This is a genomic window from Devosia naphthalenivorans (genome assembly GCF_003056355.1).
Classification (GTDB): domain Bacteria; phylum Pseudomonadota; class Alphaproteobacteria; order Rhizobiales; family Devosiaceae; genus Devosia; species Devosia naphthalenivorans.
The window spans coordinates 56,151-112,218 of the sequence record NZ_PYVW01000015.1 but is presented as its reverse complement, the minus strand read 5'-3'; the positions used below and the strand labels follow the sequence as shown (position 1 = coordinate 112,218).

Genomic DNA, 56,068 nt, shown 5'->3' with positions numbered 1-56,068 from the left:
GGTTGAACTTTTATATCGATGGTGCGTGGGTCGATCCCGCCGCCCCTTCGACGCTTGGCGTCGTCAATCCCGCGACCGAGGAAACCTTCGCGATGATCAGCCTCGGCTCGGCGGCAGACGTCGACCGTGCCGCCCGGGCGGCTCGTCGCGCCTTCGCCACCTATTCCGAGACAACCATCGAGCAGCGCCTTGGCTGGCTTCGTGGCATCATCGAGGGTTTTCGTGAGCGACTTCCCGAACTCGCGCGGACCATGACCCTCGAAATGGGTTCGCCGATCACCTTCGCCACCGAACGCCAGGCGACGGTTGCGCTGTTTCATTTCGAGGAGGCGGCGCGCGTCCTTGCCGATTTCCAGTTTGAGGAACGCATGGGGCCCGGCATCGTGCGCCATGAACCGATCGGCGTCTGTGGGCTGATCACGCCGTGGAACTGGCCGCTCAACCAGGTCGCCTCCAAGGTCGCTCCGGCCATCTCGACTGGCTGCACCGTAGTGCTGAAGCCAAGCGAGATGGCGCCGCTCAGCGCCATGATACTGGCCGAGATCATCCATGACTCCGGTTTGCCGCAAGGCGTCTTCAATCTCATCAACGGCGATGGTCCGACGGTCGGCGAGTCACTCGCCTCTCATCCGGAGATCGACCTAGTGTCCTTCACCGGCTCCACTGCTGCGGGCATTCGCGTCGCAACGCTTGCCGCCCCCACGGTCAAGCGCGTTGCGCAGGAACTGGGTGGGAAATCGGCCAACATAATCCTCGATGATGCCGACCTCAGGGCCTCGGTCATTGCCGGCGTGCATGCCTGCTACACCAATGCCGGCCAGAACTGCCAGTCGCCAACACGTATGCTGGTCCACGTTTCCCAGCGCGATGCTGCCTTCGATGCGGCGCGGACTGCGGTCGCCAGCATAAGGCTTGGCGATCCTCTCCTGCCGGAGACAACCTTGGGGCCGCTCGTCAACCAAGGCCAGTTCGACAAGGTGCAGACGCTGATACGCGCGGGCATCGAAGAAGGGGCGACACTGGTCGCCGGTGGCCCGGGCCGTCCGGTCGAGATGAACCGCGGCTACTATGTCCACCCCACGGTATTTGGCGATGTCACCCCGCAGATGACCATCGCGCGCGAAGAAATCTTCGGCCCCGTTCTGTCGATCCTCAATTACGACACCGAGGATGAGGCGATCCAAATCGCCAACGACACGCCCTTTGGTCTCGCCGGCTTCGTACAGTCCGGCGATCCCGAACGGGCGCTCAAAATTGCCAAACGCATCAGGGCCGGCCGCGTCTATCTCAATGGCGCACCATTCGACCGCAGCCTGCCCTTCGGCGGCTACAAGCAGTCCGGCAATGGCCGGGAGTTCGGCCTCTACGGCTTCAGGGAATATCTCGAGGTCAAGGCCGTCCTCGGCTACCCGCGCTAGGTGTCAGACGCCGCGCAAGCACGGCAGGAGGAGTATTGCCCGTGAAGATAACTCAGGATGCCGTTCAGGGAGGCCTGTTCGCCGCTATCGGTCTTGCCGCTTTGATGATGGCGCTGGAATTTCCGATAGGGTCGCCGAGCCGAATGGGCCCCGGCTTCTTCCCTGTGGTCATCTCGACGCTGCTGACGCTGACCGGGGTCGGTATTCTGGTGCGGGCACGCCTCGGCTCGTCGCCAGCCATCGAGGTGACGCGCTGGTCGCCCGCAATCATCGTTTCCATCGCGATCGTGGTCTTCGGCTTCCTGCTCGACAAGCTGGGCCTGCCATTGGCCGTGCTGCTGCTGTGTATCGGGGCCGCAACCGCCAGCGTCCGGTTCGAGCTGAACTGGAAGGCCGTCGTCGGGGCCGTGGCGTTCTCGGTCGTCTGCGGCATCCTCTTCGTCACACTGCTTGGCCTGCCCATACCCCTTTTGGGGTCCTGGCTGCAGGTTTTCGGCGCCCCTTAACCCATTCCCGGAGTTCGACATGGACATCTTTAGCGGGCTCCTGCTCGGCCTCCAGACGGCCAGCACGTTCTCCAATTTCACCTATTGTTTTTTGGGCGTCCTGTTGGGCACCGCAGTCGGCGTGCTGCCGGGGCTGGGGCCGATCGCCACCATCTCGATGCTGATGCCCTTCACGTTCGGGCTGCCTGTCGATACGGCATTGATCATGCTGGCTGGCATTTTCTACGGCTCGCAATATGGCGGCTCGACGACCGCCATTCTGATGAACCTACCCGGGGAGGCCGCATCGGTAGTGACCACCCTGGACGGCCATGAAATGGCCAAGCAGGGCAAGGCGGGCAGGGCGCTGGCCGCCGCCGCCATCGGCAGCTTCTTTGCCGGAACCATGGGCACCCTCTTCATCGTCATCGCGGCGCCAATCCTCGCCGGAATGGCACTGAGCTTCGGCCCCACCGAATATTTCTCGTTGATCGTGCTTGGCCTCGCTACCTCGATGGTGCTGACCTCGGGTTCGCTGCTGAGTGGCTTTGGCATGGTGCTGCTCGGCATGCTCTTGGGCATGATCGGAACCGACGTGAACTCCGGCATGGCGCGCTACACTTTCGGCTCGCCCAATCTGTTGGACGGCCTGAACTTCGTCGTCATCGCCACCGGCATCTTCGGGCTAGGCGATGTGCTTGCCAATCTGGAGACTGAGAGCTCACGGGCCGCCAGTATCGCTAAGGTGAGTTCGCTCTTTCCCACGCGCGACGACTGGAAGCGGATGACCGCTCCGATCCTGCGGGGCACCGGCATCGGCGTGCTGCTCGGCGTCCTGCCAGGTGCGGGCCTGCTGCTGTCGTCCTTCTCCGCCTACGCCCTCGAAAAGAAGATTTCCAAGCATCCGGAGGAGTTTGGAAAAGGCGCTATCGAGGGCGTGGCCGCTCCCGAGGCGGCCAACAATGCAGCGGCCCAGACCGCCTTCATACCCATGCTGACCCTCGGCCTGCCGGGCACCGCGACCATGGCGCTGATGATCGGCGCCCTGATCGTGCAGGGTGTGCAGCCGGGCCCCAATATCCTGAACGAGCAACCGGCCCTGTTCTGGGGGCTGATCGTTTCGATGTGGATCGGCAATTTGCTGCTGTTGATCCTCAACCTGCCGCTTGTCGGTGTGTGGGCCAAGCTGATCTCCGTTCCCTATCGCTATCTGTTCCCGCTGATCTGCGTGTTCACCGCCATCGGCGTCTACAGCATCCGAAACAGCGCTTTTGATGTGTACTTGATGGCCCTGTTCGGAGTGCTGGGCTACGTCTTCCGCAAGGCAGGAGCAGAGCCCGCGCCACTGATCCTGGCATTGATCCTGGGGCCGATGGCGGAAGAGTTTCTGCGGCGCTCCCTGCTGATCTCGCATGGCGACGCCACGGTTTTCTTCACCAGCCCCGTCAGCATGGGCACGCTGCTGATCGCCGCCGTCCTGCTTGTATCGATCCTTCTGCCAGCCTTCCGCCGCGCGCGGGAGGAAGGCTTGGTGGAAGCCGATTGACCAAGGGCACATGCCTGCTCCGCACCCAAGCTACAGCGAGGAACTGATATGACGGCCACCTTAGACGAGCGCCTGCAGAGCCATCTCGACCAGGAGAGCTTGTTCGCCCTTGTCCGTCGGGAGCGCTTTGCACGCGACCAGCGCCGTTTCGATGTCATGGCCGCGTGCTTCCATCGCGATGCCTATGTCCGCACGAGTTGGTATGACGGAACGGGCGGCGACGCCTATGTCGAAGCGTCCCGTAAGTGGATGACCAATACGGGCAACAGCAAGCACTGGGTGTTTCCCGCCTTCGCTCGGGTTCATGGCGACAGGGCAACTGTCGAAAGCCCTGCCATGATCTTCAATCGGGCCAAGCTCGAAGGGGTCGAGATCGACTTCCAGGTCTTCTGCCGGTTCTTTTCCCGGGCAGTGCGCGAGGATGGCGATTGGAAGCTCGCCAGCTTCCAGGTCTTTTTCGAGCGCGACGTGATGGCGCCGGTTCATGCGTCCGACCCGTTGCCGGTCGACCGCGCGCTGCTCGATGCCATGCGACCGTCATACAAGTTCCTGACCTATATCCAGCGTAGCCGCGGCGTCCAGGTGAACCAGGATCTGCTGGGCGACGACAGGCCCGACGAGCTTGCCGCCTTCCATGCTGCCGAAGACCGGTGGCTCGCCGGGGAAAGCTAGCGCTGCCGTTTCGGTGGATGGAACGAGCAGCGTCAGCAATTTCGAGCAATGCGCCGATGCGCTAAGTATTGGCACAGCAAAGCCCAAGAATTTGAAATGGGCGCGGCTGGAGGAGCAAACATGAAAAGACGTGAATTCATCGTCCTGGGTGGCACCGCAGGACTATTGGCCTCGACTGGACTTTCGTTTGCGCAGGATAATTGGCCGAGCAAGCCGGTTACCGTGATTTCGGCATATCCGCCGGGCGGAACCAGCGACATCCTCGCTCGCCTCGTGGCCGATGTGCTGGCCGCCGAATTCAAGCAGCAATTCACTCTTGAAAACATTGCCGGTGCGGCCGGTGCGCTGGCTGGCGGCAAGCTCGCCCGGTCCGCGCCGGATGGCTACACCATCCTGGTCAGCGGCAGCGCACCGCTGGCGGCCAACAAGGTCGTGCAGACCAATCTTGCCTACGATCCGGAAGAAGACTTCGAGCCCATTACCGTGCTCGCGGCCAGCCCGGCACTGTTGACCGCCGCCGCTGACGCACCGGCCAGCACCGTGCAGGAGCTGATCGCCTATGCAAAGGAAAACCCGGGCCAATTGAACATCGGTAATCCAGGGGCGGGGACCAAGGGGCATATCTGTGCGGCGATCATCGGCCAGATAGCCGGCATCGAAGTCAACCACGTACCCTACAAGGGTTCGCCGCCGCTGATGGCCGACCTGCTTGGCGGGCATATCGAATACTCGCTCGACGCGCCGGCAAACTACATTCCGCACATCAAGGCTGGGAAGCTAAAAGCCATCGCCGTGACCTCGACCACCCGCCTGCCCGAACTGCCTGATGTGCCCACCGTCGCCGAGCAAGGAATCGAAGGCTACGACCAGACGCTCTGGTTTGGCATTGTGGGCCCCAAGGGCATGCCTGCCGACATCATCACCAAGATCAACGATACGCTCAAAACGTGGGCTGCCCTTCCAGAATCGCAGGCACTGTTCACCTCGTTCGGCGTCGCGGCCGTGCTCAATACGCCCGAAGAGATGAGGGAAACAGTGGCCCGCGAAATCGAGGGAATCCGGCCGCTTGTCGAAGCCGGGCTCGTGCAGCCAACCTAATCGGCGGCAACCTGGCACTGGTAGTGGACGGTTGCGAATAACTTTAGTTAGCCCACGCATTTCGGCCCCTCCATTGTGAGGGGCCGTTTCTTGCGGCGCGCTCCCAGAGTGTTCTCCGGCGCAAGGCCTAGATTTTCCGGCAGATAGCGGGAAGCCGCAGATGAAGCCTTAAAATTGAACTTTAATTTGTCTCAAGAGCAAGGGGAACCATGAGGCCGAATCGGGCATAAAGCTGGTGGGGGCGGCAAAACTGCTGCGAGAATATCAGATGCTACCAGCCACGCCCGATTCCAGGATTCTCTTCGCTATCGACAAACTGGAACAGTCGCTGGTTACTCTGCGGAGTGACCGCCACGACGAAGCGCTGCTTCGCACAAAGATCGAAGAAGCCATCGAGACTGGGTATGAAGTGGCCTACTCCCGTCCCTCGCGCCGCCGTCCGGCCACTGCCGAGGTGCTGGCCTTTCCCGAGCGCCGCAGTGGAAACTCTCGACGCTGAGAGGCGCCAACACCTCAAGACGAATTGCGTACGCCGCTGCTGACGGACTAGGGTGCCACGTTGAAGGTCAGTCGACCTTCTCGACGTCGCCACCGGCCTCAACCCAGTCCTTGAACCCGCCCAGATTGTAGACGTTCTGGTACCCCATGTTCCTTAGGGTCTGGCCACTGAGTGCTGAACGTCCACCTGATGCGCAATGCAGAATAATGGGACGGTCCTTGGACAGGTTGGCGTCGTGATAAGGGGTTTCAGCATCGGCTCTGAACTCGAGCATTCCCCGTGGTATATGAACCGACCCAGGAATTTTCCCTGAAGTCTGCAGTTCCGGCTTGTCGCGCACATCCACGATGACGGCATTCTGCTCAGCCACCATCTTTCGTGCCTCGTCCGGTGATATTCTGGGCACTTCAGCATTCGCGGCTGCAAGCAGGTCTTTCACATTCGTCGGCATGACATCCTCCCGGTTGTGACGCCTGCAAGATACGCTCAATCCTTGTGATAGGCGAATTCAATCCATCGAACTTCCACTCGCTCGTCCTCTTGGTTCGAGAGGCTCATCATGAGGTCTGCTGAGCCCCACAGTGCGACGTTGCTGCCGCCACTTCCTCGAAAATACTTGACCATCCCCTTTCGAAGTGAAAGCATCCATCCGTAAGAACAACATACATTCCGTTATTATGGATGCGCGAGGGGATTTTAATGAAGTATTTTGCTTTGGCATTGGCGACCAGCCTGGTTGCCCTGAGTTCCGCGAACGGGTTGGCGTTTGCCCAAACCGCTGGCGGTATCGTGGACGTGGCGACCATCGGCGAGCCGCCCACGCTTGATCCGATGGCTTCGACTGCCGACCTGGTCGGCATCGTTACGCAGCACATGTTCGAGACGCTCTACACGTTCGATGCAAAGTGGGGCACGACCCCGCTGCTTGCGGCCGACATGCCGACGATTTCCGAAGACGGGTTGATCTACACGATCCCGCTTCGCACGGGCATCAAGTTCCATGACGACAGCGTCATGACCTCGGCCGACGTCGTCGCTTCGCTTGAGCGCTGGATGAAGATCGCCACGCGCGGCAAGCAGGCCGCTGAAGTCATCACCGACATTACCGCAACCGACGACGCCACGGTCACCATCACGCTGAGCAAGCCCTATGCGCCGCTGCTGCCGCTGTTGGCGTTCAACAACGCCGCCGCGATCATCATTCCGGCAGCCAACACGACGCAGGACCCGCTGGAAAGCTTTGTCGGCACCGGCCCGTACAAGCTGCAGGAGCGCGTGCCGGATCAGTACATCCAGCTCGTTCGCTTCGACGGCTATCAGTCGCTGGGCGGCGAGATCGACGGCTATGGCGGCGCCCGCAACCAGTATCTGGACGAAATCCGTTTCGTGCCGGTACCCGATCCCAACACTCGTATCGGCGCCGCCATGGCCGGCCAGTACGACTATGTTGACCAGCTGCCTGTCGAATCCTTCCAGCAGATCAGCGATGGCGCTACCGAGCCGGTCGTGCTTGCCCCGTTCGGCTGGCCTGTCTTCATGATGAACACCCAGGAAGGGGTCGCCTCCGATATCCGGGTCCGCAAGGCCATCCAGGCGGCGCTCGCCCCCGAGGATATGATGCTCGCTGCGTTCGGCTCCGAAGATTTCTTCACGGTCGACGGCGCCTGGTATCCCGAAAGCTATGTCTGGCATACGGACGTGGGAACGGAAGCCTACAAGCCCCTGGGCGACACCGAGACCGCCAAGGCTTTGCTGGCCGAAGCCGGCTACGATGGCAGCAAGCCGCTGCGCATCCTGACCAGCCGTCAGTATGAGTTCCACTACAAGATGGCTCTCGTCGCCCAAGCTTATCTGGAAGCGGCCGGGTTCAAGGTGCAGCTCGACGTGGTCGAATGGGCAACGCTCACCACCAACCGTGCCGATTCGGCGCTTTGGGACATCTACATCACCCACAGCCCGTTCCTCCCCGAGCCGTCGTTGATGGGTATCATGTCCGACACCTCGCCCGGCTGGTGGGTCAGCGATGCCAAGCACGCGGTGCTCGATGCGTTCAACGCCGAGACTGATCCTGCCAAGCGCGCTGAGCTGTTCGTGGACGTGCAGAAGGTCATCTATGACGAAGTGCCTGGCTACAAGGTCGGCAACTTCAATGCCCTTGCTGCACAGAATCCGGCCCTCGAAGGCGTCACGCCCGCTCCATGGCCCTACTTCTGGAACGCCTACCTGACCGAATAGGCCTCATGGTCCTCTTGCCTTGCCCGTCGCGTCTCAGGTCGCGGCGGGCCGTTTGTCCACAAGCTTCGACGGGGATTTCCAGAGCATCATGATCCGCTCCGCACTCAACCGTATCTTCGGCATGCTGGTCGTAATGGCACTGGTGGTAACCATCGTGTTCGTTATCGTGCGCGTCACGCCTGGTGATCCCGCTGCGGTCATGCTGGGACCCGACGCGACGGCCGCCGACATTGCCAGCCTGCGCCAGCGCCTTGGCCTCGACGCCTCCATTCCGGAGCAGTTTGTCAGCTATGTCGGCGGCGTGCTACGCGGCGATTTCGGGCAGTCGATTTTTCTCAACATGCCGGTCACTTCAGCGCTGATGCAGCGCGCGGAACCGACGTTTTTCCTCACCATCTTTTCACTCGCCATCGCCACGCTGATCGCATTGCCGGTCGGCGTATTGTCAGCCTACTGGCGCGGCTCGGTGTTCGATCAGGCTGCAACTGCACTTGCCATGTTTGCGGCCTCCATCCCCAGCTTCTGGTTGGGGCTCATCTTCATGCAGGTTTTCGCCGTGCAGCTTGGATGGTTCGACACCTCCGGCTATGGCGGGCCTGGCGCGAGCTTCGGCGAGCGAATGCACCATCTCGTGCTGCCGGCTGTCACCCTTGGGTTGATCAGCTCGGCCCTGATTACCCGCTTCACGCGCGCATCGATGCTCGACGTCCTCAACGACGACTATGTTCGTACCGCGCGCTCCAAGGGAATGAGTGAGTGGCGCGTCGTGGTCAAGCACGCGCTAAAGAACGCGCTGATCCCCATCTTGACGGTAATCGGGCTGACTGCAGCGCTGCTGGTTTCAGGCGCCATCGTCACCGAGACCGTGTTTGGCTTGCCCGGCGTCGGCAGCCTCATCGTCTCCGCGGTCCTGCGGCGCGATTATCCTCTGATTCAGGGTGCGTTGCTGGTGGTCGCCGGGCTCTACGTCCTCGTCAATTTCATTATCGACATGCTCTACCTCGTCGTTGACCCCCGGGTGCGCTACTGATGGCCGCAATTGCACAAAGCGGGTTTCGCGAACCCAATCTATTGATGAAAATAGCGAGCCGTCCGACCGCCTTGATCGGGTTGCTGGTCATCGTCGCCATGATCGTGCTTGCCTTGCTGGCGCCGCTTATTTCCCCATATGACCCGGCGCAGCTGGCGGTGCGTGACCGCCTGCAGGGGCCAAGCTGGCAGCATCTTTTCGGCACCGATGATCTAGGCCGGGACGTCTTGACCCGCGTGCTCTATTCGGGCCGCACGTCGATCACCGTGGGCTTTGCCGTGGTGATATTTTCCTCGATCATCGGGGTGTTTCTGGGGCTGATGGCCGGCTTCTTCCGCCGGCTGGACACGCCCGTGTCCCGCCTGATCGATGCCATGATGGCCTTTCCCGATATCCTCCTCGCAATCGCGCTGGTGGCTGCGCTCGGCGCTTCGGCTACCAATGTGGTCATTGCGCTTGGCGTGGTTTATGCGCCGCGGCTGGCTCGCGTGGTGCGCGCCTCGACCCTGGTGATCCGCGAACTCCCTTATGTGGAGGCCGCTCGCGCCCTTGGCGTGCCGACCCACGTCACATTGGTTCGCCACGTGCTGCGCAACGTTACGTCGCCCTTGCTGGTGCAGGCCACGTTCATTTTTGCCAACGCCATTCTGGCCGAGGCGGGGCTGTCATTCCTGGGCGTCGGCATTTCGCCCGATATCCCGACTTGGGGCACGATGATCTCGGTGGGCCGCCAATATCTGGATCAGGCTCCCTGGATCATGTGGTTCCCGGGCGGGGCCATCATCATCACCGTACTTTCACTGCAACTCGTGGGCGACGGCCTGCGCGATTTCCTCGATCCGCGCCTCGCCAAGGATGTCTGATGTTCGATAATCGTTTCAAACCGCAATCGCAGAACCTTTTGATCAAGGGCGCGAAGCCTGTGGGCTTTGCCCAGCCCGACCTGCCGCCGGTGCTTGATGTGCTGATTGCCGCCGATGGGGCCATCCTCGATGTTGGCCCTAGCGTCACAGCCGACAACGCCAAAACGGTCGAAGCTAACGGCGCCTTCATCTCCCCCGGCTGGACCGATCTGCACGCCCATGTCTGGTATGGCGGAACCGATATTTCGATCCGGCCGGAGCAGGGCGGCGCCGCGCGCGGTGTCACCACCATCGTTGATGCGGGCTCCGCCGGTGAAGCCAATTTCCATGGCCTGCGCGAATTCATCATCGAGCCGGCGCGCGAAAACATCTACGCCTTCCTCAACCTTGGCTCGATCGGTCTGGTCGCCTGCAACCGCGTAACCGAACTGCAGGACATGCGGTCGATCGACCTCGACCGCACCATTGCGGTGATCAAGGAAAACCGTGATGTCATCGTCGGCCTCAAGGTGCGCGCCAGCGCCGTGATTTCGGGCGGCTGGGATTTGGTGCCGCTCAAGCTCGCCAAGAAGCTCAGCCGCGTTCTCGATCTGCCAGTGATGGTTCATGTCGGTGAGCCGCCGCCCCTCTATGACGATGTGCTGGGTCTTTTGACCGAAGGCGACATCGTTACCCATTGTTTCAACGGCAAGCAGGGCGGTTCGATCATCGAGGATGACGATCTGTACCGGCTCGCTGAAGACGCGGCCAAGCGTGGCATCATTCTCGATGTCGGCCATGGCGGCGCGTCGTTCTCCTTCGACGTGGGCAGGGCGGCGCTCGAGCGGGGCCTGCTCCCGAACACCATTTCCACCGACCTGCACAATCGGTCGCTCGACACGGCGGTGTGGGATCTGGCAACGACCATGAGCAAGCTGCTCTCGCTGGGCATGAGCATGGAGGATGTGATCATCGCGTCTTCCACCGCACCCAAGCGCGCCATCAACAAGCCGGCCGAAAACCTCCTGACCAAGGGCAAGCCGGCCGAGTTCACTCTGTTTGATCTGGTGGATGGCGACTTGGTTGTGACCGATAGCCAGGGCGCCACAAGCACCTTGCATCGGGCTTTCGAGCCGCGCTACGCCATCCTTGGTGCCGAGGCTGTCACGGCTCATCGACACCAGCCGATAGCGGCTGGCGACCCTGGCCACAAATGCCCAAGCTGCGGGTGGACTGCATGACGGGAGAATTGGCAGCAGACGCCATCCTGTCGGTACGGGACCTGCAAACCTGGTTTGTGAGCAAGCGCGCTACGGCCAAGGCCGTGGACGGGGTCACCTTCGATCTCAAGCGGGGCAAGACTCTCGCCGTGGTTGGGGAATCGGGGTCCGGAAAATCGGTCACCTCGCTTTCGATCATGGGATTGCTGGCCAAGCCGGGACGCATAGAGGGTGGCGAAATCCTGTTTCGGGACCGCAGCGAGCAAGTTCACGATCTTGCACGCTTCAAACCCAAGCAATTTCGGAGCATGCGCGGCAGCGAAATCGCGATGATCTTCCAGGAGCCGATGACCTCGCTCAATCCGCTTTATACGGTGGGCGACCAGATCGGCGAGATGATTTCGCTTCACAGCCGCATCGGCCGTGGCGAAGCCCGCGCCAAGGCGCTCGAAATGCTCAAGCATGTCGAGATTCCCGACGCGGCGCGGCGGCTGGATGATTACCCCCACCAGATGTCGGGTGGCATGCGCCAACGCGTGATGATCGCCATGGCGCTGAGCTGCAATCCCTCGCTGCTGATTGCTGACGAGCCGACAACGGCCCTCGACGTCACCATCCAGGCGCAAATCCTCGATTTGCTGCAGCGTCTGCAGGCCCAGTTCGGCATGTCCATCCTGTTCATCACCCACAATCTGGGTGTGGTGGCCGAGGTCGCGCATGACGTCGTGGTGATGTATGGCGGGCGCGTGGTCGAACAGGCGCCGGTCAACTCGCTCTTCGCTCACCAGAAACACCCCTATACCAAGGGGCTGCTCGCGTGCACGCCCGATGCGACCCGCGATCTCGGTACGGATGGCGAGCGCCGTGCGCTTTATTCCATTCCCGGTTCCGTCCCCCCGATCACCAATCTGCCGCCGGGCTGCGCCTTCGAGCCCCGCTGTCCGATGGCAATCCCGGAGTGCCGGGCGGCGCTGCCGCCCTTGATCCCGGCCGGGCCAGAGACCTTTTCGCGATGCATCAGGACCCATGAGCTATGACCCAGCCAGTGGACACAACACCGCTCCTGAGCCTGCGCGGCCTGACCAAGCACTTCGCCGGTCGTAACGGCCAGGTCGTGCACGCCGTCGAAGATGTGAGCTTTGACATAAGGCGTGGCACCACCGTTGGTCTTGTGGGCGAAAGCGGCTCAGGCAAGACCACCGCAGGCCGCTCGATCTTGCGGCTGGTGGAGCCCAGTGCCGGCCAGGCGATCTTTGATGGCACCGACATTTTTGCGCTGAAGCCGCGCGAGATGAAGCAGTGGCGCAAGCGCCTGCAGATCGTCTTCCAGGACCCCTATTCGAGCCTCAATCCGCGCCTACGGATCGATGCCATCATCGGCGAGGCTCTCGACGCGCGCGGCTACCCACGTGGTGCCAAACGGCGCGAACGCGTTAGCGAACTGCTAACACTGGTGGGCCTGTCACCCGATTATGCGCGCCGCTTTCCACACGAATTCTCCGGCGGCCAGCGCCAGCGCGTCGGCATCGCCCGTGCCTTGGCGGTGGAGCCCGATTTCATCGTCGCGGACGAGCCGGTCTCGGCGCTGGACGTCTCGGTCCAGGCCCAGGTGCTGAACCTGTTGGGCGAATTGCAGCAGCAGCTGGGGCTGACAATGCTGTTCATCGCCCACGATCTCAGCGTCGTCGAATATCTCTGCGACGAAGTGGTGGTGATGTATCTCGGCCGGGTGATGGAGCGGGGCCCCTCGCGCCAGGTCTATGCCCAGCCGCGCCATCCCTACACCAGGGCCTTGCTCGCCACCGCACCCGTGCCGGACCCGACGCGCAAGCGCCAGCATGTGCCGCTGCAGGGCGACATTCCCTCGCCGATCAACCCACCCTCGGGCTGCGTCTTCCGCACCCGCTGTCCCATGGCCATCGAGGCCTGTGCCCAGGTCATTCCGCCAGTCGAGCATATTGGCGGCAACCATCACGTCGCCTGCATCCGTCACGGCGAACTTTCGTTCTAGTGGAGTTCTATCTATGAGCATTTCCGAGCTTGCCAAGCGGCCGGATGCGACCCCTTACGACCGGTTGTCGGCTTTGGGCATTGTCCTGCCCGAAGCCCCGTCGCCGATCGCCAATTTCGTCACCCATGTGACCGAGGGCAAACTGCTGTTCCTGTCGGGGCAGGGGCCCACCGAGGCCAACGGAACGCTGCACACGGGCAAGGTCGGGGCCGAGGTCTCGGTAGATGCAGCCTACGGCCATGCGCGCCTCACCGGTATCAATTTGATCGCTGTCATGCAGGCGGCACTGGGCGATCTGCGGCGAGTGCGCCGCGTGGTCAAGCTGCTCGGAATGGTCAATGCCGCAGCCGATTTCGAGGATCATCCCGCAGTTATCAACGGCTGCTCCGACCTGATGGTCGAGGTTTTCGGTGAACACGGCATGCATGCCCGCTCTGCCGTCGGTTTCGGATCGTTGCCGAACCAGATCACCGTCGAGATCGAAGCCATAGTCGCCTTCGACTGAGCCAGTCTATTCCAATCACAAGTAATCGAGAGTGATCGCATGACACAGGATATTCGCGCCCAGTTGGGTCTTCGGCCGGTCATCAACGTTTCCGGGACCATGACTTCGCTGGGGGCTTCGATCGTAGTTCCCGAGGCGGTGGATGCCGTCACGCGCGTGCTCAGCCAGTTCGTGGAAATGGGCGAGTTGCATCGCCGCGCGAGCGAAACCATCGTCGATCTGACCGGCGCCGAAGCCGGCTTCGTCACTGCGTCCTGCTCGGCAGCCATCAGCCTTGCCGTTGCCGCAGCGATAACCGGCAACAATCTGTGGGCCATCGAACAGCTGCCCGATACGGGCGAGTTGAAGAATGAAGTCCTGATCCAGACCGGCCACATGGTCAGCTATGGCGCGCCGGTGGAGCAGGCCATCCGGATAGCCGGGGGCAAGGTGGTGCCGGTGGGACAGGCCACGAGCGCCTACGCCTACCAGCTTGCTGGCGCCATCACCGAGCGGACCGTCGCCGCCGTCTTCGTGGTTTCGCACCACGTCGTTGACTACGCCCAGATCCCGCTCAAGACCTTCGCCGAAATCTGCCATGCCAGAGGCGTCAAGGTGATCGTGGATGCCGCGTCCGAATACGATCTACGCAAGTTCCTGCTCGATGGGGCAGATGTTGTCCTGTACTCGGGCCACAAATTTCTGGGCGGCCCCACCTCCGGCATCTGTGCTGGCGAAAAGGAATTCGTCCGCAACATCTATCTGCAGAACCGCGGTATCGGTCGCGGCATGAAGATCGGCAAGGAGGGCATCGCGGGCGTCATTGCTGCGCTGGAAGCGTGGAAAGTCCGCGACCATGACGGCATCCGCGCGCGCGAGCAAAAAGCCCTGGACCTCTGGCTGGAAACCCTGACCGGTAGAACCGGCGTGACGGCCACTATTGTGCCGGACCCCACCGACAACCCGCTGGATCGGCTCAAGGTCGCCATTGACCCCGAGCTTGCACGGATCACCGCCTGGGACCTTGCTAGCGCTCTGGCACGCGGCGATCGGCCCGTCATCGTGCGCGACCACGAAGCCGAACACGGCCATTTCTTTCTCGATCCCTGCAATCTGCACCCCGATGAGGAAAGCATCGTCGCCGAACGCCTGCTCGAGGAACTGGAGCGCGCCCAGCGTTCCAACGAGGTGATCTTCACGCCGCTGAACGAACGATGGCTCGCCCAGGAAGCCGCCATATTGAAGTGGCTCGACTGAAGGCTTAGAGGGGACGATACTGCGGTTGATAAATCAGGCGGAATAGTGAGCAATATCCTCAGCCCAACGGAGCCGGTCCGTCGGACACGCACCAGTGGCATTGATCGGGCGCTGCAGATTTTCGACTATCTGCAGCAGCTCGAGCAGTCCGCGACTGCCTACGAGATCGCCCGTGCGGTGGGTGCGCCCCTCTCTACCATCTACGCCATCATCGATGACCTTGTCGAAAAGGACCTGCTCGACCGGGATAGCAACGGCCTGATCTGGTTCGGGCCGCGGCTCTATCACTACGGCCTGAGTTATGCGCGCAGTCTTGATCTGCTCAGTGCCGCAACCCAGGAAATGCACGAACTCGCCCGGCAGTCGGGTGAGACCGTGCAGATCTGCGGTCGCGACCAGGACATGATGGTGGTGCTGGCCATGGAAGACGGCACGGGCCAGTTTAATGTCAGCTCGCGCGTGGGCTCTCGCAGCCCGCTCAACTGGACCGCATCGGGAAGACTATTGGTGGGCCACCTGCCACATGCCGAACTGCTCGAAATCTTTGCGCGTTCGGCACGCGTATCCCCGACGGGCCGCGCGGAAACCGATCCGCAGGTCCTGGCGGACAACGCCCACGAGGCGCTGGCGCAAGGGCTTTCCATCCAGGCAGGAGAGTCCGACTACGCCGTGGCCTGCATCGCCGCCCCGGTGCTGGATCGCGCCGGTCATTGCCACGCCACCATGTCGATCGTGGTGCCCGAGCACAAAGTGCAGCAAAAAGATCCCGATCTCATCGCCCTGGTCCGCACCAGCGCCCGCCGCGTAGAAAGCCGCCTCGGCTGGCTCCGCTAAGGCATGTCGCGTAGCACAGGCCTGCGGGGGAGCCTGAAAAAGGCGACCCGACCGGGCCGCCTTGGAAGTCGTCGCTTGGACTGAAATGTCCTTAGGTGCGAGCTGCCTGCAAGGAGGCGTCCGTTCCTACAATGTCAGCTGATGGTTCAACGCTGATCCACCGGTAGGCGACGGCGCCGATGACACCGCCGATGATCGGCGCAACCCAGAACAGCCACAACTGTCCAAGGGCCCATCCGCCTACCAACAGAGCCGGACCGGTACTGCGAGCGGGGTTCACCGAGGTGTTCGTGACAGGGATGGACACCAGATGGATAAGTACCAGCGCCAGGCCGATGGCGAGCGGCGCAAAGCCGGCGGGAGCCTTACCATGCGTCGCACCCATGATCACGAACAGAAACACCGCGGTCATCACCAGTTCCATGGCAAAGGCCGCCACGATATTGTAGCCGCCCGGGCTGTGCTCGGCGTATCCGTTCGCGGCAAAGCCGCCTGCCAGCGAGAACCCAGGTGCGCCGCTCGCGATGATGTACAGCAAGCCAGCCGCGATGATGCCGCCCGCAACCTGGGCGACAATATATGGAAGGATTTGATTGGCTGGGAACCGCCCGCCGGCGTATAGGCCGATCGTGACTGCGGGGTTGAGGTGACAGCCGGACACGTGGCCAATGGCGTAGGCCATGGTGATGACCGTCAACCCGAAGGCCAGCGACACACCAAGAAGGCCGATCCCGACGTCTGGAAATGCAGCTGCCAAGACTGCCGACCCGCAGCCTGCGAAAGTAAGCCAGAATGTGCCGATGCCCTCGGCCAGGTATTTTCTTAGACCGTCCATGCAATCCCCCTTGAGCAATTGATGCGCGCCCTGCGCCTAACAATGGTTACTGCGAACTTGGGGGAGTCGCTACCTTCAACTGTGTTGGCCTGAAGACGCCGAACTCCTTTGTTCAGACGAGGTCACAAAATTTGCCAGTGCGAATCTCTTGCCACCTCGCCTGAACCTCGTCTATGGTCTGGCCTATCCACAGGGGTGCTCCGTATGGCCGGGGCTGAGATGGAGGCGCAAGCCTTCGGACCCTATAGCTGATCTGGGTAATACCAGCGGAGCGAGGCGGTTCATGTTTTCCGGCGCACAGATTTCCCTTTATCCCATGACCGACGATTTCGTCGGCGTTATTACGAGCGCACTCGGGGCGCTCGATCCGTACCGCGAGCGTCTGCGCATCGAGACGGACGATATCTCGACATTACTGGTGGGGCCGCCTGAGGTCCTGTTTCCCGCACTGCGCGATCTGTTCACGGCCGCGGCCCGCACCGGAGTCCATTGCGTTCTCTCGGCCGCCATTTCGCGCGGATGCCCGGGCGAGCCAGACGATGCGATCTGCCAATCGGCCCATTTCGACGGCCCCCTGCTGCCGCTGGCTGAACGTCAGTCGACCGCCTTGTCTGCCGTCCGCGAAGCGCCCATGACCGATGTGTTCTCGGTGGCGCAGTTCTCGCTCTACGTGATGGGGCGGGATCGGCACATGGACGAGATCTATGGTTGCATCGAGTTCCTCAAGGCATCGGGCCAGTTCGAAAGCTCAAAGCACTTTGCAACGAAGCTCAGCGGCGATACCGGCGCGCTTTTTGCCACGCTCGAACAGGCCTTCTGCAGCTTCGGCCCGCCTGAGGGGCATGTCACGATCGATCTGACCGTATCGGCCAATAGCCCCAGCGCTCGCTGAAGCGCCGGAGCCTTCCATGCCGATCCGTCCTACCTTCATGCGCGATGTTGCGCGTCTCATATCGCACGCCGGTCCGGCAGTGTTGTCGGTTTCTGCACTGGTGCTCGTCTGGGAGGCCTATGCGCGCGTTTCAGGCATTTCACCCACGGCACTGCCCGCGCCCTCGCGCGTTCTCGTCCAGGGGTTTGAGCAGCGCGATGTTCTGGCTAGCCACACACTGGCGACCCTCCAGGCGACGCTGTTCGGTTTTTCCTGTTCGCTGTGCGCGGCGTTCCTGTTCTCGGTATTGGTCGACTTCTTTCGCCCACTCCGGCGTGCGCTGTTTCCCGTCTTCATTATCACCCAGACACTGCCGCTGGTCGCCATTGCCCCATTGATTGTGTTGTGGTTCGGCTTCGGCCTCACGCCCAAGATCGTGCTGGTCGCGCTGGTGACGTTCTTCCCGATGCTGGTTGCCTTGGTGCAGGGCTATGACTCAACTGACCGCGATATCGAAGCGCTCATGGCGTCCATGGGCGCCTCGCGGCGGCGCATCTTCGTTGCGGCACGGCTACCTTCCGCCTTGCCTTATTTCTTCGCGGGCCTGCGAATTTCTATCACCTACGCCGTGGTCGGCGCGATCTTCGCCGAATATGCCGGCGCCGTGCGGGGCCTGGGCATTTACATCCTCAACGCCAAGAACAATTTTCGGCCCGATCTGGTCCTGTCAGCGGTTTTCGTCAGTGCGACGCTGACCCTTTGCCTTTTCGGTGCGACAGTTCTCGTGCAACGCGCAGCCATGCCATGGGCCCGGTTTGAGGAGCCAAAGCCATGAGCGCGCCGCGGCTGGAACTTAAGGCCGTGTCCAAGCGCTTCGGCGACCTCGAGGTGCTGGCCGATATCAACATTTCGGTTCGTCCGGGTGAGTTTGTCTCCATCCTGGGTCCATCCGGCGCCGGCAAATCCACCATCCTGCAACTGCTGACCGGCGCACTCTCACGAGATGGGGGAGCAATGGCCTGCGATGGCGTGCCGCTCGACGGGAACAGCCACCGCTTCGCCTTCATGCCACAGCGCGATGCGCTGATGCCCTGGCGCCGCGTCATCGACAACACCGCTTTGGGCCTGGAAGTGCAGGGCATGAGCCGGAGTGCCGCGCGAGCGGTTGTGCAGCCACTCTTTGCCGAATTCGGGCTCGCCGGCTTCGAGCGAAATTATCCGGCCCAGCTTTCGGGCGGCATGCGCCAACGCGCTGCGCTTTTGCGCACCGTGGTGCAGGAAAGCTCGATGTTGCTGCTCGATGAACCCTTTGGCGCGCTTGATGCGCTGACTAGGGCAAGGATGCAGCGTTGGCTCTCCGGCATGTGGACGCGTCACGGCTGGACAGTGCTGCTGATCACCCACGACGTGCGCGAGGCCGTGCTGCTGTCCGACCGCATCTATGTGTTATCGCCGCGTCCCGCGCGCATTCTGCGTCACTACGAGATTCCGCTGCCCCACCCGCGTACGCCGGCCAACAGCCATGCGCTCGCTGAAGTCGAAGCCGATATCCTGCAAACTCTGCTCAACCTTGAGGAATGATCATGCTGCACCTTCGTGCCGCGCTGACCCTGTGCGCCGCCCTGATCGCCACGCCCGCCCTGGCGCAATCGACGCCGGTGACCGTGGCGCTCGACTGGACTCCCAATACCAACCACATCGGCCTCTTCGTCGCCGAGGCCAAGGGGTTCTACGAGGAGGCCGGCGTAGCAGTTGAAATCCTGCCCTATACCGACACCTCGGCCGCGACGCTGGTGGCCAACAACATTGCCGATTTTGGTATTCTGGGCTCCATCAGTCTTCTTACCCAACGCACGGCCGGAGCCGATCTGGTTGCCACCTATGCGCTGGTACAAACCGAGACCGGGCGGCTGGTGTTCAAAGCCGACCGGGACGATATCCAACGTCCCAGCGATCTCGATGGCAAGATCTATGCCGGCTTCGGTAGCGGCTGGGAAGCCGCGCTGATCGGCACGATCATTCGTCACGACGGCGGCAAGGGCGAGTTCGAGACTGTCACTCTGGGAACATCCGCCTATGAAGCGCTCGCCAATGGCGCCGTCGATTTCACCCTGGAAGTCTATACTTGGGAGGGCGTCAAAGCAGAGCTTGATGGTCCGGCCCAACGCGCCTTTCGCTACGCCGATTATGGCGTGCCCGACCAGCACACCAATTTCCTGGGTACGACAAGCGCTTATCTCGCCGAGCATCCGGACACAGCCGAAGCCTTCCTCTCCGCCAGCCGACGCGGATATGCTTTTGCCGTGGAGCATCCGGACGAAGCCGCAGACATTCTGGTGGCTGCCAATTCCGAAGCCTTGCTCGACCGCGATTTCGTTCGCGCCTCGCTCCAGGCGCTGATCGATGGTCATTATCTGCAGGCCGAGGATGGCACGATCGGCACAATCGACCCAGCCAAGATGGAGGCGATGGGCGACTTCCTGTTTGATGCGGGCCTGCTCAAGGATGGGGATGGCGTGGCGGTACGTGAGAAGCCCGATTTCTCGGCATACTATTCGAACGACTATCTCGGAATTGAGCCATGACTGTCCTGGGAGCCCGGCTTGATCTCGCTCAACGAGTGCCGGTTCTGCTGTAGTCGGCCAGCTGGCTGGCCAAGCTGCGCATCACAGCCTGAATTCGCGGTACGCGTTTAAGGCTCTGGTGGGTCAATACCCAGGTTTCCAGGTGCGCCACTGTCAGGTCCGGCAGCACGCGAACAAGTGAGCCATCGCGCGAGGCTGAGGGAACCTGCATTATGGCAATTCCCACTCCAGCACGGGCTGCAGCAGCCTGGGCGGGATGGCTATCGGTCCGGAACACCAGCCGGTCGGTGCTGAAGTGTGGAGCGAGATGTGTAATGAACTGAAGGTCCCGGTCGCCACGGTCTGGACCGATCAGTCATGCGCGGCGATGTCAGCGAGGACCAGGGGCGTACCGCGCCGGCTGAGATAGTCGGGCGCCGCGAACATCCCCAGCGGTATGGCACCCACCTTGCGGCCCTGAAGCGAATCTCCACTGGGCGGGAATGTCCGCACGGCTATGTCGACCTCTTGCGCCACCAGATCCGCGACGTCGTTGCTGAGTGTCAACTCGATGACGAGATCCGGAAAGCTCTGGCGCAGCTCCGCCAGCATCTGTGGCAAGACCTCGATACCCATGAACTCCGAAACGCTGATCCGCACCACCCCGGCGATCTTGCCTGGAGCTGCCGCAGCCTGCCTTACGAACAACTCCGAGGCTGTCGCCATGGCTCGAGCTGTCTCGCGCAATGACTCTGCCGTTTCGGTGGGGAGCAGACCATTGACCGAGCGGGTGAAGAGCACCGTGCCGACCGTCGCCTCTAGCGCTTCGACGCGTGCCCTGACCGTTGCATGCGATACACCAAGACGCCGGGCAGCGCCGGTCAGGCTTCCCTCCTCAAGCACGGCAAGGAAGGCCTGCAGATCATCCCAGGATCGAAGCTTGCTCATCAAAAAGATACTAGCGACTCGCCATGTTCTTGCAATTCTTTTCAAGCGGCGTCCGGCGCATGTTCAGGTCACTGCAACAGCGAGATCGAGAACTGAGATGACCAGAACCGCCCTTGTCCTCGGCGCAACAGGAGGAATCGGAGGTGCTATCGCCAAGGCGCTGCTCCGCGACGGCTGGCAGGTGCGCGGCCTCACCCGCAATTCCGCAGCGGCTGCCGTGGCGTCGACTCCGCTGATCGACTGGCGACAGGGTGATGCAATGAACCGGGATCACGTCATATCGGCAGCGGTTGGCACTTCCGTTATCGTCCACGCGGTAAATCCGGAAGGATATCTCAATTGGGAAACGCTTGTATTGCCGATGATTGACAATACGATAGCTGCCGCACGAGCCGCCGGTGGAGCTCGCATCGTGCTGCCCGGCACGATCTACAATTTCGATCCCGCCAAAACCCCTGTTGTCTCTGCGGAGACACGGCAGGATGCCCGCAGCCGAAAGGGACGTATTCGGGTAGCGCTCGAGCAGCGCCTTGCCGATTCTGCGCCAGATGTACCTTCGCTTATTCTGAGAGCTGGCGATTTCTTCGGTCCGGGCGTTCGCTCCAGCTGGTTTACGCAAGCTATGATCAAACCCGGCAAGCCGCTGAAACGCATCATCAACCCGGCTCATGGGGCGGGGCACAGCTGGGCATACTTGCCTGACCTTGCGGACGCTTTCGCCAGACTGCTGGCAATGGAACATCGCCTCTCACCCTTTGAGCGCGTGCAGTTTGAAGGATTCTACGACGCCGATGGGATGGGCATGATCGAGGCCCTGAGGAGGGTCGTCGGACGGAATGTGCCCGTGACGCGGTTTCCCTGGTGGGCGATGCACCTGCTTGCCCCCTTCGGCGGCTTTCCGCGTGAGGCATCAGAGATCGCGCCGTTTTGGCGGCGCCCCATATGGCTCGACAACACTCGGCTCGTTGAACTCTTGGGTGGCGAGCCTAGCACGCCTCTCGACCTGGCCGTGCGGCATAGCCTTGTCTCGGTAGGGGTGCCTGTAGCTTCAGAAAGTTGATCCCCAGGAACACGCGTCAAACAAAACGGCCGGGCTTTTACCCGGCCGCCTTTTTTTGCTCAGTTATAGGCGAGCCTTACTCAAGGTCGATCGACCAGAAGAAGGTCTCGCCCGATGAGTCATCGGTTCCGTCATTGTCGGTAATGACATAGCCCTTGCCTTCGCTATCGATGGCAAAGCTCTCGACCTTGTCGACGACATAGCCGTTATTGCCGGCCAGATCCGGGACGAGGTCACGAACCAGTTCCTTGCTCACGACCGGCAACTCGCCGCCGAGTTCGGCCCCGGCAAGTTCGGCAACCGGCACCCGGTAGATGGCCTTGAGGGCGGCCTTTTCAGCAATCTGGTTGTCGCGTTCGACGATATAGGCATGGTCGCCATGTACGGTGATTTCCGACAGGCCGACCCAGCCACCATCCGGCGCCGCTTCGAGCGGGTAACGCACTGCGGTCCATTCCTCGCTCGACGGCTTGTAGGAGAGGAGTTTCACGAAGCCCTTTTCATCATCGCCCCATTCGCGCTGCATGGCGACCCAGAGAGTGGTTTCTTCCCCGGTGCCGACAGCTGCGACGCCTTCGGCGCCGGAGCGCGTCTGGCCGGCGAGCAGATCGACCGGGAAGCCGATCTCGTCCTGGATCTCACCGTTCGCATCAACATGGATTAGCGCGTGGGGAACGAGCTTGTCCGAGTCGCCTTCGTTGGCGAGCCAGAAGCCGCCTTCGCCATCAAGGGTGATGCCTTCAAGGTCAAGCTTCTGCGCGGTCTCGCCGTCGCGGGTGATTACGGTCTTCTTGACGATGCGAGCCGGTTGGGCGGTCGCATCGATCTCATAGATCGCCGGGGCGGCGTGGAGCACGCTGTCACTGACGGCATAGAGAACGCCAGGTTTTTCGGCGTCGGCGACGGCGCCGGAGATGGCAGCCCAGCCGATCGGATTACCGTCTTCGCCGAGGCCGGAAACGAGCTGGGGATAGCCGGCTTTGCCTTCGGCCAGTTGGTAGATCATGACATGGGAGCCGGCCACGCCATCCTCGCGCAGGTCAGCTTCGTTCGCGGTGGCGAGCAAATTGCTGCCGGGAATGGCAACCAGCCCTTCGGGCGAGATGCCCGATGGAATCGACTGAACGAATTCCGGATCGGCGCCAGTGTCCTTGTAGACCGCGACCAGCGATGAGCGTTCCTCGGCGATAAAGATATACTGGGTGTCGCCGAACGTCGCGACTTCCAGACCCTCGGGTTCAACGCCCTTCTTGTTGCGGAAATCAGGATAGTGCCCCAGCTGGGCAGCGTTGACGTCGAGCGCATTGCCCGAGTCGAAGATCACCGATCCGTCGCGATTGAAGATGGTGAACCCGCGTGAGCCGCCGTTCCAATCGCCTTCATTGGCAACAACAAGACGATCGGTGTCGAGCCATTTGACCGCATCGGGTTCACGCGGGACCCTCTTGTTTTCGCCCGAGAAATCGATCCTGCCGTCGTTTTTGGTGTCTACCCCGGCAACGCCGGTTTCGCCCGCCTCGAAGCCGCCGATGACCGTTGCCGTTTTGGCATCCACGATGGCAACGTAGTTGTTTTCCTGCAGCGTGACCGCGACTTCGTCATTGTCGTTGAAGGCGACGAATTCGGCTTCGGCATCGTCCGGAGCGATGCTGGCCAAGCCGGTCAAATCGACATTCTTGATGTTCTCCTGGGCAACTGCACCATCGGTCAGTGTCACCAAGGTCAGAAAGCCCGTGGGTGCCTGTGGAATGGCGCCATCGTTGACCTCTTCGTCGCGCTGGTTCTCGATCGCGATAGCCAGAATCGTGTTGTCCTTGTTGTGGGCAATCGAATCCGGCTGGCCGCCGAGATCGAACTCGCCATCGATGGACTGAGCGGCGATATCCACTACGACCAGCTTGCCGGACGGCTCGGTAAGGGACTCGGAAGTGTTGACCGCCACATAGGCCTGGCCGCCGATGGCGGTCACGGAGGTGGGCTCGCCACCCATGTCCATGTAGCCGGCAGGCTTAGGCGAAGCAGGGTCCGTGATATCGATGAAGCCGATGCCGCCATTGGGGCTGTCTGAGTAGATCAGGGTCAGACCATCATCGGTTGCCGTGATGATCTCGGACGACGTGACGTCTGCGTCCGGCGCATTGAGCGCGACCGGGAAGCTGGCGACGCGGTTGAAGTAATCGGCGGCATATACGCCCGTAGAAGAAAGCAGCAGCGCTGTTGTCAGCGCTCCAAGACGGTTGGCAGCAAGCATTTGCGATGTCCCCTAACAGATGGGCTCCGCTTATGGGTGGCAAAGAACAACGCCATGACAGAATCATGACGTTTCGGTGACAGCGGCTCGCAGTCGCGGCGCAGTCCAGGTAACGGCCGGCCAAGGCAGCCGCGCCTCTTGGTGGCCTTGTGCATGGCGGCAAAGCTCGGTACCTTCAGCGCATGATGATGTCCATGTTCTTCCCATTGATCTGAACGACCCAAAGTCGTGGCGCGCACGCGCCGATCAGATTTGCCAGCCCGCCGCACTCGGCGGGCAAGTGGAAGATATTGCAATGCCAAACACTGCTCATCCTGGCCTCAGCACGGCTGAGATCGAAAACTTCATTGATCATGGCTACCTCAAACTCCAAGGTGCCTTTGACCCCGGCCTGGCGCGTCAGTGCCGGGACGAGCTTTGGGCCGCGATGGGTCTCGCGCCGGACAGGCCAGAGGGCTGGACCAGACCGGTAGTCCGCATCGCATCGATGACGTCTCCCCCTTTCGTTGCTGCCGCAAACACGCCGATGCTGCACCAGGCTTATGACGCGCTTGTTGGGCAAGGCCGCTGGGTAAAACCCCAAGGCCTGGGCAGCTTTCCCATCAGGTTTCCCTCGCCGAACGATCCCGGCGACGCCGGTTGGCACGTGGATATGAGTTTAGGCACCGACAACGCCGACTTCATGCAGTGGCGCATCAATGTGAAAAGCAGTGGGCGGGCCCTGCTGATGCTCTTTCTGTTCTCCGATGTGGGCCCTGACGATGCGCCCACCAGAATCCGCGTTGGGTCACATGCCGATATTGCGCGGCAATTGCTGCCGCATGGTGATGTGGGGCTGACCTTGCAAGCGCTGGCAGCGGACGGGTTTGCGTCCACTGAACAGTGCGAGCAAGTTCTGGCGACTGGGCACGAGGGCACGGTTTATCTGTGCCATCCGTTCCTGGTGCATTCGGCACAGCCGCACCGGGGATCCCGGCCGCGCTTCATGGCGCAACCGCCATTGTTGCCGAAGGGGGAGTTTGATCCCGCTTCGCCGCCGTCGCCGGTTCAGGTCGCTATTCGCCGGGCTTGCGGGCTGACAATATAGCTATTGGGCCAGGAACATCTGATCCTGGCCGGCATCTCGCAAGCTGCGACTGCAAGCCGTGGGTGAGCTTGCTTACTTGATGACCAGTACCGGAACTTTGGAGCGGGTGAGAACTTCGTTGGCCTGACTGCCAAGGATTACCCGCTCGAGGCCACGCCGCCCATGCGAGCCCATGACGATGGTGTCGCTGCCAAGTTCTTCTACAGCTCTGATGATACCCTCGGCTGGGTGCTGCTGCGGCAGGTGGATGGCGTTGATTTCGACATCCGCTGCGGCCGCCTTTTGTCGCGCCGCGTCGAGCACGTTGCGCGCCTGCTCGGCATGGGCTTCCTCGAGGCTTGCCCAAATGGTGCCGGTATCGATCGTACCCATGCCCCCAGCGCCCAGGCCCGTGCTGATGGGGTCGGTAGAGGTGAGGACGGTGAGCTTGGAGCCATGCGCCTTCGCAATCGTCAATGCCGCATCCAGCGCTTTGTTGCCCAGTTCCGAACCGTCGGTAGCGACCAGAAGATGCTTGAACATAATTGCTTCCTTTTATCGAACGCGCCGTCATAGGGCTCTGGGGCCAGCATATCGGCAGCGGGCTGCTCGGCGCTACCCCTGTGGCCATGAGCAAATTGCTTGAGTTCACCGCAGCGCTTCGGGAAGCCAGATCCCGCCCAAACGGGTGGGGTCTTCCGCAAACCGAACCTTTAAGCGGACGCCTCCACTTAGGGAGATGAAATTGCTTGGAGTTCTTGATGCCTGGCGCGAAAAGCGTCGCCACCGCGCAACCTATCACCAGCTTGCCCGAATGAGCCCGGATCTGCTTTGTGACATCGGGGTGACATCCCATGACCTGGAGTATTTGCGGCGGGGCCGCGGCCACAAAATCGCTGGGTCGCGTTGAACAACATGGCTCGCATTATTGTCCGCCAGCCGCTTCGGCGACGTATGCCCCGGCTGATGAACATCGCTGCGCTTGCTTGTATAGGCGTGGTGCTGTTCACCCCGAAACTGGACGGCTGGCAGGCCTCCCAATTTAGCGTTCTGCTGTTTGGCCCTGCGAGTGCGAGTGACGCTGCACGTTAGCCATCGTCAAATAGGTCCACGCAGAATGAATTCCGGGGCTGTTCCCCTTCGACGCAACGCCAGGTGTGGAAGGCGTGAGGCGTCAGTCACTCTCCAGCGCCACTGGGCTCGCTATGAAGAGGCTGATCAGATCGGCTTGCCGGTCCGTGTCGGTTTTCCGGAACAGGTTCTTCATCGTGTAGCTGACGGTGTTGCGGGAGATGCCGAACTCGTCGGCGATCTCTTCCAGCCGCAGTCCACGCGCCAGCGCCAGCGCCAGGCGCGTTTCGGCGGGCGACAAGCCATAGAGTTGGGCCACCGCCTCGGCCGCCGCGCTCAGGCGCCGTTCCGGGTCGGTGACGAACAAGCCGACCATCGGCTCGCCTGGACTGGCGGGACCTCGCCCCAGGGGGCACGCCACTGCAAACAGCGAGCGCCGGCCGGAACTGCGGGTGAGGGCCACGGCCTCGGTGGCTTGGCGGGTGCCGGATGCGGCACGCGCTATCGCTGCGTCAACGATATCGCGCAGAGCCTGGGTTTGCTGGGGCTTTTCACCGCGCAGCAATCCCTCGCGCGATAGCGAGATGCCGTCGGCTTCATTCAGCAGTTCCTCGGCGCGCTTGTTGCGAAACAGCACCTTGCGCTGCTCGTCGAGCAGGAATACGCCCACGGCCACCCGATTGAGCGCTTCGTTCGCACCCATCAGCGCCGAGCGGATGCTTTCGTTGGCGGTGGTGTCCTGCCGGAGTGCTGCCACGCCCTTGACCCGCGCGACCTGATCGAGCCGCGCGGCAATGGTGATGAGCATCAGATCGAAATCGATGGGCTTGGTGAGATAGTCGTCCACCCCTGCGGCCTTGCCCGCGATGACATCGCGGCGTCCTGCAAGGGCGGTCAGGAAAATGAACGGCAGGTCGCCCAGACCGGGTTGCTCGCGCACGCGATGCAGCAGGTCGATCCCCGACATGTAAGGCATGGTGATGTCGCAAAGCACGAGGTCCGGGCGCGACTGGGCGATCAGATCGAACGCCTCCCGGCCATTGCCGGCTTCGATGACGGTATAGCCCGCAGCCTCGAGTTCCTCGCAGATGTCGGAGCGGAGATCGGCTTCATCTTCGACGCAGAGGATGGTGGTGGGCATGGCTCAGCTTGCTGGTTGCGGGACTGCATGGGGCAGGGGGGAAGCGAGTGAGCCAGTGGGGCGGTAGGGAAAACGCAGTGTGAAAGTTGAGCCCTCGCCTTCGGCGCTCTTCACGTCGACGAAACCGCGATGGAGCACCATGATCTGCGCGACGAAATTGAGCCCGATGCCGGTGCCCGGAATGCCTTGCGCCGTGCGGGCCCTGAAAAATCGCTGGAACAAGGAGCCAATTTCGTCAGCCGGAATACCCACACCCTGGTCGGTGACGCTGATCTCTATCTCTGTCCCCGTTCTTTGGGCGTGTATTGTGATGGTCGAGCCCTCAGGAGAGTATTTCAGGGCGTTGGAAACCAGGTTCTGCACCGCCTGCTCAAGCAGCGTGGTGTCGGCCTGCAGCCATTGGGGCAGGTCTCCAAGCTCGATCCTGATGCGATCCTGGTCCTGCTCCGGCTGGCTTTCGCAAACGCCCTGCAACAGGCTTTCCAGATTGCAGGGCCGTAGCGTGAAGCCGATCTCCCCCTCCTCAAGTCGTGCCGCGTTGAGCGTGCTTTCCATCAGGCGGGTGAGCCGCAGGCAGGCATTGCGGATTTTCTCCGCGCGGGCCGAGATTTCCTCGTATCGCATCAGTGCGCCGCGCCGCATCATGCGTTGCGCACTAGCATCGATAATCGCCAGAGGCGTTCGGAACTGGTGCGAAACCACCGAGATAAAGGCACGGTGCAGCTTGGAAATCTGCCGTTCCCGCTCGAGAGCCGCCTCCGCATTGGCCATATTGCGCTGGTCCCTGACCACCACACCAGCCAGGATGAGGCCGGTGACCATGGTGGCGACGAGGGTGGACAGTATTTCGAACAGGGTGCGCCGGCGCAAATCCCGCAACTGCGCATCGCGGTCGCGCTTGGCAAGCAGCGCCGCGTTGGACACATCGCGCAGCGATTGTGCAAGGCTGAATATGCCCGTGCGCAGCTCGGCGATCCGGTTGGCGTCCCGCGGGTCGAGGTCCTCCAGAGTTTGCGCGGATAGATCCAGAACGTGCTGATAGCCATCCAGATCATGTGAGTGCCCCAGCGCCTCCATCAGGCGCCGAGGTTCGCCTTGCTCGAGAATGAGAATGCGGCTGACGAGGATGTCGAGGCGCAGCTGCAACCCGTCCCGGTCCACATCGCCTCTCGCGTAGCCCGCCAGGGCATCGGCCAGCCTTACGGCTTCGTATTGGCCTTGGCTGGCGAGCCAGACCATGTCTTCGGTGATGTCGTCACTGAACTGGCCCTCGCTGTGGACCAGGCGAACCGAGGCGCTGACGAGCAGCACGAAAAGAATGACCATGGCCGTAAAGGCGACGAGAAACCGCCGGGACACATACGGCCTGAAGTTCATTCCACCCTCAGTTCCCGCAATTGCCAGACCCACCGGTCATTGTACTTGGTGTCCTGCAGCTCGGGATTGTCGTTGCGCGGGTAAACGATCCAGATCGGTCCCTTGTCGCTGATTTCCATCTGCTTGCCGTTCATGATGGTTGCCAAAAGCACATCGTACTTCTGCAAATCACTCATCGGCACTGGAGCAACGAAGTCATTGAGGGCTGTCGCCACCAGCTGCGTCCCGGACGCACCGACACGATCGAGCACCAGGCGCGCGAGCACCCCTTCGAAAACCTGCGTGTCGTCGGTCCATGATGTTGTAGTTTCGACCTGGGACATGCCCAAAGCGTAAAGCATCTCGCGGTCGAACTCCGCGTTTTCGCCAGCGTTCGTCACCTCGATATTACCGCTGACGACCAGGATGACGGTGCCTTGAGGCGGGGGCAGGGGGTCGAGGGCGTATGCGGCACTCCACCCAGGCGCCAGCGCAGCCAGGCCCGCCAAGGCAATCCTCGGGCCCAACTTCCTGACTGTAACCCAACGTTTTTTCTTGAACATTGCAGTCAAGCTCCGCCCGTTCTTGTTGACAGCCGGATGGCGCAAGAAGAGCCGGTATCAATACTACCCTTGTGCGAAACATTCTGCTACATTTTTTATGACGTACCACCTGTTTGGGTGTTGGTGGGCGTGCAAGGCAGGTCGGCGGCAGTGCGACCTTGGTGGTCATCGCTGCGCTGAAATTTACGCTTGTGGCGTTTTGGGCCGATGGTACGTTGGCGCCATGACAACCATAAATCAAGAAGCAGCATCGGCTGACCAGCACCGAATTCTGCTCGACGCCATAACGGATTACGGCATCTACATGCTGACCCCGGAAGGTCGGGTGGCGAGCTGGAACTCAGGCGCAAGGCGCCTCAAGGGATACACGGAACAAGAAATCCTCGGACAGCACTTCTCGGTGTTCTATACGCCAGAAGATTTGGCCGCTGGTCTGCCTGCGCGGGCACTCGCCGAAGCCGCCAGGCACGGGCGCTACGAGATGCAAGGCTGGCGTATCCGCAAGGACGGGTCGAGGTTCTGGGTTCACGCCATTATCGATACGGTCAGGGATGCCGACGGTGAGCTCATCGGCTATGCCAAGATCACCCGCGACCTGACTGAACGGCGAGCGGCCGAGCTGGAGCTTGCGCGCTCGCAGGACATGTTCAGGCATCTGGTGCTCGGCGTCACGGACTACGCTCTTTACATGATTAGCCCGGAAGGCATCGTCACCAACTGGAACGCTGGCGCCGAACGCATCAAGGGCTATCTTCCCGAGGAGATCGTCGGCCGCCATTTCAGCCAGTTCTATACGGCCGAAGACATCGCCGAAGGTGCGCCGGACCGGGCACTCGAGATTGCGCGGACAACCGGAAAGTTCGAGAAGGAAGGATGGCGCGTCCGCAAGGATGGAACCCGCTTTTTCGCCCATGTCCTTATCGACGCTATTCGCGACCCCGACGGGTCCCTGATCGGTTTCGCCAAGATCACCCGTGACATCACGGAAAAGATGGCAACACAGCGCCAGCTTGATGAGGCACGCGAGCAGCTGTTGCAGTCCCAAAAGATGGAAGCCATCGGCCAACTCACCGGCGGCGTGGCGCACGACTTCAACAATCTGCTGATGGCCGTCATGAGCAGCCTGGAACTGCTGCGCAAGCGGCTGCCGAACGATCCGCAGATGCACCGGTTGCTGGACAATGCCCAGCAGGGTGCGGAACGCGGCGCGGGCCTGACCCGCAGCCTGCTTGCTTTCGCCAGGCGCCAGCAGATGGAGATCGGACCAGTCGATATTAGGGCCCTGGTTGGTTCCATACGGGAAATGCTGGCGGGCTCTCTTGGTGCGACCATCGAACTTGCAGTCGACATTCCGCCTGAGCTGCCATCCGCCCTGTCCGACCCCAATCAGCTTGCCACCGCCCTGTTGAACCTGGCCGTCAACGCGCGTGACGCGATGCCGGGCGGCGGCGTGATACGCATCGAGGCCGATGCCGTTTCAGCTTTGCTGCCCAATGAGAGCGGCGATGCGCGCGAATATGTGCGTTTCAGGGTTGTCGACGACGGCGAAGGCATGGATGCCGAAACCCTCGCCAGGGCATCAGAACCGTTCTTCACCACCAAGGGCGTGGGGAAGGGCACTGGATTGGGACTGTCCATGGTGCATGGCATTGCCGAGCAATCGGGCGGGCGGCTGGTCATCAGAAGTGCCAAGGGTGCCGGAACCACGGCCGAGATCTGGCTGCCGGCCGCAACACCTGAGCAGATGTCCAACGCACAACATGTGAGGGCCAGCACCGCAGCCAGCCCGACCAGACGAAAGCTGAAAGTGCTGGCGGTAGACGACGACTTCCTGGTCTTGCTGAACACGGCCAGCATGCTGGAAGATTTGGGGCATGAGGTCGTCGAGGCCACTTCAGCCGAGGAGGCCTTGAAGGCGTTCGACAAGAACGGGTTCGACCTGATCATTACCGATCACGCGATGCCACGCATGACGGGCTCCCAACTGGCCGAAAGAATTCATGAGAGCCAGCCTGACCTGCCCATCGTCATTGCCACCGGCTATGCCGAACTGCCCGAAGGTGGTGCCAACCATCTGCGCAGGCTTTCCAAACCATTCAACCAGGATCAACTGGACGCGGTGATATGGGACGTCTTGGGGTGACTAAAGCGCCTACTGATTGAACTCTGTCATTTACGAGCACGCCTAGCGCAACTTGAACACCGGCCTGGCAAGCAGTTTGCGAGAGACCTTGATGCGGGAGAAGCTCTCCTTGGCTTGCTGGTCCATCATGGCCTTCAAGGATTGCTGTAGGGCAATCCGTGCTTGCACTGTTTGGGAGGTGGACAGCAAGTCGGAGGGCCTGAAGGTCACTGGAAGTGCTTTCGTTGTCTCGCTACTTAGACATTAACACACTTCGGGCAGATGCCAAGCCAGCGCCGCTGCTGCGCTGGAAGTGCGCGCAAGTTGCTCCGCGCCTACTTCAACTTTCTCTGCTCCAACTTGCCCGGTTCATAGGACACCTGCGTACGGAACAGGATGCGATGTTTCTCGTCCGCCACTGCCACGGTCAACTTGAGCGCACCGTCGAGCGGAATCTTCTCGGCTGCCATATCCGCGATCGTCTTGATCGCTTCCCGGTGCGCCCGGTCGGCGTCCTCCAGCTCGAGCCCATCCTGGTCAAAGGTGAGCTGGCCGTTCTCCATGACGTCGAAGTAGAATTTTGGCATCTTCTGCATCCATCTCGATCCACAAGGCGCAAGGCCTAAAATTGTTCCAGATCAAGTCAGTATCCATCGGCGGATCGGCCAGTTAGCATGCCGCGAAATGGGAACGGCGCCCCATTTCGGTTGCCCGTTCCCCATGCCTGTGCATAGTCGCTGGTGGGCGTGCTTTCCATAGAAGGTAGAACCTTGGCGGTACTTAAGGGGCTTTCCGAAAATCTGTCCGATCTGCTGCCAAGGCGGGCCTCCATGCCGACCGTCATCTGGAGCTGCGACGCCGTGGGATCCTGTACCCAGTTGAGCAGGGGGTGGACGGAGTTTACCGGCCTCGCCAGGGAAGAAGGCTTTGGTTGGGGCTTCGTTCAGGCCATTCATCCTGACGACCGGCCATTGGTTTCGCTGGCCTTCGACACCGCCAAGGCCGCAGGTTCGAACTATCAGGTCGAGTATCGCCTTCGCAATGCGTCGGGCGGCTACCGCTGGGTGCTCGACACGGCCACCTCGGAACTGGATGCCGATGGCGCATTCACAGGCTTCATTGGCGCAATGGTGGACAATGAAGCGCGCAAGCAAGCCGAACAGAAACTTCTTGAGCGTGAGCGCGAACTGCGCCTGGTGACCGACACCGTCCCAGTGTTGATCGCCCATGTGGACAATTTCGAGCGCTATGTATTTGCCAACTCGACCTATCTGGAGTGGTACGGTGTCGAGCCGGCGCAGATGGTGGGGAAGTCCATTGCCGACATATTGGGTCCTGAAGGCTACGAGCAGCGCAAGCCCTTCGTACAGGCTGCCCTTGCCGGCGAGCGGGTTTCCTATGACGCTGATGTGAAGCTCAAGGACGGCTCGACACGAACCGTGGAAACCGTCTATGTCCCCAACGTCTGCACCAGCGGTAACGTGGAAGGCTTTATCGCTATTGTCTCGGATATCAGCGAACGCCGGCGCTCGCAGGAGCACCTGGATCTGGTGATGCGCGAACTCAGGCACCACATGCGCAATCTGCTGGGATTGGTGCAGGGGTTGTCAACCCAGACATTCCGTCGGGACCGTCCGCTGCGCGACGCGATGAAGGCCTTCCATGGCCGCTTGCAGGCGCTTGCCGCAGCATCGGACGCCATCACGCCACAGAGCGTTTCGGCGGCCGATATCCAGGACATCGTGCGCAACGTGGTGGCCCCATACCGCGACACCGAGGCCGATCCTTTCGTGATAGAGGGCCAAAGCTGCAAGGTTGCCACCACGGTCGCCACGAGCCTGGCCATGGCGCTCCACGAACTGTGCACCAATGCACTCAAATATGGCGCCCTGTCGGTTCCGCAAGGGCGCGTGTTCATCAGGTGGGCGCAAGATCAGCAGGGATTGATGCTCGAGTGGCTGGAAACCGGCGGCCCCGTGGTCGTGCAAACGGACAAAGCCGGCTTCGGTTCGACCCTGCTCCGGAGCGCACTGAGTTCACAACCCAACTCGAGCACCAATCTGCTCTTCGACCCCGCCGGCGTCCGATGTCGCTTCGTGCTCGGCGAGGGCATAGTCGCGCCGGACTGATCGCAAGATCACTCGGCAGCGCTGGTCAACCGGATGATTTCGGAACTGCCGGAGCGATCCTCGGTGACGGCATAGACGGCGCCTTCCGGCCCCACTTTGACGTCACGAACACGGGCATCCAGCGGCACGCGCTCCTCGAAGGCGACGCGGTCGTTCTCCATATGCAGCACGACGACGGACTGCGCGACGAGCCCGCCCACCAGGAACGCTCCCTGCCAGCTGGGGAATTCATCCCCTTCGTAATAGGCCATGCCAGATGGCGCGATCACCGGGTCCCAATAATAGATTGGCTGGGTGGTCTCGCTATTGGCCGTGATGCCTTCCCCGATGGGCTCCCCGCTGTAGTCGATGCCGTAGGTCACTTCGGGCCAGCCATAGTTGACGCCAGCCTCAGGCATGTTGAGTTCGTCCCCGCCCTTGGGTCCGTGCTCCACGGTCCACAGGCGTCCCTCTCCATCCAGTGTTGCCGATTGCATGTTGCGGTGCCCCAGGCTCCAGATCTCGGGCAGGGCGCCTTCTTGATCGATCAAGGGATTGTTGGGAAGCGCCTGACCGTTCTGGTCGATGCGGAACACCTTGCCCAACCCGCTCGCAATATCCTGCGCTTGATCGCGGATCGGCGTGTCGGAGCGCTCGCCAACCGTGACGTAGAGCTCGCCCTCGTTCCCGAAGACCAGGCGCGAGCCGAAGTGCTTGTTGCCGTCATAGGTTGGCGTTTGCCGGAAGATGACCTCGACATCCTCCAGCCGCCCACCGCCGGCATCATCGGTCACAAGGGTGGCCGACGCGACGGAGGTGCCGTTGCCGCCGTCGCGGGGCTCCGAGAAGGAGAAAAATATCCGGTTGCTGGTTTCGAAGTCGGGCGCGAGTGCCACGTCCAGCAACCCGCCCTGGCCCGCGGCATCGACTTCCGGCACACCCTCGATTTCGGGGCCGGGCGTGCCGTCTGCCGCAATAATCATCATGGCACCTGATTTAGCCGTCACCAGCATGCTGTTGTCGGGCAGGAACTCCAGGGCCCACAACTGCGGGAGACCGGTGGCGACTGTTTCCTGCTCCACCTGAGCGGGTTCGCTGGGCTCTGGTGCGCGGGTCTGGTCCGGTGACTGCGGCTCCTGGTCTTGCGCATTGGGCGGTTGCGTTTCGGCCGAGCCATTCTGCGCCCAGGCAGGGGATGCGGCGGCAAGCGTCAGAGCCAATGCGCTGGCACAGTGCAGGATACGAGTTTTCATGCGGTCTCTCCTCATCTCGGCAGGAACGCTCAGGCGCCTGACATCAGTTCGCGAAAGGAAGCGGCAATTTCGTGGTGCCGGTAGGGCTTGGAAAAGAACACCCCGCCATCGGGCAATTCGGTGATATCAACAATCCTGTGCCCGGAGGTGACCACGATCCTGACCGGTGGCCAGCGATTGCGGACGGCTGCCGACAGCTTTAGCCCATCCATGGTGCCGGGCATGTCGACGTCGGTGAACAGGATGGAAATCTGCGGGTTGTTCTCGAGCAGAACGATGGCTTCGTCGGCGGTGGCAGCTTCAAGAACGGTGAAGCCCTCGTCCTGCAGGAAATCTGCCGTGCTCATCAGCACCAGCGGCTCGTCCTCGACGACCAGTACCGTTATTTCTGATTTGTCCATTTGCCCGCCTTGCGATTGGCCGTGCACGCAGCGACCGGTTTGGTCGGGCGCAACGCCAATTCACGCGGATTGGATGCGTCACAACTTCGCCAGGTGACAGTTTTGCTGGAACCTATCGCCAATGGCGACAAGATGATCGTACCTCATCAATGCGCAAGAATGGACGGCAAACCGGTTCGGCGGCTAGCCCTTGGCGATGCAGCGTGTGAAACTGCTGCGGAATCATAGCGACAACGAGACCACAAGAGCGGGCCAGCCGCCTCCTTCCAGATCACTCATCCAGGTGTCTTATGCATATTTTAATTATCGGGGCTGCCGGCATGATCGGCCGCAAGCTCGTGGCTCGTTTGGTGCGCGATAGCGAATTGGCAGGCCAGCAGGTCACCGAACTCACCCTGTCGGACGTTGTGGATTCCCCGCTGCCAGAAGGCTTCACGGGTAAAACCACCAATGTGGTGACCGATCTTTCCTATCCTTCCAACGCGCAACGGTTGGTGTCGTCTCGACCGGACATCATCTTCCATCTGGCAGCTGTGGTTTCAGGCGAAGCCGAAAGCGACTTCGAGAAGGGCTATCGCATCAATCTGGGCGGCAGTGGCGCATTGTTTGAGGCAATCCGCACCGAAGGCCAGCAGCAGCCCTACCGACCGCGCGTAGTGTTCTGCTCGTCCATCGCGGTGTTCGGCCCTCCCTTTGCCGAGCCGATCCACGACGATTTCATCACCGCTCCGCAGACCAGCTATGGCACGCAAAAGGCGATGAGCGAGCTGATGCTGGCCGATTACAGCCGGCGCGGGTTCTTCGATGGCATCGGCATTCGCCTGCCCACAATCTGTGTTCGGCCTGGCAAGCCGAACGCCGCGGCATCCGGTTTCTTCTCCAATATCCTGCGCGAGCCGCTGGTGGGGCAGGAGGCGGTATTGCCGGTGGATGAAAGCGTGCGCCACTGGTTCGCCAGCCCGCGCGCCGCCATTGGCTTCCTGCTGCACGGCGCTTCCATCGACCTGCAGCAGTTGGGCACCCGCCGCACGCTCAACATGCCGGGGCTTTCGGCAACGGTCGCCGACGAGATCGAGGCTCTGCGCCAGGTGGCGGGTGAAAAGGCCGTGCGCCTGATCCGCCGTGAACCCGATGAGAGAATTATCAAGATTGTCGATGGCTGGCCCTATGACTTCGCGCCTGAGCGCGCGCTGGCCTTGGGCTTTGTCGCGGAAAAATCCTTCAGCGAGATCATCCAGGCGCATATCGACGACGAATTGGAAGGAAGGCTTCCATGAGCAAGCCCATAGCGCTGGTCACAGGCGCTGGAACCGGGATCGGCAAGGCCATTGCCGGAGAACTTCTAAAAGCCGGCTATGAAATTGCCATGACCGGCCGGCGGCGCGAGGTGCTGGAAGCGGCAGCGGCCGAATTGGGCGGAGACGTGCTCATCCATGCCGCCGACATCGGTGTGGCCGATGAGGTCGATGCCCTGTTTGCCGCCATCGTTGCGAAATATGGCCGGCTCGACCTCCTGGTCAACAATGCCGGTATGTCGGCACCAGCAGTGCCGATCGACGAACTCGATGTCGCTGTCTGGCACCAAATTGTCGGCGCGAACCTGACCGGTGCATTCCTGTGCACCCGTGCCGCGTTCCGCCAGATGAAGGCGCAGGACCCCCAGGGCGGCCGCATCATCAACAATGGCTCCATTTCATCGATGACGCCGCGCCCGCACTCGGCGCCTTATACGGCCACCAAGCATGCGATCTCCGGGCTTACCAAGTCGTCCGCGCTCGACGGCCGCCCGTTCAACATCGCCTGCGGGCAGATCGATATCGGCAATGCCGGCACCGACATGACGAGCAGAATGTCCAGGGGCGTGCTGCAGGCGGACGGCTCGACCGCGCCTGAGCCAACCATGGACGTGAGGTTGGTGGCGGAGGCGGTGGTCAACATGGCGTCGCTCCCCCTGTCGGCCAATGTGCTCTCCATGACCATCATGGCGACCAAAATGCCTTTCGTCGGCCGCGGCTAAGCGGCCCACCAAGTTATTCCTCATCAATTCAAGAGACAGACAGATTATGGACAAGCTGGGTATCGGCATCGTTGGCCTGGGCAATATTTCGGCCGCCTATCTCAAGGCCAGCAAGGATTTTCCTATTCTGGACATCCGCGCCGTAGCGGACATGAACCCAGCCGCCGCCAAGGCTCGGGCCGACGAGTTCGGGCTCAAGGCGGTGGGGATCGACGAGTTGTTCGCCGATCCTTCCATCGACATCATCCTCAATCTCACCATTCCCAAGGCCCATGTCGAAGTGGGCCTACGGGCCATCGAGGCGGGCAAGCACGTCTATTCCGAAAAGCCGCTGGGCGTCGAGTTTTCCGAGGGCCAGAAATTAATCGCAGCCGCCAAGGCCAAGGGGCTCCGCGTCGGATCGGCGCCGGACACGTTCCTGGGCGGCTCGCACCAAACGGCACGGCGGATCGTCGATGACGGCATGCTTGGCCAGATGGTTGGTGGCACGGCCTATTTCATGTGCCCCGGCCACGAGCGCTGGCACCCCAATCCCGCCTTCTACTACGAAGTGGGCGGCGGCCCGATGCTGGACATGGGGCCCTATTACATCACGGATCTCGTGAACCTGCTTGGGCCCGTGGCCAAGGTGTCGGGAATGGGCTCCATGCTGCGCGACACACGCACCATCACCTCCAAGGAGCGCAATGGCGAAATCATCCCTGTGCATGTGCCAACCCATGTATCGGGCATGCTGATGTTTGTGAGCGGCGCCGTGGTGCAGATCACCATGAGCTTTGACGTTGCCGCGCACAAGCATGTGCCACTTGAGATCTACGGCACCGAGGGAAGCCTTGTGGTGCCCGATCCGAATTTCTTCGGCGGGCAGATCGAGATGCTGAAAAAAGGCGGCGAGTGGCAGAGCGTGGACACTGAAATGCCTTATGCCAATGGCAATTACCGCTCCATCGGCTTGGCCGACATGGCGCACGCCATCGCCAGCGACCGTCCTCACCGCGCCAGCGGCGATCTTGCGCTGCATGTGCTCGAGGTTATGGAGGCTTTCGAGAAGTCGTCCCAGTCGGGCTCGGTGATTGAAATCGCCACGCCCGTGGAACGACCGGCGCCGCTTGCGCACTCGCTGGTGGATGGCCGCCTCGCCTAGCTGTGAATAAAACTTAACACAAATATAATCCGGGGCGGACAGGGACATAAATTTGTCGTGAAGTTTGCCGAACAGGCGCTTACCGCTTTTTTGCGGTAGGCGAAGACCGCCGCACAGCGGGAAAATCGGATGCTGGGTAGTTTCAGTTATTCCGTGGCTGCATGGCTCCCATGCATCAACTTTTCTGGCTGTTCAGCGTTCGGGATTTGCCGACAGAGCTAGGCTAATTCCTGTACCGGATGGATTTGTGAAGCGTCACCCCCAAAGCTTGCCCAATCGTCGCGCCGTACTGTTTGGTGGCGGCGCAGCTATTTTTCTGATGTCGAGCACAGCGCTGCACACCGCAGCTTTTGCTCAGGAACAAGAGGCAGTTTTGGCCTCGCCGTTCGATTTCGATCTGTTCACCGAGCGGATGAAGGATTTGGCAGCGCTTCCCTATGAGGCGCCCAGTTTCGAGTTGCCGGACAGTTTCAAGGGCCTCGACTACGATGCCTATCGGCGCATCCAGTTCCGGCCCGATCATGCCCTATGGGCCGATGATGGCCTGGGCTTCCAGGTTCATACCTTCCACCCCGGCTGGCTGTTCAAGGAGCCGGTAAAGCTCTTCGAGCTCAAGGAAGGCATGGCGACGCCGGTGACCTTCGGCTCGGCCGATTTCGACTACCACGACGAGACGATCGAAAAGCGCGTTGCGGGCACGACTTTCCCGGGCGTTGCCGGCATCCGCATCAATTATCCGCTCAATGCGCCAGACCGCATGGACGAGCTCGTGACCTTCCTGGGCGCAAGCTATTTCCGGGCGCTTGGCCGTGACAATGTCTATGGCCTGAGCGCGCGTGGCCTGTTGATGAACTCCTGGCTCGATGTGCCCGAGGAATTCCCCCGTTTCTCCGAATTCTACGTCGAGCGTCCATCTGTCGCAGGTGGGCCGGTCATCGTCTACGCCGCGCTGGAAAGCCCCAGCGTCACCGGTGCCTATCGGTTTGCCATCACGCCGGGCAGCGAAGCCGTGCAGGCAACCGTCATGGATGTCACGGCGCGGCTGAATTTCCGCAAGGACGTCAAGGAGTTGGGCATTGCCCCGCTGACCTCGATGTTCCTTTATGCCGAAGCCAATCGTGCTGGTTTCGACGATTACCGTCCTCAAGTTCACGACAGCAACGGCTTGCTGATCGAGCGCGAGACCGGTGAGGTCATGTGGCGTGCGCTGAACAATTCGCCGGCGCTGGGAAATTCCTACCTTTGGGAAAATAGTCCAAAGGCTTTCGGGCTTTACCAGCGTGGGCGTGATTTCGAGGCCTATCAGGATGCCGGCGCCCATTATGAACGCCGGCCGTCCTTGCGCGTTGAACCGACTGGCTCGTGGGGCCAGGGGTCGATCCGACTCATCGAAATTCCTGCGGAACTGGAAGTGGACGACAATATCGGGGCCTTCTGGATCCCCGCAGAACCGGCGCTCGCGGGTCAATCGCGCGAGTTTGGGTATCGCCTTTTGTGGGGCGACCTCAATCCGGACACGAATTCGCGATTGGCTTACGTGGCCGAGACACGCTCCGGGGCAGGTGGCGTATCTGGCGTGGAAAACGCTACGAACCTACGCAAGTTCGTCGTCGACTTTGAAGGCGGCGAACTGGCGGACATTTCGGCGGAAACGCCACCAGATGTGGTGGCAACGGTTTCCGGCGGAGTGGCGCAACACACAGTGTTGTCGCGCATCGATGCCAACGGGGCATGGCGTCTGGTCTTTGACGTTGAGACCGATGAAACGGCACCGCTCGAACTCAGGGCTTACCTGATCGGGTCGGGACGCCAGCTAACCGAAACCTGGCTCTACCAATGGAGGCCTGCGGCATGAAACACGATGGTAACTTCCCCTTTGGCAACGCGCTTCCGGACGCACCGCTTTATATGCCCAAGCAGCGCCTGGAAGCTCACCGTCGCTCGCTGTTCGATGCGTTGCGGGATGTTTTCTCGGTTTTTGCGACCCGCTGAGCTGGTATCATATCCATGAACCGGGCCTATATTATCCGCGCCGCCGCCTTGCTCGTAGCGCTCCTGCTGAGCGCTGGCGGAGGCTATCTTTTTCTACGCTTCACCGGCGAGAACGGGCTGACTGCGCTCGACCTGTTCCGCGCCGGCCTCGTCGTGCTGAGCGGGTTTTGGCTCGTCTGGGGCGGTGCGGCTGCGGTTATGGGTGTTTTCACGCCGGCCCGCACGCTGCGCTTCGATCCACGGGCCACGCCGCGCGGCATGACGGCGATCCTTGTTCCCATCTACAACGAGGACCCGGCACAGACATTTGCCCGTATTGCCGCAATGAACCGCAGCCTGGTCGGCTTGGGCATTGCCGAGCGTTTTCACGTCGCAGTTCTGTCCGATACCCAATCGCTTGAGGCTGCGACGCAGGAAGCCGTCTGGTTCGAGCATCTGTTGCGCGAGCCGATGAGCCAAGGCCGCATTTTTTATCGCCGCCGCGAGCGCAATGTCGGGCGCAAGGCCGGCAATATTGAGGATTTCGTCAACCGCTCCGGCGGCGCCTACGACTATGCCGTGATCCTCGATGCCGACAGCCTGATGTCCGGCGAGACCATCGGCGAAATGGCGCGCCGCATGGACAATGACCCCAAGCTCGGGCTGCTGCAGACCGTGCCCAAGGTTATTCACGCGCGCACGCTGTTCGGCCGCACCATGCAGTTTTCCGCCAGCTATCTGTCGCCCAGCTTCGCGCGTGGCGCGTCGCTGATGCAGGGCTGGGACGGACCCTATTGGGGCCATAACGCCATAGTCCGCATGAAGGCTTTTGCTGCAAGCTGCGGTCTGCCAGAACTCTCGGGGAAGCCTCCCTTTGGCGGCCATATCCTGAGCCACGACTATGTCGAGGCGGCGCTTTTGTCGCGCGCCGGCTGGAAGGTGATCGTTGATCCCGATCTTGAAGGCTCGTTCGAGGAGGGTCCCGAAAACCTCATCGAGTACGCCAAGCGCGACCGCCGCTGGTGCCAGGGCAATCTGCAGCACCGGCGCCTCGTCGGCGCACCCGGCCTCAAGTTCTGGAGCCGCTTCACTTTCGTTCAGGGCATCATGGCTTATTTGGCCTCGCCACTCTGGCTGCTGCTGATGACGGCGAGCATCTTCGCCGCCATATTTCCCGACCAACCCTCATGGTTTTCGCGCTTCCGTGACGAGAGTATCGACATGTGGGTGCTCGGTGGGGCCGTGGCGATCGTGCTGGTGCTTCCCAAGTTCCTGATCCTGCTGCGTGGCGCATTCGACGGCCGCAACAAGCGCTTCGGCGGCAATCTGCGTGCGGTCGCCTCGGTGGTCTGCGAAATCGCTTTTTCCACCGTGCTTGCGCCAGTCATGCTGCTGCTGCAAACGCGGTCCGTGGCGCAGGTGCTGCTCGGGCTCGATGGCGGCTGGCCCGCAACACAGCGCGGACAAAACTGGATCAATCTGGATGTCGCGTTCCGCGCCAGCTGGTGGGTCATGGGGCTTGGCCTCGTGACACTCGGTGGCACAATCCTATTTGCCCCCAACATCGCGCTGTGGGTGGCGCCGGCCATGCTGCCCGCCATTTTCGCGCCGCTTCTGATCTCGTTCAGTTCGCGGCCGCCCCGCAGCGAAAGCCTGCCGCAGGTATTCCGGACCGATCTCGAGATCGATCCTCCGCCCGTGGTGAAGGAATATCAGAACATCATGGCGCACTGGACCTTGCCGGACGTGTCACTGGAGCCGGTAACGATCAGGACGCCAAGCTATGTCCCTGCCTGAAACCGCGCTGTACCGCACGGCAACCGTTCCCAGCACGAACTGGCTGCGGCAGCTTTGGGCGCCAACTCAACCTGCCGGTGCCACCATCGTCCCCGGCGGCCGGGACGAACGGCTCGACATGTTCCGCGGCCTGGCGCTGGTGATGATCTTCATCAACCACGTGCCCGGCACATTCTACGAGAACTTCACCAACCGCAATTTCGGCTTCTCCGACGCGGCGGAAGCCTTCGTATTCATGTCCGGTGTGGCGGCGGGCTTGGCCTATTCCAACCGCTTCCGCCAGGGCAATCTGTGGGCCGCCACCGCGAAGGTCTGGGCCCGCGCGCGCCAGCTATATTTCGTCCATATCGTCATCACCATGCTGTGCCTCGCCATCTTCGCGGGCGCCGCGAGGTGGTTCGGCTTCACCGAGGTGCTCACCAAGAACAATCTGGCGCCGATCTTCCAGAAGCCGCTGAGCAGCCTCGTCGGCATTCCGCTGCTAACCCACCAACTAGGCTATCTCAACATCCTGCCGCTCTATATGAGCCTGCTGTTGGCGACGCCATTCGTGATCCTCGCCGGGTTGCGCTGGCCCGTGCGGGTGGCACTAGCTTCGCTGGCGCTATGGGTCATTGCTGGTCAGTTACGTCTGAACCTGCCGGCCTTTCCCAATCCGGGCGGCTGGTTCTTTAATCCGTTTTCCTGGCAATTGCTGTTCATCATCGGCCTGCTCTCTGGCATGGCCATGAAGGTGGGCCAAAGTTTCGTGCCCTATTCGCGCCTGCTGATGGGCCTTGCCATCGGCATGCTCGTGTTCACCCTGATGTGGATGAAAATCCCGCCCGTGGGCAAGTTCATGAACGGCGCCATGGGCTGGCTGAGCGGGGCAGGGGTGCCGTTCTACATCACCTGGTTCGACAAGACCTTCCTGTCGCTGCCGCGCCTGTTGCACGCCTTTGCGCTATTTTACGTGCTCTCGAACTGGCCGCTGATGCGCACCCTTGCGAGTTCCGCCGCCGCCGCACCCCTACGCCTGATGGGACGGCAGGGCCTCGCGATATTCGCCACCGGCACGGTTATGAGCATGTTCCTCCAGGCCGCCCGCACAAGGAGCGAAGCTGACTTCTTCGCCGACGGACTAATGCTCGGAACCGGCATATTGCTGCTGGTCGGACTTGCCTGGGCCCTGACCAGGACGCAGGAAATCTCCCGCGCCAAGCCAGCCTAGCGACGGTCGCGGAAGCGGCGCTGATAGTCGGGATCGTAGAGCGAGCTCTCGCGGAAATCCGCAGCGCCCAAGCCATGGCCGACAAAGATGATCGCGGTGCGCTCCACCGGATCGGCAGCAAAGCGCTCGGCTATATCGGCGAGCGTGCCGCGGATGATTTTCTCGTCCGGCCATGACGCATGAAAGACAATCGCAACCGGACAATCGGCGCCATAGAGGGGAGTGAGTTCGGCCACGACCTGATCCAGCGCATGGATCGCCAAATGAATGGCAAGCGTCGCACCCGTCGCGCCGAAACCGGCCAGCGTTTCGCGCTCGGGCATGGGTGAAGCCCGGCCGGACACGCGCGTCAGCACCAGGCTCTGTGCCTGTGTGGGGATGGTCAACTCACGACCCAGTGCCGCCGCCGCGGCCGCGAAGGCGGGGACGCCGGGCGTCAGCGTATAGGGAATATCGAGCGCATCGAGGCGTCGCATCTGTTCGGCCACGGCGCTCCACACCGAAAGATCCCCCGAATGAAGGCGCGCAACGTCCTCCCCGGCGGCATGGGCTTTGCGGTACTCCGCTTCGATCTCATCAAGCGACATTGGCGCGGTGTCGACCAGTCGCGTACCCGGCGAGCACCACGCCAGCATCTCCGGCGGCACGATGGAGCCCGCATAAAGGCAAACCGGACATGCCCCGAGCAGCTTCATGCCCCGCACGGTGATGAGATCTGCAGCGCCTGGACCAGCGCCGATGAAGTGAACCGTCATGACTTCACCCAAACCCATTGCATGATCGGCATGGCCGGCCGCCAGCCGGTCATCGTCCCCACCGCACCGGCGCGGCTGACCGCAATGCGTGTGAGACTGCCCCCCAGGTCGGCGTGGCGCGCGAGGAGCAGTGCTTCCAGTTCCAGCGTCACCGCATTGGCAACCAGCCGGCCGCCCGGCCGCAACGCCGCAATAGCCGCATCCAGCACGCCAGGATCGGTCCCGCCGCCGCCAATAAAGATCGCATGCGGCGCTGGCAGATCAGCGAGCGCCTCAGGTGCCTTTCCGATTGCGATCTGTAGGTGAGGTACGCCAAACTGTCCCGCGTTCCGTGAAATCCGGGCCGCGCGCTCCGGATTGGACTCAATGGCGATTGCCCGTAGGCTCGGATGGGCCAGCATCCATTCAATGGCCACGGAACCCGAGCCAGCTCCGATGTCCCACAGGGTTTCGCCTAAACGGGGTGCCAGCGAAGAAAGTGTCAGCGCGCGCACCTCGCGCTTGGTAATTTGGCCGTCATGCTCGAAGAAGTCATCGTCCAAACCGGGGGCAAACGGCAGCACGCGTGCGCCGGGCAGCGCGACGACGCTGATGGCGCAGATGTTGAGCGGATCGATGTCGGCCAGATCAAAGCTCATGGCCACCCCGGAGCGGATTTTCTCGTCCGGCCCGCCCAGCGCCTCGAGAACGGTGACAATGGAAATGCCGAACCCCGCTTCAACAAGCAGCTGCGCCAGTGCTGCAGGACCATGCTCATCCGAAGTAAGCGCCAATATGCGGGCGCCGGGGTGTAGATGTGGACGGATCAGATCAAGCGGACGGCCATGCAGCGAAAGGGTGGCGATGTCCTGCAGCGGCCATCCCAACCGCGCGGCCGCGAGGCTGAACGAGGAGGGGTGCGGGAAAACCCGCATCTGGCTGGCATCCACATGGCGGCTCAGCGTTGCCCCGACGCCGTGATGGAACGGATCCCCTGAGGCGAGCACGCACACCTTGCGACCCTTGAGCGCCAGGATAGCATCGACGGACTCGCTGAAAGGAGTGACCCAGGCCCGCGGTTCGCCCTTGATTGCCGCGGCGGCAAGCTCCAGATGGCGCGCGCCGCCGAAGACGAACTCGGCGCTTGAAATGGCGCCTCTCGCAGCCTCACCCAAGCCGACTAGTCCATCCTCGCCAATACCGACAATAGTGAGCCAGCTCACGGTTTTTCACCGATGGAGCGCGGAGAATACACCAGCGGCGGCAGGTTCTCGCGCTCGATAACCCGCGTCTCCGGCGAGCCGATGATGACGCAGGTCGCCATGTCGGCGCGCGCGGGATCGGCCTCCGCCAAGGTCATGACCGTCGTGGATTCATCGGGCCGGCCGGCAGCGCGCCCGAAGATCACCGGCGTCGACCACGGCAAAACCTCGCGCAGGATGGCGAAAGCCGTGCCCAGCTGCCAGGGACGCGCCTTGGAGATGGGGTTGTAGAGCGCGATCACAAACCCCGCGCTCGCCACAGCGCGCAGGCGTGCTTCGATGATCGTCCAGGGTTTCAGGTTGTCGGACAGCGACACCGCGCAGAAATCATGCCCCAGCGGTGCGCCGGCTCGTGCGGCGACGGCCAGCATGGCGGTGACGCCGGGCACGATATGCAAATCCACCGAGCGCCAAGCGGGCGGCCCAGCTTCGATTGCCTCGCAGATCGCGGCGGCCATGGCAAAAACACCGGGATCGCCGCCGGACACGACGCACACCTTCTCACCCGATGCCGCCGTATGCAGCGCATCCTTGGCGCGGGACAGTTCTTCGCGATTGTCGGAGGCGACGCGGCGCTGATCGTCGCGGAGCGTCAGCCGGTCGAGATAGGGGCCGTAGCCGAAGAATACATGCGAGGCGGCAATGGCGGCCAGCGCCTCCGGGGTCGTCTGGTCAGGATTGCCCGGCCCCGTGCCCACAACGACCAGCCTACCCGTCATGGCCGCGTGCTCCAGCCGGGCACCAACACCAGCGCGAAATAGGGCGCGATATCGTCGGTCTTGTCAGCAAGGGGGATTGAGTGTCCGTTCGCCATGGTGCCGCGCTCGACATAGACGGCGCTGTCGAGCCGGCCGGCAGCAGCAACGGCCCGGCGGATTTTTCCTAGATTGCGCCCGACTTTCATGATGACGGCGCCGCCCTGGTTGCCGAGCCGTGCTGCAAGGTCTTCCTGCTCGAGCGTGCCGGGCAGCACGGACAGGACGTCGTCCCCCTGCACCAGCGGCAGACCGGCCTGCGACCAGCAGCCGGACATGGCGGTAATGCCAGGGATGACCTCGGTGGGATAACGGTGGGCCAGCCGAACATGGATGTGCATGTAGCTGCCATAAAACAGCGGATCGCCTTCGCTGAGGACGGCGACGGTGCGGCCTTGATCGAGATGCAGCGCAACGCGCTCGGCGGCTTGTGCGTAAAAATCGGCGGTGGCGCTTTTGTAGCGCTCGTCGTGGCGATGAATCTCGGTCGTCACGGGATAGCCGAGTTCTTCCTCATGCTGGCTGGTGATGAGATCGGCCACAATCCTGCGGGCATTGCTTGGATTGCCCTGCTTGGCGAAATAGGCCACCACATCGGCCGCTTCGATGGCCCGCACCGCCTTGAGGGTGAGGAGTTCCGGATCGCCAGGGCCGGTGCCGACGCCGATTAGCTTGCCGCTCATATGCCGGGCCTCGCGAGGGCATTGAGGGCCGCAGCGGTCATGGCCGAGCCACCCAGCCGGCCACGCACAATGGCATAGGGAACGCCGTAGGAGTGCTCTGCCAACGCGGCTTTCGATTCTGCTGCACCAACGAAACCAACGGGCATGCCGATGATGGCTGCCGGCTTTGGCGCGCCATCGCGCAGAAGCTCGAGCAGGAAGAAAAGGGCCGTGGGAGCATTGCCGATGGCAACAACCGACCCTTCCAAACGCGGCAGCCAAAGCCGCAGAGCGGCCGCGGATCGGGTGTTGCCGATTTCGGCCGCGAGCGTTGGCGTTTGCGGGTCACGTAGCGTGCAGATCACTTCGTTCTGTGCGGGCAAACGTGCTGCAGTAACGCCACGCGCCACCATTTCGGCGTCACAGAAAATCGGTGCGCCGCCGGCAAGCGCGGCTCGGGCCGCTGCCACGAACCCCGGTCCAAATTCGAAATGTTCGGCCGCTTCGACAGAGCCGGCCGCATGGATCATGCGCACCGCAAGCTCGGCTTCTTCTGGCAAAAAATGCAAAAGATCGGCTTCGGCGCGGATGATGGCAAAGGACTGCGCGTAGATCGCGTCGCCATCCCTAATGTAGTCGTAAGTGATCATCGTCATCCCTAGCGGGCGGCGAGCGAGGACTCAAGCTGGTCCGCTTGCAACAGCGCCCCGGGCGTATCGCCTGCCTTGCCGCCAATGACAAGACCATAGCCGTCAGCGCGGCCGACAAGGGTGATATCCGCGGGGCGCGGATGGGCACAGCCCTTGGCGCACCCGGACACGTGCAGGTGAGTGTTTGCGGGGAGGTGCGGCGCAAGCTGCGCTGCTATCGCACGCGCCGGCACATGGCCGGAAGCGCAGCCATCGCTGCCGATACAGGCGCTGATGCGTGTCCGAGGATCGGACCCCGTGGTGACAAAGCCAAGCTGCGCCGCTTGTTCGACGAATGCCGGGCTAGCGCCCACGGCGAGCAGGCCGTGATGGGGTGCCAGCCTGAGTTCGGCGATGGCCAACTGCGCTGCGGTTTGCGCCAAGGACATAATTGCGACCGCAGTTGCGGAGCCAAAAGGCAGGGCGATCCCCCTCGCGCTTCCGCCGCTAAGGGTGAAAGTGCCGATTGGTGAGCTTGCCGCGCGGACCCTTGGCTGCCTTTGAGCCGGACCCAAGTCCGTTGCTCGGGCGGCGGATCCGAGATCGGCAAGCTGCTGGAGGACAGCGGAGACGCGGTTGAGGACCTCGCTTGCATGCAGTTCCACTGCCCCACCATCGGCCACTGACAGCGCCCAGCGGTCGGAAGCCATAGCCACAATACGAACATCAGCTTTCAGGCCAGCAAGGCCGATCTGGCCAGCGCCATCCACGACAACAGTAACCTTGGGGCCGAGATATCGGGCAAAGGGCTGGGAAATGTCGCGGATGGCTGCGGCCAAAGGTCGTGGATCGCTGATCTCGCTCGGATCATCTCCAGCCAGCGGCGGCGTTTCAACGACGAGACCGGATTCGACCTCGATTATGCCCCTGACCGCCACGGCAAAAAGTCTGCGCGATGACTCGGTCAGCCCACGAACCTGAAGGTTGCCGCGAGCAGTGATTTCCAGCAGGCCATTGCCATGCCGCTGCGCCTGCTGGGCAATCGCTTCCAGCTGCGCCGGACTAAGGCATCCGCCGACAATCCGTACGCGCGCCAAAAAGCCATCGCCGGTTAACATCGGCTCATCCAGCGACGGGCAGGCGCCGCGACGGGCAAAGGGCAGGGCAGTGATGGGCAGGGCGACGGACATGGGTTATGTGTTTACCCCATTTCGGGCTTGGCACAAAAACAAAGGGCGCCACATGGGCGCCCCTTGCCGATATCACTAGCCGATCAGAACGGGCTGTCGGGGAAGTAGAAGTCTTCGGCATTTTCCTGGGTGATCAGCGGAGCGCCAAGGATATAGGTGCCGGTGACCGGACCGTTGGAGGTGTAGTGTGCAACGGTCACGTCCATGGCGGTTGCGATCTGTGCCGGCGAATACAGCACGTCGACCGGCACCAAAGCGTCGCCATCCATGACGCCCTTGATGATTTCCTTCATGCCGGCGCCGCCGACAACGAACATCTCACTTTCACGTCCGGCCTGCTTGATGGCTTCGACAACACCCAGGGTGATGTCGTCGTCCTGCGCCCAGACAGCGTCGATGTCGGGGAAGCGCGACAGGAAGTCCTGCATCACTTCAAAGCCGTCATCGCGATTCCAGTTGGCGAATTCGTCATCGAGAACGTTGATGCCGCTTCCTTCAATGGCGCCCATGAAGGCGTCGAAGCGTTCGGTGTCGAGCACGGTCGGAATACCGCGCAGGATGACGATGTTGTCGCCTTCCGTCAGGCGGCTCTTGATGTACTCGGCCGAATTCACGCCCATTTCGGTGTTGTTGCCCGAGACATAGATGTCCTGGATCGACGGGTCGGTCAGGCCGCGGTCAACCACGGTGATGAACGCACCGGCTTCCTTGACGGCGCGGACCGGCTCGGTCAGCGGCTCGGATTCGAACGGCAGCACGACAAGGGCGTTGATCTGTTGCACCGAGACCAGATCCTCGAGATCGCTGGCCTGGTCATCCGGGCCATCAGCGGTGACAATGATGAGATCGATGTTTGGATGAGCCGCTTCCAGGCGCTTCTCGGCTTCCTGGGCATGCCAGTTCAGGCCACCCATGAAGCCGTGCGTTGCGGCTGGAATGGAAACGCCGATCTTGATCTGCTCGTCCTGCGCCACGGCGCCGCCGACCAGCGCGCTGGTCGCCAGCAGGCCCAGTGCAATTGCCTTCAAAGACATATGTAAAATCCTCCCTACCAAATTTGGCGTCGCTCCGCGGCGCCGACTATCCCGCCCGGTGTCGGGCGTGAATTGTTGAAACTTATTCCGCCGCCTTCTTGCGCCCCGCGCGCAGCGAACCGCGCTGCAGGTAAACCGCTGCGACGATGATGACACCCTGCACCGCTCCGTTGAGATAGTTGGAGATGATCTCGGTCAGGTTCAGAATATTGCCGATGGCCGTCAGTATCAGCGCGCCGATGACGGTTCCGCCCACCCGGCCGAAGCCGCCCTTGAGCATGGTACCGCCGATGATCACTGCAGCGATGGCTTCCAGCTCCCACAGCACCCCAGTCGCCGCCGAGGCCGAACCCAAGCGCGGCACATAGATGATGGTGGCGAGCGATACGCAGAGGCCCTGCAGGATATAGGTCGCTGTCTTGACGCGGTCGACCTTGATCGCCGAGTAGCGCGCCACGTGTTCGTTCGACCCGATGGCCATGCAATAGCGGCCGAACGCCGTGCGGTTCATCAGCACCCAGCCGATGATGGCCACGAAAATGAAGACCCAGACGGGGTAGGGGATGCGCAGAAAGCTGTCGTAATAAACCGGGCGATAGATATCCCGCGCTCCATTCGCCAGCGACAGCGTGCCGCCATCGGCGAAATAGGTCACCAGCGAGCGGTAGATGCCCATGGTGCCCAGCGTCACGATGAAGGCTTCGATCTTGGCCTTGGTGGTCAGGAAACCGTTGATGAACCCAGCGCCAACGCCCAGGATCAGCGAGCAGCCGATGCCGAACAGCACGGTCCACAGCGAGGCTCCCATCGCGTCCACCGCCCAGTTCATGACGATGATCATGACCCCGGCAATAAACGCCGCCATCGAGCCCACCGACAGATCGATCCCGCCGGCGGTAATCACGAAGGTGGCGCCCACCGCGATAATGCCGATAAAGGCCGAACGGGTGAGGATATTGGTGATATTGCCTTCGCCCAGGAAAAGCGGGTTGAGCGAATAGCCCAAAATCACCAACAGGATCAGCGCCAGCAGCGGTCCCAGTGTCTTGAAGTCGATGCGCAAGCCCTTGGCCGGCTTTGCTGCCTCATGCGTTGATACGCTCATCGTCCCCACCCTGCTTGATGCCCGCGGCGTACCGCATGATTTCTGCTTCCACGATTTCGGCGCCTTCGAGCTTGCCCGCGAGGCGCCCCTCCCGCATCACCAGCACGCGATGGCTCAGCCCGATCACTTCCTGCATCTCCGATGAGATGAGGATGATCGATTTGCCCTCGGCCGCCAGCGCCGCGATGATATGGTAGATCTGTTGCTTGGTGCCGACATCGATCCCTCGCGTCGGCTCATCCATGATGATGATGTCGGGCTCGCTTTCCATGGTCTTGCCCAGCATCAGCTTCTGCTGGTTGCCACCGGAAAGCTGCCCCACCCGCACCGAGGCGTCGCGCGCGCGAATGTCGAAGCGGCGAACTGCCCGCTCCAGCGCCTGCGCTTCGCTGTTCTGGTCGAGGAACCCGCCCTTGAGGTGCTTCTTGAGCGTGAGCAGCGTCAAGTTCGGTTGCAGCCCCATATTGAGCAGCAACCCGCGACCCTTGCGATCCTTGGTCATATAGGCAAGGCCCGCCGCCACCGATTTCGCGACATCGCTGAAATTGGCGGGCTTGCCATTCATGCTGACTTCGCCCGCGGTCTTGTGGTTCAGCCCCGCGACGGCTTCCGCAACAGCGGTGCGCCCCGAGCCGATCAGGCCGGCAAAGCCCAGGATTTCGCCCCGGCGCAGATCAAACGAGATGTCCTTGACGCCCGGCGCCTGCAGGCCGCGCACCGAAAGCACGATCGGCGCATCCACGTCAGGCTCGTGCTTGGGCGGATAAAGATTGGACAATTCGCGCCCGACCATCATCTGCGCAATGGAGTCCGGCGTCATCGCTTCGGTCGGAACGGTGGCGATCAACTGCCCATCGCGCAACACGGTGACGCGGTCGGCCAGATCCATGATTTCATCGAGCTTGTGCGAAATGAAGATCACCGCCACGCCCCGGGCAGTGAGCCGCCGGATCTGCTCGAACAGCGTCTCGGTTTCACCGACCGACAGCACGGCCGTCGGCTCGTCCATGATCAGGACCCGCGCATCGCGGCTGATTGCCTTGGCGATCTCCACCATCTGCTTGTCGGCGACAGACAGTTCATTGATCCGTGCATCGGGATCAACGTGGACATGCAGCGTATCCAGCACTGCCGCAGAGCGTCGGCGCATCTCCGCCAAATCCAGAAAACCGTACTTCTTGAGTTCGCGGCCAAGAAAAATGGAATCGGCCACCGTCAGGTGCTCGGCCAGGTTCAGTTCCTGGTGGATCAGCACGATCCCCATGGCCTCGGCTTCCCCATTGGGCGGCAGGGTGACCGCCTTGCCGTCATAGTGGATGGTGCCGGAAGTCGGCGACTCGATGCCGGACAGAATCTTGATGAGTGTGGACTTGCCCGCGCCATTCTCGCCGATGATGGCGTGCACTTCGCCCGGTTTGATGTCGAAATCGATGCTGAACAGCACCGGAATCTCGCCGAACGACTTGCTGATCCTGTGCGCTGACAGTACCGCCGCTTCGGCCGAACCTTGGGCATCGCTCATTTCGGATCGCCTCCCTCGAACGCGGCTGGATTTGTTCCAGTTCTTCGTCCATGATCGACCGATGTAAAGGTTTTCATGGATCGTGTAAAGGTTTACACTGCTGGAAAGCGGGTTAACCGCAATGGGAGGTCTGGCGTGTCGTGCGGTATCTGCTAAAGGCAGCAAACGCGGGCGCCAGAGGGGTGTGCGGGGCAAACAGTGCAACACCAGAAATTGGCGACGATCGAGGATGTTGCGGCCATTGCGGGCGTCTCCATCGCCACCGTGAGCCGGGCCATCAATGAGCCCACTAAAGTCGCCGATGAAACCCGCCGCCGGGTCAGCGAAGCCATAGCCCGCACCGGCTACACCACCAACGCCATGGCGCGCTCCCTGCGCATGCGGCGCTCCAAGATGATCCTGATTCTGGCGCCGGACGTTGGGGATCCGAATTTTTCCAATATCCTGGTCGGGCTTGAAACCGAGGCGAGCAAGCGCGGCTATGGCGTGCTGATCGGCAACACCCAAAACGATGCCGCGCGCGAAACGGATTATCTGCGCTTCATCAGCTCGAATCAGGCCGATGGCTTGATTCTGTTTACCGGCCATCTGCCCTATGGCTTCGGCAGCGATGGCGGGGAGTCGCGCCTGCCGCCGATGGTTGCGGTTAACGAGCCGGTGAGCGACAGCGACGTGCCCTTTGTCGGCGTCGACAATTTCGAGGGCGCGCGCATCGCGGCTGAACATTTGATTTCGCAGGGCCATCGGCGCATTGCCTTTATCGGCCATTCCAGGAGCCGCGCGGTGAACCAGTTGCGCGAGCAGGGCTACCGTGCTGCGCTGCAGGGGGCTGGAATAGTTGTCGACCCCCGCCTGATCCTCGACGGGGATGGCACCACCGAAAGCGGCCGGCAGGCCACCGAGCACATGTTCGTCCGCGACGTGCTGCCCACGGCATTCTTCTGCGTCAACGATGCGACGGCGTTGGGCGTCATCATCTCGCTTAACGCCCGTCGCTATGACTTGCCGCGCGAATTCTCCGTGATGGGGTTCGATGATATTTCGTTCGCCAGCTTCGTCAGCCCCTCGCTGACCACCATGAAGCAACCGCGCCTCAAGATCGGCGAGGAAGCCATGGACTTGCTGCTGGCGCGGCTGGAGGGCGAGCCGTTGCGGCGCAAGGAGGTATTATTGCGGGCCGAACTGATCGTCCGTAATTCGGTGGGCCGGCCAAGGCGCGACTAAAGCAGGAAACGAGTTTGCCAGAAACAAAAACCATCCTGATCGTAGGCATCGGCGCCGGTAATCCGGAGCATATGACGGTCCAGGCGATCACTGCGCTGAACCGGGCCGATGTGCTGTTCATCCCCGACAAGGGGGCAGGGAAGGCAGATCTCGCCGATCTGCGGCGCGACATCGCGCGCCGCTATGTCACCAATCCGCAGAGCCGGATGCTGGGCTATGCGGTGCCCAAACGCGATCTGGCCAATCCGGATTATAGCCGAAGCGTCGAAGATTGGCACGATGCGCTTGCGGCGCAGTTCGGCGAGTTGCTCGATGCCGTGCCCGACGGTGGAGCGGGGGCGTTCCTGGTGTGGGGCGATCCCGGCCTTTACGATAGCACGATCCGCATCGTGGAGCGCCTGCAGCGTAGCCGGTCCATCAAGGTCGAGATCATTCCCGGTATTACCTCGATCCAAGCGCTGACGGCAGCACACGGCATTGCCCTCAACCGGATCGGCGAGCCGGTCCACATCACGACCGGCCGACAACTGGGTTCAGTTGATGCGGACACGGTGGTGATGCTCGATGGGCAAACGGCGTTCCTAGATGCCGATCCGGACTTGCACATTTTCTGGGGCGCCTATCTCGGCACCCCGGACGAGATTGTGATCTCGGGCCGCCTGGGCGAGATCAGGGACCAGATCGCCGAGACGCGCAAGGCGGCGCGGGAGCGGCATGGCTGGATCATGGACACCTATCTGCTGCGCAAGCCGGAGTAGCGCTCCAGATAGGCCGTGCCCCAAACTCTACGCAGCCTCAGGCGTATATCCAGCTTCCCGGATCGCCTCTTCGCCCTTCGCCCGGTCACCAGTGAACTCCACCCGATGGCTGGCCAGATCCACCGAAATCTCTGCCCCCGGCAGCGCCTCTTCGAGTGCCTTGCGGACCGTGCCGACGCAGTGGCCGCAGGTCATGTCGTTGACGGTGAGGATGGTCTTGTCAGTCATGTCAGTGTCCTTTCATTGAAATTGTTTCGCCCGCCAGATCATCCAGGATCGGGCAGTCGGGGCGGTTGTCGCCGCCACAGCAATGGGCAAGATGCGTTAGGGTATTCACCATGCCCTGCAACTCGTTGATCTTGGTTTCGAGCGCAGCGATGTGCCCGGTAGCGATGTCCTTGACCTCTGCGCTGGCGCGGGACTTGTCCTGCCAGAGGCTGAGCAGCGTTGCCGTCTCCTCGACGGAGAAACCAAGGGTCCGCGCCCGCTTGACGAAGCGCAGCACATGCACCTCGTCCGAGCCATAGACGCGGTAATTGCTCTCGGTGCGCGAGGGCGCGCGGATCAATCCGATGGATTCATAATAGCGGATCATCTTGGCCGATACGCCCGAGGCGCTGGAGGCTTGCCCGATATTCATAAGCGTACTCCTTTGACAGTGCGAAGGCGCTGCGCATTGCCAACGACGAACACCGAAGACAGTGCCATCGCGCCAGCGCTGATCATTGGGTTGAGCAGGATGCCGAAAGCGGGGAACAGCGCCCCGGCCGCAACGGGTATCAGCAGCACGTTGTAGCCGAAGGCCCAGAACAGGTTTTCCCAAATGTTCTTCATCGTGGCGCGGCTGATCGTGAGCGCATCGAGTACGCCCTTGAGATCCCCGCCTAGCAATACAACGTCGGCGCTCTCGATGGCCGCATCGGTACCGGTGCCGACAGCGATCCCGACATCGGCTTCCGCCAGGGCAGGCGCGTCGTTGATGCCGTCGCCGACGAATGCCACGGAACCAGACGAGCGCAGCCCCTTGAGCGTGGCGACCTTGTCGGCTGGCAAGACCTCGGCCCGCACCTCGTCAATGCCCAATTGGCGGGCGATGGCTTCAGCGGTGCGCTGATTGTCGCCCGATATCATCACGGTCCTCAGACCCATCCCATGCAGCGCCGCGATCACGGCCTTGCTTGACGGCTTGATGGTATCGGCCACGACGATTGCCGCAGCCAGCTTGTCTTCGATGGCGGCAAAGACTGGCGTCTTGCCCTCGTCGGCAAGCCGCTCAATGGTCTGGGTGAAGTCGCAAAAGTCCAGGTGCTGCAGATGGCGCTGCGAACCGATGGACACGAGCCGCCCATCGACACGTGCCATCACGCCATTGCCGGCGTGCGAATTGAAGTCCGTCACCGTGCCAAGCACCAGCGCACTTTTCTTGGCCGCAGCAACGATGGCAGCAGCGATCGGGTGCTCCGACTTTGCTTCCACCGCTGCTATCAGAGCCAGCACCTCGTCATGCTCGAAATCATCGTCGAGGATGAGGTCGGTCAATACCGGCTTGCCCTGCGTCAGCGTGCCGGTCTTGTCGAATGCGACAACCCTAACGTCACGCAATTGCTGCAGCGCCTCGCTCTTGCGGAACAGCACGCCCAGTTCTGCCGCCCGGCCCGTTCCCACCATGATGGAGGTGGGCGTGGCGAGGCCCATGGCACAAGGGCAGGCGATGATCAGCACGGCGACGGCATTGACCAGGCCAAAAATGTAGGCGGGCTCTGCCCCCCAGATTGTCCAGACGGCAAAGGTGAGGATAGCCAAAGCGATAACC

57 protein-coding genes and 1 riboswitch (2 of these 58 only partly in view) are annotated in these 56,068 nt (G+C 61.8%); of the genes, 33 read left to right on the top strand and 24 right to left on the bottom strand.

The window, feature by feature from the left end; genetic code table 11:
• The 6 genes from C8264_RS17130 to C8264_RS17105 all read left to right on the top strand — a co-directional run.
• Positions 1-1,418 carry the 3' portion of an aldehyde dehydrogenase family protein gene (locus C8264_RS17130; protein ID WP_108462200.1) on the top strand. It extends 7 nt beyond the left edge of the window, so the window shows 1,418 of its 1,425 coding nt (coding positions 8-1,425); its start codon lies beyond the left edge, outside the window; the stop codon is at positions 1,416-1,418.
• A 41-nt stretch (positions 1,419-1,459) separates the two neighbouring features.
• Positions 1,460-1,924: a tripartite tricarboxylate transporter TctB family protein gene (locus C8264_RS17125; protein ID WP_162783716.1), complete on the top strand. Its 465-nt coding sequence runs from the start codon at positions 1,460-1,462 to the stop codon at positions 1,922-1,924.
• 19 nt (positions 1,925-1,943) lie between these two features.
• Complete coding sequence (locus C8264_RS17120) at positions 1,944-3,449, top strand: tripartite tricarboxylate transporter permease (RefSeq protein WP_108462198.1); 1,506 nt, start codon at positions 1,944-1,946, stop codon at positions 3,447-3,449.
• Between the two features lie 48 nt (positions 3,450-3,497).
• On the top strand, positions 3,498-4,121 hold the full coding sequence (locus tag C8264_RS17115; protein ID WP_108462197.1) for a nuclear transport factor 2 family protein: 624 nt from the start codon (positions 3,498-3,500) through the stop codon (positions 4,119-4,121).
• 120 nt (positions 4,122-4,241) lie between these two features.
• Positions 4,242-5,219: a Bug family tripartite tricarboxylate transporter substrate binding protein gene (locus C8264_RS17110; RefSeq protein WP_162783714.1), complete on the top strand. Its 978-nt coding sequence runs from the start codon at positions 4,242-4,244 to the stop codon at positions 5,217-5,219.
• A gap of 268 nt (positions 5,220-5,487) precedes the next feature.
• The gene (locus C8264_RS17105) at positions 5,488-5,718 is read left to right on the top strand and encodes a hypothetical protein (RefSeq protein ID WP_108462195.1); all 231 of its coding nucleotides are present in this window, start codon (positions 5,488-5,490) and stop codon (positions 5,716-5,718) included.
• Between the two features lie 67 nt (positions 5,719-5,785).
• Here C8264_RS17105 and C8264_RS17100 read toward each other — a convergent pair whose 3' ends face one another.
• The gene (locus tag C8264_RS17100; protein ID WP_108462194.1) at positions 5,786-6,169 is read right to left on the bottom strand and encodes a rhodanese-like domain-containing protein; all 384 of its coding nucleotides are present in this window, start codon (positions 6,167-6,169) and stop codon (positions 5,786-5,788) included.
• Positions 6,170-6,417: 248 nt separating this feature from the next.
• On the opposite strand from C8264_RS17100, the gene C8264_RS17095 reads away from it, so the two are divergent.
• The 9 genes from C8264_RS17095 (at position 6,418) to C8264_RS17055 (ending at position 15,631) form a co-directional block, all read left to right on the top strand.
• A complete protein-coding gene (locus tag C8264_RS17095; protein WP_108462193.1) occupies positions 6,418-7,953 on the top strand; it encodes an ABC transporter substrate-binding protein in 1,536 nt (511 codons plus the stop codon).
• 88 nt (positions 7,954-8,041) lie between these two features.
• Complete coding sequence (locus C8264_RS17090; RefSeq protein ID WP_162783718.1) at positions 8,042-8,983, top strand: ABC transporter permease; 942 nt, start codon at positions 8,042-8,044, stop codon at positions 8,981-8,983.
• Positions 8,983-9,846 carry an ABC transporter permease gene (locus C8264_RS17085; protein WP_108462192.1) on the top strand — a complete coding sequence of 288 codons (864 nt, stop codon included), beginning with the start codon at positions 8,983-8,985 and terminating at the stop codon, positions 9,844-9,846. The genes C8264_RS17090 and C8264_RS17085 overlap by 1 nt, the downstream gene beginning before the upstream one ends.
• On the top strand, positions 9,846-11,066 hold the full coding sequence (locus C8264_RS17080; RefSeq protein ID WP_108462191.1) for an amidohydrolase/deacetylase family metallohydrolase: 1,221 nt from the start codon (positions 9,846-9,848) through the stop codon (positions 11,064-11,066). The genes C8264_RS17085 and C8264_RS17080 overlap by 1 nt, the downstream gene beginning before the upstream one ends.
• Positions 11,067-11,074: 8 nt before the next feature.
• Positions 11,075-12,082, top strand: a complete 1,008-nt coding sequence (locus C8264_RS17075; protein WP_205245720.1) for an ABC transporter ATP-binding protein — start codon at positions 11,075-11,077, stop codon at positions 12,080-12,082.
• Positions 12,079-13,056, top strand: a complete 978-nt coding sequence (locus tag C8264_RS17070) for an ABC transporter ATP-binding protein (RefSeq protein WP_108462190.1) — start codon at positions 12,079-12,081, stop codon at positions 13,054-13,056. The genes C8264_RS17075 and C8264_RS17070 overlap by 4 nt, the downstream gene beginning before the upstream one ends.
• 13 nt (positions 13,057-13,069) lie before the next feature.
• Positions 13,070-13,561 carry a RidA family protein gene (locus tag C8264_RS17065; protein WP_108462189.1) on the top strand — a complete coding sequence of 164 codons (492 nt, stop codon included), beginning with the start codon at positions 13,070-13,072 and terminating at the stop codon, positions 13,559-13,561.
• Positions 13,562-13,600: 39 nt separating this feature from the next.
• Positions 13,601-14,797 (top strand): aminotransferase class V-fold PLP-dependent enzyme, encoded by a 1,197-nt coding sequence (locus C8264_RS17060; protein WP_108462188.1) that lies wholly within the window; start codon positions 13,601-13,603, stop codon positions 14,795-14,797.
• Between the two features lie 45 nt (positions 14,798-14,842).
• Complete coding sequence (locus C8264_RS17055; RefSeq protein ID WP_245893313.1) at positions 14,843-15,631, top strand: IclR family transcriptional regulator; 789 nt, start codon at positions 14,843-14,845, stop codon at positions 15,629-15,631.
• A 91-nt stretch (positions 15,632-15,722) separates the two neighbouring features.
• On the opposite strand, the gene aqpZ is transcribed toward C8264_RS17055, so the two are convergent.
• Positions 15,723-16,466: an aquaporin Z gene (gene aqpZ / locus C8264_RS17050; RefSeq protein WP_108462186.1), complete on the bottom strand. Its 744-nt coding sequence runs from the start codon at positions 16,464-16,466 to the stop codon at positions 15,723-15,725.
• 181 nt (positions 16,467-16,647) lie between these two features.
• Positions 16,648-16,759: riboswitch (TPP riboswitch) on the top strand.
• Between aqpZ and C8264_RS17045 the strand changes: the two genes are divergently transcribed.
• The 4 genes from C8264_RS17045 (at position 16,750) to C8264_RS17030 (ending at position 19,922) form a co-directional block, all read left to right on the top strand.
• Entirely contained in the window at positions 16,750-17,358 is a 609-nt protein-coding gene (locus C8264_RS17045; protein WP_108462185.1) for a YkoF family thiamine/hydroxymethylpyrimidine-binding protein, read from the top strand. (Overlaps the previous riboswitch by 10 nt.)
• A 16-nt stretch (positions 17,359-17,374) precedes the next feature.
• Positions 17,375-18,172 carry an ABC transporter permease gene (locus C8264_RS17040; RefSeq protein ID WP_108462184.1) on the top strand — a complete coding sequence of 266 codons (798 nt, stop codon included), beginning with the start codon at positions 17,375-17,377 and terminating at the stop codon, positions 18,170-18,172.
• The gene (locus C8264_RS17035) at positions 18,169-18,918 is read left to right on the top strand and encodes an ABC transporter ATP-binding protein (protein ID WP_108462183.1); all 750 of its coding nucleotides are present in this window, start codon (positions 18,169-18,171) and stop codon (positions 18,916-18,918) included. Before C8264_RS17040 ends, C8264_RS17035 begins: the two co-directional genes overlap by 4 nt.
• Positions 18,915-19,922 (top strand): ABC transporter substrate-binding protein, encoded by a 1,008-nt coding sequence (locus C8264_RS17030; protein WP_108462182.1) that lies wholly within the window; start codon positions 18,915-18,917, stop codon positions 19,920-19,922. The genes C8264_RS17035 and C8264_RS17030 overlap by 4 nt, the downstream gene beginning before the upstream one ends.
• A gap of 28 nt (positions 19,923-19,950) precedes the next feature.
• Here the strand turns inward: C8264_RS17030 and C8264_RS22770 are convergent, their stop codons facing one another.
• Together C8264_RS22770 and C8264_RS22765 are read right to left on the bottom strand one after the other, a co-directional pair.
• A complete protein-coding gene (locus C8264_RS22770; RefSeq protein ID WP_281261463.1) occupies positions 19,951-20,148 on the bottom strand; it encodes a hypothetical protein in 198 nt (65 codons plus the stop codon).
• Between the two features lie 125 nt (positions 20,149-20,273).
• Positions 20,274-20,849: a LysR family transcriptional regulator gene (locus tag C8264_RS22765; protein ID WP_281261462.1), complete on the bottom strand. Its 576-nt coding sequence runs from the start codon at positions 20,847-20,849 to the stop codon at positions 20,274-20,276.
• Positions 20,850-20,946: 97 nt separating this feature from the next.
• Between C8264_RS22765 and C8264_RS17020 the strand changes: the two genes are divergently transcribed.
• Complete coding sequence (locus C8264_RS17020; protein ID WP_108462181.1) at positions 20,947-21,909, top strand: NAD(P)H-binding protein; 963 nt, start codon at positions 20,947-20,949, stop codon at positions 21,907-21,909.
• Positions 21,910-21,985: 76 nt separating this feature from the next.
• On the opposite strand, the gene C8264_RS17015 is transcribed toward C8264_RS17020, so the two are convergent.
• On the bottom strand, positions 21,986-24,160 hold the full coding sequence (locus C8264_RS17015; protein ID WP_108462180.1) for an esterase-like activity of phytase family protein: 2,175 nt from the start codon (positions 24,158-24,160) through the stop codon (positions 21,986-21,988).
• 295 nt (positions 24,161-24,455) lie between these two features.
• On the opposite strand from C8264_RS17015, the gene C8264_RS17010 reads away from it, so the two are divergent.
• Positions 24,456-25,247: a phytanoyl-CoA dioxygenase family protein gene (locus tag C8264_RS17010; RefSeq protein ID WP_108462179.1), complete on the top strand. Its 792-nt coding sequence runs from the start codon at positions 24,456-24,458 to the stop codon at positions 25,245-25,247.
• 72 nt (positions 25,248-25,319) lie between these two features.
• Here C8264_RS17010 and C8264_RS17005 read toward each other — a convergent pair whose 3' ends face one another.
• A complete protein-coding gene (locus C8264_RS17005; RefSeq protein WP_108462178.1) occupies positions 25,320-25,769 on the bottom strand; it encodes a universal stress protein in 450 nt (149 codons plus the stop codon).
• Between the two features lie 196 nt (positions 25,770-25,965).
• Between C8264_RS17005 and C8264_RS22960 the strand changes: the two genes are divergently transcribed.
• Positions 25,966-26,136, top strand: coding sequence for a YjiS-like domain-containing protein (locus tag C8264_RS22960; protein ID WP_108462177.1), 171 nt, complete (start codon positions 25,966-25,968; stop codon positions 26,134-26,136).
• Positions 26,137-26,400: 264 nt separating this feature from the next.
• On the opposite strand, the gene C8264_RS16995 is transcribed toward C8264_RS22960, so the two are convergent.
• The 3 genes from C8264_RS16995 to C8264_RS16985 are packed head-to-tail and all read right to left on the bottom strand — an operon-like array spanning position 26,401 to position 29,303.
• The gene (locus tag C8264_RS16995) at positions 26,401-27,438 is read right to left on the bottom strand and encodes a response regulator (protein ID WP_108462176.1); all 1,038 of its coding nucleotides are present in this window, start codon (positions 27,436-27,438) and stop codon (positions 26,401-26,403) included.
• Between the two features lie 3 nt (positions 27,439-27,441).
• On the bottom strand, positions 27,442-28,815 hold the full coding sequence (locus C8264_RS16990; protein ID WP_108462175.1) for a sensor histidine kinase: 1,374 nt from the start codon (positions 28,813-28,815) through the stop codon (positions 27,442-27,444).
• The gene (locus tag C8264_RS16985) at positions 28,812-29,303 is read right to left on the bottom strand and encodes a putative pterin-binding protein (RefSeq protein WP_245893312.1); all 492 of its coding nucleotides are present in this window, start codon (positions 29,301-29,303) and stop codon (positions 28,812-28,814) included. Before C8264_RS16985 ends, C8264_RS16990 begins: the two co-directional genes overlap by 4 nt.
• Before the next feature lie 277 nt (positions 29,304-29,580).
• Here C8264_RS16985 and C8264_RS16980 point away from each other — a divergent pair, with 277 nt between their 5' ends.
• A complete protein-coding gene (locus C8264_RS16980) occupies positions 29,581-31,500 on the top strand; it encodes a hybrid sensor histidine kinase/response regulator (protein ID WP_108462173.1) in 1,920 nt (639 codons plus the stop codon).
• Positions 31,501-31,814: 314 nt separating this feature from the next.
• On the opposite strand, the gene C8264_RS16975 is transcribed toward C8264_RS16980, so the two are convergent.
• The gene (locus C8264_RS16975; RefSeq protein WP_108462172.1) at positions 31,815-32,075 is read right to left on the bottom strand and encodes a DUF6894 family protein; all 261 of its coding nucleotides are present in this window, start codon (positions 32,073-32,075) and stop codon (positions 31,815-31,817) included.
• Positions 32,076-32,249: 174 nt separating this feature from the next.
• Here C8264_RS16975 and C8264_RS16970 point away from each other — a divergent pair, with 174 nt between their 5' ends.
• Positions 32,250-33,608, top strand: a complete 1,359-nt coding sequence (locus C8264_RS16970) for a sensor histidine kinase (RefSeq protein WP_162783712.1) — start codon at positions 32,250-32,252, stop codon at positions 33,606-33,608.
• An 8-nt stretch (positions 33,609-33,616) separates the two neighbouring features.
• Here C8264_RS16970 and C8264_RS16965 read toward each other — a convergent pair whose 3' ends face one another.
• Both C8264_RS16965 and C8264_RS16960 read right to left on the bottom strand, forming a co-directional pair.
• On the bottom strand, positions 33,617-34,840 hold the full coding sequence (locus tag C8264_RS16965; protein WP_108462170.1) for a PQQ-dependent sugar dehydrogenase: 1,224 nt from the start codon (positions 34,838-34,840) through the stop codon (positions 33,617-33,619).
• A 29-nt stretch (positions 34,841-34,869) separates the two neighbouring features.
• Positions 34,870-35,241 (bottom strand): response regulator, encoded by a 372-nt coding sequence (locus tag C8264_RS16960; protein WP_108462169.1) that lies wholly within the window; start codon positions 35,239-35,241, stop codon positions 34,870-34,872.
• Positions 35,242-35,531: 290 nt separating this feature from the next.
• On the opposite strand from C8264_RS16960, the gene denD reads away from it, so the two are divergent.
• The 7 genes from denD (at position 35,532) to C8264_RS16930 (ending at position 43,380) form a co-directional block, all read left to right on the top strand.
• On the top strand, positions 35,532-36,518 hold the full coding sequence (gene denD, locus C8264_RS16955; RefSeq protein ID WP_108462168.1) for a D-erythronate dehydrogenase: 987 nt from the start codon (positions 35,532-35,534) through the stop codon (positions 36,516-36,518).
• Entirely contained in the window at positions 36,515-37,258 is a 744-nt protein-coding gene (locus C8264_RS16950) for an SDR family oxidoreductase (protein WP_108462167.1), read from the top strand. The genes denD and C8264_RS16950 overlap by 4 nt, the downstream gene beginning before the upstream one ends.
• Positions 37,259-37,304: 46 nt before the next feature.
• Complete coding sequence (locus C8264_RS16945) at positions 37,305-38,402, top strand: Gfo/Idh/MocA family protein (protein ID WP_108462166.1); 1,098 nt, start codon at positions 37,305-37,307, stop codon at positions 38,400-38,402.
• Between the two features lie 247 nt (positions 38,403-38,649).
• Complete coding sequence (locus C8264_RS16940) at positions 38,650-40,257, top strand: OpgD/OpgG family glucan biosynthesis protein (protein WP_245893310.1); 1,608 nt, start codon at positions 38,650-38,652, stop codon at positions 40,255-40,257.
• Positions 40,254-40,394 carry a hypothetical protein gene (locus C8264_RS22240; RefSeq protein ID WP_162783711.1) on the top strand — a complete coding sequence of 47 codons (141 nt, stop codon included), beginning with the start codon at positions 40,254-40,256 and terminating at the stop codon, positions 40,392-40,394. Before C8264_RS16940 ends, C8264_RS22240 begins: the two co-directional genes overlap by 4 nt.
• A 15-nt stretch (positions 40,395-40,409) precedes the next feature.
• Positions 40,410-42,170: a glucans biosynthesis glucosyltransferase MdoH gene (mdoH, locus tag C8264_RS16935; RefSeq protein ID WP_108462165.1), complete on the top strand. Its 1,761-nt coding sequence runs from the start codon at positions 40,410-40,412 to the stop codon at positions 42,168-42,170.
• Entirely contained in the window at positions 42,157-43,380 is a 1,224-nt protein-coding gene (locus C8264_RS16930) for an OpgC family protein (RefSeq protein ID WP_108462164.1), read from the top strand. Before mdoH ends, C8264_RS16930 begins: the two co-directional genes overlap by 14 nt.
• Here C8264_RS16930 and cobM read toward each other — a convergent pair.
• The 9 genes from cobM to C8264_RS16885 all read right to left on the bottom strand — a co-directional run bounded on the left by cobM (position 43,377) and on the right by C8264_RS16885 (position 52,273).
• A complete protein-coding gene (gene cobM, locus C8264_RS16925; protein WP_108462163.1) occupies positions 43,377-44,135 on the bottom strand; it encodes a precorrin-4 C(11)-methyltransferase in 759 nt (252 codons plus the stop codon). The two genes, C8264_RS16930 and cobM, sit on opposite strands and share 4 nt — an antisense overlap.
• A complete protein-coding gene (cbiE, locus tag C8264_RS16920; protein ID WP_108462162.1) occupies positions 44,132-45,337 on the bottom strand; it encodes a precorrin-6y C5,15-methyltransferase (decarboxylating) subunit CbiE in 1,206 nt (401 codons plus the stop codon). Before cbiE ends, cobM begins: the two co-directional genes overlap by 4 nt.
• On the bottom strand, positions 45,334-46,095 hold the full coding sequence (locus C8264_RS16915; protein WP_108462161.1) for a precorrin-3B C(17)-methyltransferase: 762 nt from the start codon (positions 46,093-46,095) through the stop codon (positions 45,334-45,336). Before C8264_RS16915 ends, cbiE begins: the two co-directional genes overlap by 4 nt.
• On the bottom strand, positions 46,092-46,814 hold the full coding sequence (locus C8264_RS16910; RefSeq protein ID WP_108462160.1) for a precorrin-2 C(20)-methyltransferase: 723 nt from the start codon (positions 46,812-46,814) through the stop codon (positions 46,092-46,094). Before C8264_RS16910 ends, C8264_RS16915 begins: the two co-directional genes overlap by 4 nt.
• Positions 46,811-47,443 (bottom strand): precorrin-8X methylmutase, encoded by a 633-nt coding sequence (locus tag C8264_RS16905; RefSeq protein ID WP_108462223.1) that lies wholly within the window; start codon positions 47,441-47,443, stop codon positions 46,811-46,813. The genes C8264_RS16910 and C8264_RS16905 overlap by 4 nt, the downstream gene beginning before the upstream one ends.
• A gap of 8 nt (positions 47,444-47,451) precedes the next feature.
• Positions 47,452-48,612, bottom strand: coding sequence for a precorrin-3B synthase (gene cobG, locus C8264_RS16900; RefSeq protein WP_108462159.1), 1,161 nt, complete (start codon positions 48,610-48,612; stop codon positions 47,452-47,454).
• Between the two features lie 83 nt (positions 48,613-48,695).
• Positions 48,696-49,646 (bottom strand): substrate-binding domain-containing protein, encoded by a 951-nt coding sequence (locus C8264_RS16895; RefSeq protein WP_108462158.1) that lies wholly within the window; start codon positions 49,644-49,646, stop codon positions 48,696-48,698.
• A gap of 82 nt (positions 49,647-49,728) precedes the next feature.
• The gene (locus C8264_RS16890; RefSeq protein WP_108462157.1) at positions 49,729-50,751 is read right to left on the bottom strand and encodes an ABC transporter permease; all 1,023 of its coding nucleotides are present in this window, start codon (positions 50,749-50,751) and stop codon (positions 49,729-49,731) included.
• The gene (locus C8264_RS16885; protein ID WP_108462156.1) at positions 50,732-52,273 is read right to left on the bottom strand and encodes a sugar ABC transporter ATP-binding protein; all 1,542 of its coding nucleotides are present in this window, start codon (positions 52,271-52,273) and stop codon (positions 50,732-50,734) included. Before C8264_RS16885 ends, C8264_RS16890 begins: the two co-directional genes overlap by 20 nt.
• Before the next feature lie 198 nt (positions 52,274-52,471).
• Between C8264_RS16885 and C8264_RS16880 the strand changes: the two genes are divergently transcribed.
• Positions 52,472-53,497, top strand: a complete 1,026-nt coding sequence (locus tag C8264_RS16880; protein ID WP_108462155.1) for a LacI family DNA-binding transcriptional regulator — start codon at positions 52,472-52,474, stop codon at positions 53,495-53,497.
• Between the two features lie 14 nt (positions 53,498-53,511).
• Entirely contained in the window at positions 53,512-54,255 is a 744-nt protein-coding gene (cobF, locus tag C8264_RS16875) for a precorrin-6A synthase (deacetylating) (protein ID WP_281261461.1), read from the top strand.
• A gap of 27 nt (positions 54,256-54,282) precedes the next feature.
• On the opposite strand, the gene C8264_RS16870 is transcribed toward cobF, so the two are convergent.
• The 3 genes in view from C8264_RS16870 to C8264_RS16860 are tightly spaced (at most 1 nt apart) and all read right to left on the bottom strand, a layout consistent with a single transcriptional unit that may run on beyond the window.
• Positions 54,283-54,483, bottom strand: coding sequence for a heavy-metal-associated domain-containing protein (locus C8264_RS16870; protein ID WP_108462154.1), 201 nt, complete (start codon positions 54,481-54,483; stop codon positions 54,283-54,285).
• Between the two features lies 1 nt (position 54,484).
• Positions 54,485-54,895, bottom strand: coding sequence for a Cu(I)-responsive transcriptional regulator (gene cueR / locus C8264_RS16865; RefSeq protein WP_108462153.1), 411 nt, complete (start codon positions 54,893-54,895; stop codon positions 54,485-54,487).
• Positions 54,892-56,068 carry the 3' portion of a heavy metal translocating P-type ATPase gene (locus C8264_RS16860; RefSeq protein ID WP_281261460.1) on the bottom strand. Its footprint extends 1,082 nt past the window's final position, so the window shows 1,177 of its 2,259 coding nt (coding positions 1,083-2,259); its start codon lies off the right edge, out of view — the gene reads right to left on this strand; it ends in the stop codon at positions 54,892-54,894. The genes cueR and C8264_RS16860 overlap by 4 nt, the downstream gene beginning before the upstream one ends.

Excerpts from the sequence above, each read along its gene's own strand:
- cobM (WP_108462163.1), bottom strand. The coding sequence starts at position 44,135 with ATGACGGTTCACTTCATCGGCGCTGGTCCAGGCGCTGCAGATCTCATC.
- C8264_RS16995 (WP_108462176.1), bottom strand. The coding sequence starts at position 27,438 with ATGCCCACCACCATCCTCTGCGTCGAAGATGAAGCCGATCTCCGCTCC.
- C8264_RS17105 (WP_108462195.1), top strand. The coding sequence starts at position 5,488 with ATGCTACCAGCCACGCCCGATTCCAGGATTCTCTTCGCTATCGACAAA.
- C8264_RS16950 (WP_108462167.1), top strand. The coding sequence starts at position 36,515 with ATGAGCAAGCCCATAGCGCTGGTCACAGGCGCTGGAACCGGGATCGGC.
- C8264_RS17080 (WP_108462191.1), top strand. The coding sequence starts at position 9,846 with ATGTTCGATAATCGTTTCAAACCGCAATCGCAGAACCTTTTGATCAAG.
- C8264_RS22240 (WP_162783711.1), top strand. The coding sequence starts at position 40,254 with ATGAAACACGATGGTAACTTCCCCTTTGGCAACGCGCTTCCGGACGCA.
- C8264_RS17065 (WP_108462189.1), top strand. The coding sequence starts at position 13,070 with ATGAGCATTTCCGAGCTTGCCAAGCGGCCGGATGCGACCCCTTACGAC.
- C8264_RS16890 (WP_108462157.1), bottom strand. The coding sequence starts at position 50,751 with ATGAGCGTATCAACGCATGAGGCAGCAAAGCCGGCCAAGGGCTTGCGC.
- C8264_RS17030 (WP_108462182.1), top strand. The coding sequence starts at position 18,915 with ATGATCATGCTGCACCTTCGTGCCGCGCTGACCCTGTGCGCCGCCCTG.
- C8264_RS16885 (WP_108462156.1), bottom strand. The coding sequence starts at position 52,273 with ATGAGCGATGCCCAAGGTTCGGCCGAAGCGGCGGTACTGTCAGCGCAC.
- C8264_RS17120 (WP_108462198.1), top strand. The coding sequence starts at position 1,944 with ATGGACATCTTTAGCGGGCTCCTGCTCGGCCTCCAGACGGCCAGCACG.
- C8264_RS16975 (WP_108462172.1), bottom strand. The coding sequence starts at position 32,075 with ATGCAGAAGATGCCAAAATTCTACTTCGACGTCATGGAGAACGGCCAG.
- C8264_RS16910 (WP_108462160.1), bottom strand. The coding sequence starts at position 46,814 with ATGAGCGGCAAGCTAATCGGCGTCGGCACCGGCCCTGGCGATCCGGAA.
- cobG (WP_108462159.1), bottom strand. The coding sequence starts at position 48,612 with ATGTCCGTCGCCCTGCCCATCACTGCCCTGCCCTTTGCCCGTCGCGGC.
- C8264_RS16895 (WP_108462158.1), bottom strand. The coding sequence starts at position 49,646 with ATGTCTTTGAAGGCAATTGCACTGGGCCTGCTGGCGACCAGCGCGCTG.
- C8264_RS16945 (WP_108462166.1), top strand. The coding sequence starts at position 37,305 with ATGGACAAGCTGGGTATCGGCATCGTTGGCCTGGGCAATATTTCGGCC.
- C8264_RS17040 (WP_108462184.1), top strand. The coding sequence starts at position 17,375 with ATGCCGATCCGTCCTACCTTCATGCGCGATGTTGCGCGTCTCATATCG.
- C8264_RS17100 (WP_108462194.1), bottom strand. The coding sequence starts at position 6,169 with ATGCCGACGAATGTGAAAGACCTGCTTGCAGCCGCGAATGCTGAAGTG.
- C8264_RS17035 (WP_108462183.1), top strand. The coding sequence starts at position 18,169 with ATGAGCGCGCCGCGGCTGGAACTTAAGGCCGTGTCCAAGCGCTTCGGC.
- mdoH (WP_108462165.1), top strand. The coding sequence starts at position 40,410 with ATGAACCGGGCCTATATTATCCGCGCCGCCGCCTTGCTCGTAGCGCTC.
- C8264_RS17070 (WP_108462190.1), top strand. The coding sequence starts at position 12,079 with ATGACCCAGCCAGTGGACACAACACCGCTCCTGAGCCTGCGCGGCCTG.
- cueR (WP_108462153.1), bottom strand. The coding sequence starts at position 54,895 with ATGAATATCGGGCAAGCCTCCAGCGCCTCGGGCGTATCGGCCAAGATG.
- C8264_RS17005 (WP_108462178.1), bottom strand. The coding sequence starts at position 25,769 with ATGTTCAAGCATCTTCTGGTCGCTACCGACGGTTCGGAACTGGGCAAC.
- C8264_RS22960 (WP_108462177.1), top strand. The coding sequence starts at position 25,966 with ATGAAATTGCTTGGAGTTCTTGATGCCTGGCGCGAAAAGCGTCGCCAC.
- C8264_RS17020 (WP_108462181.1), top strand. The coding sequence starts at position 20,947 with ATGACCAGAACCGCCCTTGTCCTCGGCGCAACAGGAGGAATCGGAGGT.
- C8264_RS16960 (WP_108462169.1), bottom strand. The coding sequence starts at position 35,241 with ATGGACAAATCAGAAATAACGGTACTGGTCGTCGAGGACGAGCCGCTG.
- aqpZ (WP_108462186.1), bottom strand. The coding sequence starts at position 16,466 with ATGGACGGTCTAAGAAAATACCTGGCCGAGGGCATCGGCACATTCTGG.
- C8264_RS16905 (WP_108462223.1), bottom strand. The coding sequence starts at position 47,443 with ATGATCACTTACGACTACATTAGGGATGGCGACGCGATCTACGCGCAG.
- C8264_RS17095 (WP_108462193.1), top strand. The coding sequence starts at position 6,418 with ATGAAGTATTTTGCTTTGGCATTGGCGACCAGCCTGGTTGCCCTGAGT.
- C8264_RS16930 (WP_108462164.1), top strand. The coding sequence starts at position 42,157 with ATGTCCCTGCCTGAAACCGCGCTGTACCGCACGGCAACCGTTCCCAGC.
- C8264_RS16915 (WP_108462161.1), bottom strand. The coding sequence starts at position 46,095 with ATGACGGGTAGGCTGGTCGTTGTGGGCACGGGGCCGGGCAATCCTGAC.
- C8264_RS22765 (WP_281261462.1), bottom strand. The coding sequence starts at position 20,849 with ATGAGCAAGCTTCGATCCTGGGATGATCTGCAGGCCTTCCTTGCCGTG.
- C8264_RS16870 (WP_108462154.1), bottom strand. The coding sequence starts at position 54,483 with ATGACTGACAAGACCATCCTCACCGTCAACGACATGACCTGCGGCCAC.
- C8264_RS16980 (WP_108462173.1), top strand. The coding sequence starts at position 29,581 with ATGACAACCATAAATCAAGAAGCAGCATCGGCTGACCAGCACCGAATT.
- C8264_RS16965 (WP_108462170.1), bottom strand. The coding sequence starts at position 34,840 with ATGAAAACTCGTATCCTGCACTGTGCCAGCGCATTGGCTCTGACGCTT.
- C8264_RS16990 (WP_108462175.1), bottom strand. The coding sequence starts at position 28,815 with ATGAACTTCAGGCCGTATGTGTCCCGGCGGTTTCTCGTCGCCTTTACG.
- C8264_RS17090 (WP_162783718.1), top strand. The coding sequence starts at position 8,042 with ATGATCCGCTCCGCACTCAACCGTATCTTCGGCATGCTGGTCGTAATG.
- C8264_RS17085 (WP_108462192.1), top strand. The coding sequence starts at position 8,983 with ATGGCCGCAATTGCACAAAGCGGGTTTCGCGAACCCAATCTATTGATG.
- C8264_RS17015 (WP_108462180.1), bottom strand. The coding sequence starts at position 24,160 with ATGCTTGCTGCCAACCGTCTTGGAGCGCTGACAACAGCGCTGCTGCTT.
- denD (WP_108462168.1), top strand. The coding sequence starts at position 35,532 with ATGCATATTTTAATTATCGGGGCTGCCGGCATGATCGGCCGCAAGCTC.
- C8264_RS17115 (WP_108462197.1), top strand. The coding sequence starts at position 3,498 with ATGACGGCCACCTTAGACGAGCGCCTGCAGAGCCATCTCGACCAGGAG.
- C8264_RS17010 (WP_108462179.1), top strand. The coding sequence starts at position 24,456 with ATGCCAAACACTGCTCATCCTGGCCTCAGCACGGCTGAGATCGAAAAC.
- C8264_RS17060 (WP_108462188.1), top strand. The coding sequence starts at position 13,601 with ATGACACAGGATATTCGCGCCCAGTTGGGTCTTCGGCCGGTCATCAAC.
- C8264_RS17110 (WP_162783714.1), top strand. The coding sequence starts at position 4,242 with ATGAAAAGACGTGAATTCATCGTCCTGGGTGGCACCGCAGGACTATTG.
- C8264_RS17045 (WP_108462185.1), top strand. The coding sequence starts at position 16,750 with ATGTTTTCCGGCGCACAGATTTCCCTTTATCCCATGACCGACGATTTC.